Here is a 56,137-nt window from a genome sequence, read left to right on the forward strand (position 1 = left end):
GCGGTGGTCGACTTCGCCCCTGACCTTGTCATGCACCAGCTCACCGACCTCCCCGACGACGTGGCGCGACTGGCCACCGCCGGTGAGGCGAACTCCCGCATCCGCACCGAGGGCACCGCCAATCTGCTCGCGGCCGCCACGGCCGCTGGGGCGAAACGCTTTCTCGCCCAAAGCATCGCCTGGTCGCCGCCGGCGGGTCGCGGCGATGCGATCACGACCCACGAATCCGCCGTGCTCGCCGTGGGCGGCGTAGTCCTGCGATACGGCCAGTTCTACGGTCCGGGAACGTATTACGAGTCGACCCCACCGGCGCATCCCCGCATCCACGTCGACACCGCCGCCGCGCGCACCCTCGACCTGCTCGAAGCGCGGACCGGCGTCGTTGTCGTCGCCGATCCCGAGTAGAGGCACTGCCCCGGATAGGGAACAGTGAGGGGATGGCTGTTGACGTAGACACCCTCCGCGGCGACGACGATCTGCACGCGGCGGGTGCGCTGTTCCGCGCGGCGATGGTGGGACTGCCACCGCTGCCACCGCATCGCGATCACCTGTCCGAACCGGGCCGCACGCTCGGCGTGCGCATCGACGGTCGGCTGGTCGGCACCGCGGAGTCCTACACCAGCTGGCTGGTCGTCCCCGGTGGCGCGCGCGTTCCCCACGCCGCTGTGACGCATGTCGGTGTGCTGCCGACGCACACGCGGCGAGGAGTGCTCACCGCCCTGCTGCGCCGACAGCTCGACGACATCGCCGAGCGGGGCGAAGTGGTGGCCACCCTGCGTGCGTCCGAGGGCTCGATCTACGAGCGTTTCGGGTACGGCGTGGCGAGTTCCTTCGCGCGCCTGGATCTTCGCCGCGGCCGAGCCCGCCTGCGCGACACGGTGCCGCCGTCCGGCCCGGTGCGGTTCGTCGAACCGGCCGACGCGTGGAAGCTGTTCCCACAGATCTACGCGAGTGCCGCGATCTCGTGGACCGGTGCGATCGATCGCCCCGATTACTGGTGGAAGCTCAAGGAACGCACCGCGGCCGAACCGGTGTACACGGTGGCGCACGGCCCGCTCGGCGCCGAGGACGGATTCGCGCGCTACCACCCGGTCGACACCGCGAACTGGTTCACCAGCCGCGAACGCACGATCGTCGTCGACGATCTCGTGGCGACCACCCCGCAGGCCTACCTCGGTCTGATTCGGCACCTGCTCGCGGTCGACCTCGTCGACAAGGTGACCTTCGCGTTCGCGCCGGTGGACGCGCCGCTGCGGCACCTGTTCACCGACGAACGCGCGGTCGAGGTCGCGGCGGTGCACGACGAAACCTGGCTGCGACTCGTCGATGTCCCCACCGCGCTGTCCCGCCGCACCTACCGCGACGGACCACCGGTGATCATCGAGGTCGACGATCCGATCCGCACCGCCAACACCGGCCGTTACCGGATCTGCGCGGACAAGATCACCAGGGTCGACGACCCGGCCGATGTCAGCGTCGACGTCGCCACGCTCGGCGCGATCTACCTCGGCGGGTCGACGTGGCGCCAGCTCGCCTTCGCCGGTCGTGTCGTCGAGCACCGCGCGGGCGCCGTCGACGCCGCCGACAACCTGTTCGCCACGCCCACACTGCCCTTCAGCGGAACGTTCTTCTGACCGACGTGATCGGGTCCGATCAGGGATGAAAAAGCCGGTCGGCAGGCGCCAGCGGGCGCAGGGTGTCGGAGATCTGGGCGACCAGTCGCCACGGCCGTTCGAGGTCGGTGGCTGCCTTGCCGCTGGTCAGGATGGCGCCGGAGAGGCCACGGTCGGGATCGGCCCAGCCGTATTGGGTGGTGAGCCCGCTACGCCCGAAATGGGAACCGGTATCGCGGCCGAATTTCGAGCGGCGGGCACCGAGCTCGAATCCCGCACGGCTGACGCGACCGGCCAGGCCGGGCATGCGATCGGCGGGGGTGATCGCCGCGCGCAGCGTGGCGGGCCCGATGATTCTTCTTCCGTCCAATTCCCCACCGCGCGCGAGGATTTCGTAGAACCGCGACAGTTCGTAGGCGGTGGTGACCAGGTTGCCCGAGGGGAGTTCGGCGGCGAGGAAGGCGTCGTTGGTCGCCTTCGATGCCTTGTCCATGTGGCCGCCGAGGGCCTTGTTCGCCAGGAATCGGGCCAGCCGGGGCTGCGGCGGACCGGTCTTCACACTGGGAACGACCTTGTCGACATCGGCGGGATCGACGCCGAAGTTGTTCCAGCGGAAGCCGAACGGTGTCAGCACCTGGTCGGCGAGGTGCTCGCGCATCCGCTTGCCGGTGGCGCGTTGGACGAGCAGTCGTTGGATCAGTCCGCTGGTCAACGCGTGGTAGACGCGGAAACGGCCGGGCGGCCAGCTCGGCACCAGATCGGTGAGAGCGGCGAGGGCGAGTTCCTCGTCGAGGACCGCGGCGGTTCCGCTGTGCGGTGCGGTGATGAACGGAATACCCGCCGAATGCGACAGCACGTCGCCGATGGTGATCACGCCCTTGCGATGTGCCGCGAACTCGGGAATGTAGTCCGACACAGGGTCTTCGAGCCCGAACGCGCCCTGCTCGATGAGCATGAACATCAGGGTGGCGGCGACGCCCTTCGCGGTGGAGAACCCGCAGAACGGTGTCTGCGGCGTCGCCGGGATCAGCTCGGCGTCGGGACCGTCGCTCGGGGCGTTGCCCCACCCGTGACCGATGGTCCGGTTGAGCGCGATCGCACCGTTGCGTCGCAGACACACCTGAATGGCCGGTGTCGTGCCCATCGCGTACCACGTGCGCACCGACGCCCAGATCGCCTCGACGTCGGCACGCGACGACCCGGCATCGGCCGGATCGTCCTCGTGGCCGACCGTGGTCACCGCGTCCAGATCCTCGGTAACCCTCACCAACGTGGCTGGAAGTGCACTCATCGGGCCAGCCTACCGACGGCGAGCTGTGATATTCCTGAGCGTGCTTCCCGCCGACCGGTGACACAGCGTCGTCGACGGGTCCGCGAACTCCGGGCTGCGACGACCGGGATCGGTGGTCGCGCGCGCCCGGTCATCGGAGTGCTCGCCGGCGTTCGGGCGCTGTGGTCCTGACCCGGCGCCGCCCGCCCGGAGCAGCGACGATCGCGCCGCCTCCGCGCTGCGGCAACGCCGCGACGAGTTGCTGATCATGCCCTGGCCTCGGTCAGCGCCGCGTCGGGACGAACAGCGTCGACCGGGCTGCGACCCGCGGCGGTCACCGCGCGGCGGGCATAGGCGCGGACGTCGGCGTCGGGATCGGCGATCGCCGACTCGAGCGCGTCGAGGGCGGCGGCACTGCTCGGCCAGGTGGACAGGGCCAGAACCGCCGCCTTGCGCACATCGAGGTGACGGTCGGCGAGCGCTTCGCCCAACGGAACCACGCCCGCCTCCGGCGTCGAACCAGCCAGCCCGCGCGCCGCACCGACACGCACCTGCCAGGCGGAATGTCGCAGTGCCGCATCGAGTTCGGCGACGTCCTCGTCCGCGGTGCCCAGCGCGGCATACGCGGTGAGCGCGGCAGCGCGGACCAGCGGATCGGGATCGCCTGCGAGCACGCGGATCACCTCGACACCGCCGCCACCGATCGAGGCGAGCCCGTGCGCGACCGCGATGCGCACCTCACGGTTGACATCGCCCGCGATCGAGGACACCGCCTCGGCATCGTCGAGCGAGACCAGTGCTCGCACCGCCTCGATCCTGACTCGATGATCGGTATCACTTAGTGCCGCACGGAAATCCGGTGCCGATCCGGCCCGCAGCGCGCGCAACAGATCGATGACGGTCGCGCGAACCAGCGGATCGGGGGAGCCCAGATGCTCGCCCAGGGCACCGGCCCCCGCGAGTACCTCGACCAGTTCCCGCAGGCTCTCGGTGGCCGCTCGGCGTACCGAGGCCGCCTCATCGCCCAGCGCCCGCACCAATTCCTCGGCGAATCCGTCGGGGGTGTTCTCGGTGAGCACCGACAGCGCCGCGACTCGCACCACCGGATCGGGATCGGTCAGGTAGCTCGAAACATCCTCGACCGTGGGGGAATCCAGTGCGAGCAGGGTGACCAGCCGAGGCGAGGACGGCGATACCGGTGCGACCTCGTCGCGCACGGGGGCCTCGCGCTGTGGCGCCCGCGTCCCGACCAGTTCGGGCTGGGCGATCACCTCGACGATCGACTCGGCCGAGGGCACATCGTCGAGACCGGGCACCGGCACCAGATACGGCGCCACCGAGCGCTTCACGAATTCCATCTCGCCGTCGACCGTCTTGCGCAGGTTCAGATGGAAGTTCCACGTCTCGTCGTCGCGCTCGGGCAGATCGGCGCGATCGTGATACAGACCCCACCGCGACTCGGTGCGCGTCAGCGAACTGCGCGAGGCCATTTCGGCGCAATCCCGGATGAACTGCACCTCGACGGCACGCATCAGTTCGTGCGGGGTCTGCGCGCCGATGCCGTCGACCTCGGCGCGCATCCGCTCGAAGGTCTCGACGGCGATCGAGAGCTTGGCCGCCGTTTTCGGGGGCGCCACATAGTCGTTCACGAACCGGCGCAGCTTGTATTCGACCTGTGGCTGCGGCGGGCCCTCGGGCTGACGCAACGGCCGGTAGATCAGTTCGTGGGCTTCGGCGAGCTGGTCTTCGGGCAGGTCGGCCGGTGCGTCGAGCAGGTCCAGCGTCGACGCCGCGTGCGCACCGGCCAGATCACCGTAGACGAACGCGCCGATCATGTAGTTGTGGGGCACGCACGCCAGGTCGCCCGCCGCGTACAGGCCGGGCACCGTGGTCCGCGCGTTCTCGTCCACCCAGACCCCGGACGCGGAATGTCCACCGCACAAACCGATCTCGGAGATGTGCATCTCGATATCGTGCGTGCGGTAATCGTGCCCGCGATTGGCGTGGAAGGTTCCTCGGGTGGGGCGCTCGGTGGTGTGCAGGATCGACTCGAGCGTCGACAGCGTCTCGTCCGGCAGGTGCGAGACCTTGAGATAGATGGGCCCGCGCGCGGATTCGATCTCCTGCTTGACCTCGGCCATCATCTGACCGGACCAGTAGTCGGAGTCGACGAAACGCTCACCCTCGGCGTTGACCTGATAGCCACCGAACGGGTTGGCCACATACGCGCAGGCAGGACCGTTGTAATCCTTGATCAACGGGTTGATCTGGAAGCACTCGATACCGGAGAGTTCCGCACCGGCGTGGTAGGCCATCGAATAGCCGTCACCGGCGTTGGTGGGGTTCTCGTAGGTGCCGTACAGATAGCCCGACGCGGGCAGCCCGAGCCGACCGCACGGGCCCGTCGCCAGAATCACCGCTTTCGCGGCCACCTCGACGAATTCGCCGGTGCGCGTGTTCAACGCGGCCGCACCCACAGCGCGTCCGTCGGCGGTGAGTACCCGCACCGGCATCAGCCGGTTCTCGATGCGGATCTTCTCCCGCATCTTCCGCTGGCGCAGTACGCGATAGAGCGCCTTCTTCACATCCTTGCCCTCGGGCATCGGCAGCACGTACGACCCCGATCGGTGCACCCGGCGCACCGCGTACTCGCCGTATTCGTCCTTCTCGAACTTCACCCCGTACCGCTCGAGCCGCTGCACCATCGCGAAACCCCGTGTGGCCGTTTGGTACACGGTGCGCTGGTCGACGATGCCGTCGTTGGCGCGGGTGATCTCGGCGACGTAGTCCTCCGGCTCGGCCTTACCCGGGATGACAGCGTTGTTCACACCGTCCATGCCCATGGCCAACGCACCGGAATGCCGCACATGTGCCTTCTCGAGCAGCAGCACGTTCGCGCCGGATTCGGCGGCGGTGAGTGCGGCCATGGTGCCCGCGGTGCCACCACCGATGACGAGCACATCGCAGTCGAGACGGATACGGTCGGACAGTTCGGGAATGTTCACAGAGACTCCAGGATTCGGGCCCGCAGGGCGCTCCGGTCCACCGGTTCGCGCGGGTCTGGTACCTCGACGACCGCGCGCAGCGAGCCGGCGCCGAGTACGGCGATCCGATCGCCGAGCAGCAGGGCTTCGTCGAGGTCGTGGGTGACGAAAACGATCGTGGTCGGGTGTGCGCGCCAGGTTTCGACGAGCAGTCGCTGCATCTCCGCGCGGGTCTGGCTGTCGAGCGCACCGAAGGGCTCGTCCATGAGCACCGCGCGCGGCGAGCCCGCCAGGCTGCGGGCGAGCTGAACTCGTTGGCGCATCCCGCCGGACAGATCGCGCGGCAGATAGTCGGCGTAGCCGCTGAGCCCGACCTCGTCGAGCCAGCGTTGCGAACGTTGCGCCCGCTCGCCGCGCGAGACTCCCCGAAGGCGCAGCGCAAGATCGATATTGGCGCGCGCGGTGCGCCACGGAAGCAGCGCGTCGTCCTGGAACACCAGTGCGCGATCGGCCGAGGGGCCGGTCACGGTGTCCTCGTCGGCGCGGATCACCCCGGCGGCGGGCTTGCGCAGTCCGGCGATGGCGCGCAGCAACGTCGACTTGCCGCAGCCGGATTTGCCGACCAGGACCAGGATCTCCCCGGCCGCGACCGTCAGATCCAGGTCGTGCACCACGGTTTTGCGGCCGTAACTGATCCGCACGGACTCCAGGTCCAAGCGCATGCCGACCGAGACGCTGGGCGCGGCGGTGGTCGTGGTCATGAGGCAACCTCTCGCGGCAGCCAGCGGGTCACCCGACGGCCTGCCAGTTCGACGATTCCGGAGGTGAGGAAACCGAGTACACCGATGGTGATCATCCCGACGAACACGGCCGGGTAGTCGACGATGGTGTAGGACTGCCAGGTGCGGTAGCCGATGCCGAGGCGCCCGGAGATCATCTCCGCGGAGATCAGGCAGATCCAGGCCACGCCCATTCCCACCGACAGCCCGCTGAACACACCGGGCAGGATGCCGGGCACGACGACCCTGGTCAGCACCTCCCGCCGCGAGGCGCCCAGCGTGCGGATGGCGTCCTCCCAGATGGTCGGCAGTGCCCGCGTCGCATGCCTGGTGCTCACCAGCACCGGGAACAGCGACGCGGTGAAAGTGATGAACACGATGCCGGATTCGTCACTGGGGAACAGCAGGATCGCCACCGGCACCAGCGCGATCGCCGGAATCGGTCGGATCAGCTCGGCCAGCGAGCCGAACACATCGGCCAGCAATCGCGACCGACCGAGCCCGATGCCCGCCAGCACGCCGACGACCGCGGCCAGACCGAATCCGGTGACGATCCGGATCAGCGACTGCGCCACATCGAGGTAGTACTGACCGGTCCCGAGATGTTCACCGAACTCGGCGACGATCTCGGTCACCGTCGGCAGCGTGTCGAACCGCAACCCCGCGCGTACATTGCCCGCGGTGAGCAGTTGCCACAGACCGACGGCCGCGGCCACCGAGGCGACTCGGATCACCCGCGACACCCACACCGATCTGGCGGGAGCGCTGTCGGCGTGCAGCGCAGCGGTATCGGTGCTGTCGACACCGGTCCTGGTCGGGGCGGACAGCCCGGAGACCGTGCTCATCCGCGCACTTCCGTGACAGCCTGCTCATAGGAGACCGGCGCGGCTGCGGGATGGGTACCGCGAAAGCGGTCGGCCGCTGCCTGCGTGGTGAACGGCAGGTACTGCGTGCCCTCGCGCAACCAGATGGCCTTGTCGGCGAACCAGCGAGTACCCAGCTCGGCATCGGGGACATACACCGCGCGAATCGTCTTGCCCTGCGCCTTCGCTGCCTGCACCGCCCGCAACAAGCAGCCGGGGTTCGCGGTGGGCTGGGGCTTGTCGGCGCCGTCGACCCAGATCTCGCCGGCCAGCGCCGGATCACTCACCGCCACAGCGCAGATCGGATCGGTCCCGGTCACCTTGCTCGGGTTGACCCCCGACGCCAGCGCGGTGTCGTAGTCCGTACGGCCGGTCTCTGCGAACGCCTTGCGCAGCGGGCCGTCCTGGACGAAGGCATCGATGTCGAGATCGGCGAAATCTCCGATCGACTTCAGGTAGTTCACGTCGTCCTTGAACGCCGCGATCAGGTTCGCCTTGAGCGTGGTGTCGAAACTGGTACCGCCGGGGCCGTTGTAGAGATACACGACCTCTTGCGGCAGGCCCGACCCCTTGGCGACGAGATCGGCTGCCTCGAAAGGCTTCTCGTTGAGAAACGCGGTCGCGTCCAGCTGCGCCGCGAGGAAGGCCTGCAACACCTCCGGGTGGTCGGCCGCGTAGGTCCGGCGCGCCACCACGCCGTGGAAGGTCGGCACATTCAGTTCGGCGCCGTCGTAGAGCAGCTTGGCCTTGTTCTGCTGCACGAGCAGACCCGGCCACGCCACGAACTGCGACAGTGCGCCCACCTGATGCGATTCCAGCGCGGACGCCCCGACCTGCGGCTGCTGGTTGAGCACCTCCACGCCCTTGGCCGGGTCGATCCCGGCCCGGCTCAGCGCCTGCACCAGGGTGCCGTGGCCCGCCGAACCCACGCTGGCCGAGATCTTCTGCCCGGCCAGATCGGTCAGCGAACGAGCAGGTGAATCATTGGGCACCACCACCATGTTCAGTGCGCCCTTGGGGTTGTAGCCGGTGATCGAGACCAGCTCGGTGCGTGCGCGTTCATTGGCCTGCGTGCGAGATCCGTTGATCAGCAACGGGTAATCGCCCATGGAGCCGATGTCTATCTTCTCGGCCACCATCTGGGCGGTGATCGGCGCGCCGGTGTCGTAGTCCTGCCACTCCACCTGATACTTCGCGCCACCACCGTCGGTGATCTTCTGCAGCCGCTGCTCCAGGTAGCCCTGCGCTCTGAGCAGGGTGCCCGCGGTGACGGTATTGATGGTCTTGGACTGGTAGCCGATGACGACCTTGACGGTGCCCGCCGGTGCGGCGTCGGTACTTTCGAGCGAGCAGCCCGCCGCGGCAAGCGCGAGAGCCAGTGCGACAGGGGCGAATCGAGTGATCTTCATGCGTGGAGTTCCCGGTTTTCAGCGGAGCAGATAGGGCATGTTGACGGTGACAGCACCGGTGGGGCAGCGCGCCGCACACGGCCCGCAGTACCAGCACTCGTCGACGTGCATGTAGGCCTTGCCCGAATCATCGTGAATGGCAAGGGAATCGAGCGGACACATGTCGACACAGAGGGTGCAGCCGGTGATGCACAGTGACTCGTCGATCGTCACCGGGACGTCGGCGCGCTGGGGGACCAATGCCATTACAGGACCTTCCATTCGGGGGTGCTGCGGGTGAGGCTGCCGCGCATGGTGATGCGGTCACCGCGCATGCGGATGTATTCGAGATCGACGGGTCGGCCGTCGTCGAGGTGGGTGAGTCGTTCGAGCATGAGCAGCGGCGCACCGGCCGGGGTATCGAGCGTGGTCGCGGTGTGTGGATCGGCCGCGACGGCTTCCAGTGCGAGGTCGGCGGCGCCCAGCGACTGTCCGGTGATCTGTTCGAGCAGCACGAACACGTCGGTGGTCTCGAGATCGTGGGTGAGCAGCTCGGTGCCGATATCGGGCGCGAGGTAGGTGAGGTCGAGGCTCAGCGGCAGATCGGCGAGAAACCGCAGGCGTTCGATGTAGACGACTTTGTCGCCGGGCGCCAGCTCGAGCCGGCGCGCGACGGCCGGGGGAGCGGTGATCGTGGTGGCCGCACGGACCTCGTTGCGGACGGTGCCGTGTCCTTTGAGGGTCTCCTGCAGGCCGAGCAGGGCATCGAGGCCGTGGTCGAACTTGCGGGCGGCGACCCGGGTGCCGAGTTTCGGGGCGCGGTCGATGAGCCCCTCGTCACGCAGCAGCGCCAGCGCTTCGCGCACAGTGTTGCGCGAGGTGCCGTGCTCGGCGGCGAGTTCCTGCTCGCCGGGCACCGTGCCCACCACCGCGCCCGCCAGGATCTGGTGGCGCAGGATATCGGCGACCCGGCGCGCCCGATCGGCGCGCTGACCGCGAATCGGGGTGGGCTCCTGAGCCCCTGTTTTCTCGCTGACCTGCATGAACAGCGACGATAGCGGCGATTTCGCGGCACTCGGCCCGTCGCGATTCCGACGTGAATTCAGGGGATGTTTCTACGCCGGGTGGCGGCTCGCGCGACCTGCGGGTATCGGCGGCGAAACCGCTATTGCGCCACCTCGGGGCGCGAGGCCGACATTGCGATCACGTCGATCGCAATGTCGGCGCGGGCTCATGGCTGGCCGGGATTGAGCACGATGAACAGCCCCTTGGCCTCGGCGCACAACCGGTCGTCATCGTGCATCGTCGCGCGTAGGTACACCTTGCGGCCTTCGACTTTCTCGGTCCACGCGCGCACCGTCAGTTCGCGATTGAGCGGGGTGATCGAGCGGTAATCGAGGGTGAGCGAGGCCGTGCGGGTCACCGACTTGGTGGCCAGCGCGGCGGTCATGCCGATGATGTCGTCGAAAGCGAGGGCGATGTGCCCACCGTGGGCGGCGTTGTTGCCGCCCAGGTGGAAGCTGCGGAAGGTGACCTTCGCGGTGACGCCGTCGCTGTCACCGCTGACCACCGTGTACGGCGGCAGGGTGATATTGCCGCGCGCGGGCAGGTCGATGCGGGTCCAGCTGGGCGAGGACCACTCGTCTACCACTGCCTCGTCGAGGCGGGCATTGAGCTGCTCGAGGGTCGCGACGGCCTCTTTGGCGAGCTCGTCGGACGGGTTCACCAGCCGCGCGCGGTCCATCAGCGCGCGGACCTGTTCGATCAGCTCGCCGTAGTGCGGCCCGCCCACCGGGTTGTCGGCACCGCGGTTCTTCCGCGCCTGGATCAGCTCGGCGACCGGCCGGAATCCACCTTCGTGATGCTTCTCGTCCGGGAGCGAGTTGCCGACCTGTGTATCGTCCATATGCAACACGTTATCGCTGCCGAGCTGGATGTTCGCGCCGGGGATCGGTGTCAGGTCTACTAGGCTGGGTCCCGATCACCGAGTAGGTCCTAGGTACCGGAGCGTCGGCGCACCACCGGTGGTGCCCCCTCCGGGTGAGCGGCGAAAGGCTGAGCGCATGGGTATCGCGGCGGTTGTGTTCGACATGGACGGCGTGCTGATCGATTCCGAACCCATCTGGGAACAGGTCAGGCACGATTATGTGGTCCTCAAAGGTGGCCGGTGGCAACCGGATTCGCAGAGGAAGATGATGGGGATGAACACCGTCGAGTGGTCGTCGTACCTGGCCGACGAGCTGGGTGTGGCCGAATCGGCCGACAAGGTGGCTGCCGACGTCATCGATCTGATGGCCGACAGATACGCCCATCATGTCCCGCTGTTGCCCGGCGCGGTCGAGGCGGTACAGCGGTGCGCGGGCAGCTGGAAACTCGGCCTGGCCAGCTCTTCGCCTGCCACGGTGATCGATCTGGTGCTCGCGAAGTCCGGCCTGCTCGACCTTTTCACCACGGTGCTGTCCACCGAGGAGGTCGGACGCGGCAAGCCCGCACCCGATGTCTACCTGACCGTCGCGCAGCGTCTGGGTGTGGACCCGAAAGACTGTACGGCCGTGGAGGATTCGACCAACGGTCTGCTCTCCGCGCACGGCGCCGGGATGCGTCTGGTCGCGGCGCCGCGCCCGGAATTCCCGCCGCACCCCGACGCGCTCGCCCTGTCCGACGCGGTCATCGGCGATCTCGATCAGCTCACCGCCGACGTCGTGACCGGAACCGCCTGACTCAGAAGCTGCCGGTGACGCCGTCGATCCGTTCGCGCAATAGGTCGGCGTGGCCGTTGTGGCGGGCGTATTCCTCGATCATATGCAGGTACACCCAGCGCAGGGTGTAGTCGTCGCTGCGCCACGGAACGTGGAACACATGGTCGAGGGAGAGGTCGGCGACGGCGCCGTCGCAGGCGGCGACCTCGGCGTGGAAGGCGGCGAAGACCTCCTCGGCGGGCGCGGACGCGAGGTCGTCGAAATCGGCGTCCGGCTGGTCGTCGGTGCTGTAAACCGGTTCGACTTCCTGGCCCGCCGCCGACAGCCGGAACCAGCCCCGCTCCACTTCGGTGAGATGGCGGACCAGCCCGAGCAGCGACAGCGACGACGGCTCCACCGACCGTGTGGCGAGCTGTTCACCATCGAGTCCGCCGCATTTGCCGAGCAAGGTCTGGCGGTGAAAGTCCAACCAGGACTGCAACATCGCCCGTTCGTCAGCGCCTACCAGGGTCCTGGTGGGCTGGAGTTCGGGTGCTTTCCACGTCATCGAGGCGAGGCTACCCGCCGCCATATCGCGGTGCAGCTCGATTTCAAGTGTCGCGTCACCGATTCATCGGTCCGCCCACTCGGAGCCCTCGCTGATCCGGCACACTGGCCCGATGGGTGACCAACGCGACGACCAGCCCGAAGTCGTAGTCCACGTCGGTGACGGCTCCGACGCGCCGCACCCCGTCGACCCCGCCCAGCCGGGTCTCACCGCTAACGATCCCGCGCCCGAACACCCCTTCCTCTTGCTCACCCGGACCCCCACGGACCACATCCAGGCCCGCTACCTCCCCGATGGCACCTACGAACTCGAACACACCACCGGCCCCACCCACCGCCAGCTGTTCACCAACGACGCGGTCCTGGTCCGCGACATCGTCTGGTCCTGGGTCCAACGCGACACCTGGTGGTCCGACACCGTCGCCTGGACCACCGTCGATCCCGCCATCGCCGAACTCCACGCCCTGCACACCGAACTCTCCGACATGCTCGACGGCATCTCCCTGATGGACTCGGTCACCGACGAACTGGACCGGGCCCTGGCTCGCGCCGACGAACTCCTCGACGCCGACTTCGATTTCGACCTCGGTGAATAGGAGGCCGGCGCCGGCCGTGCATCCCGACGTGACCGAGGCGCGAAATCTCATCAGCGCTCTGGGGCTGCACATTTCAGCCGCCGTTCCCGAAGTGGACAACGCCGAGTACGGCGCGGTCGTATCGAATGTGGGTTGTGGTTCGGTCAGGTTCCGGGTGGGCAAGCAGACCCCGACGAAGATTGGTTTGTTCGTTTCGGTGTGGCGGCGTGCCGAGGACGGTTCGACGGAACCTTTCGCGGCCGAAGACGGCGTCGATCTGCTGGTGATCACCGCCCGCACCGGACCGAGGTTCGGGCAGTTCGTGTTTCCCGCGAGCGCACTTGTCGAACACGGGATCCTGTCGGTCGCCGGTCGTGGCGGCAAGCGCGGGTTCCGGGTCTACCCACCGTGGTCGCAAGTAGCGAACACACAGGCGCGACAGTCACAGAAATGGCAGTGTGGCTACTTCCTCGACCTCGAAAGAATTGATTCGCCGACCGCGTGGAATCTGTACGAACCGGTGCGCCTTCCCGCTGGCTCATCGCACAGCGGCGAGAAGCGCTGATGTGAATTACAGTGGCGCCGTGGGGATTACCGAATACGGCCCAGGCGATGTCGTGTACTTTCCGGCGGGGCCGTTCAGCGGCATCTGTGGGGTCGTCCGAGAGGTCGACGCCCGGCGGGCACAGCTGCGCATCGAATTCGGCGAGGGGACCGTCCACCGGGAAGGCAATGTCCTGCGGGAGCGGCGGCACAAGCTGACAGTCGGGTTCGACGAGGTCGAGTTGATGTAGCGACTCGGAGTTCGTCTTGCGGCGCCCGCTGCCGGTGGGCGATGATTGCGTCCAGCATGCTGAATTCCGATCCCTCTTTCGACAGCCTCGAAGGCTTATCTGTGGGGGACGCGCTGGGCGCGCAATTCTTCGTCCCCGGGCGCTCGATCCCCGATCTTCTTGCCGGACGAGCACCGGCCGCACCCTGGCAATGGACCGACGACACCGAGATGGCGTGTTCGGTGTACGCCGAAATCCGAGACCGCGGCAGGGTGGATCGCGATGCTCTCGCGGCCGCATTCGCCGACCGTTGCGAACCGTACCGCGGCTACGGGCCGGGCACAGTTGTCGTGCTGCACGAGATTCGAGACGGGCGTCCGTGGGCCGAAGCGGCGGGTGCGGTGTTCGACGGGCGGGGATCGTGGGGTAACGGCGCCGCGATGCGGGTGGCGCCGCTCGGTGCGCGTTTCGCCGGAGATCCGGACCGGGCCGCGGCGCAGGCGGCGATGTCCGCGGAGCTGACCCATCGGCATCCGGAAGCGATCGTGGGGGCGATGGCGGTCGCGGTTGCGGCCGCATACGCTGCCGACTCTCGCGAAAAGAGCTGTGCACCTGATGAATTGCTGACAGCAGTCGAGCCGTATCTGGTCGACGGGCGTACCGCGCAGGGTGTGCGTCGAGCCCGGCAGCTGCTCGGTCGAACGGTAGCCGAGGCAGCCTATGAACTGGGCAACGGCGCACGGGTCAGCGCTCAGGACACCGTGCCCTTCACCCTGTGGGTGGCCGCCACCTACCTCCACGACTATCCGGCGGCGTTGTGCGCCTGTATCGAGGCTGGCGGAGATGTCGACACCACGGCCGCGATCGTCGGCGGAATCGTGGCAGCCCATACCGGCACCGGAGATCGAGGCCGCACCCGGGGAATTCCGGCGCAGTGGCTCGCTGCGCGGGAACCGCTGCCCGAATGGGCGCTGGGTTCTCAGCGGGCGCGAGCGCTCCAGCGGCCGTCGTAGCGGACTTCGATCGGGTGGGCGAAGGCGGTGGAGACATGGTCGGTGGTGATGACCTCGGTGGCCGGGCCCGCGGCGACGGTGTGGCCGTCGGCGATGAGCAGAGCGTGGGTGGTGGTGCTCGGAAGTTCCTCGAGGTGATGGGTGACCAGGATCGAGGCGACCTCGGGGTGGGTGTGATCGAGGGTGTCGATGGTGGTGAGCAGTTGTTCGCGGGCGGCCAGGTCGAGGCCCGTGGAGGGTTCGTCCAGGAGTAGGACTCGGGGGTCGCTGATCAGGGCGCGGGCGATCAGGGTGCGGCCGCGTTCGCCCTGGGACAGCGTGGGCCAGATGTCTTCGGCCCTGCCGGACAGGCCGAGGGTGTCGATGATCGCGTCGGCGCGGGCGAGGTCGTCGGCGGACGGTGACCAGCGCATCGGAGTATCGATCGTGCCGGTGACGCCGGTGAGGACGACCTCGCGCACCGTGAGCGCGGACCGCAGGGGATGGCGCGGGTTGACGTGGCCGATCGAGCGGCGCAGCCGAGCCAACTCCACCCGGCCGAACTGTTCGCCGAGCACCCGCACGGCCCCGGTGGTGGGGAAGGTGACCGCGCCGCAGAAGCCCAGCAGCGTGCTCTTGCCCGCGCCGTTGGGGCCGAGCAGAGCCCAGTGCTCACCGGCACGCACGGTCAGCGAGATGCCGTTGATGATCTTCTTGCCGTCGCGACGGAAGGTCACGTCGTCGAGTTCGATCACGGGAGCGCCGGTCATGTGAAGGCCTCCTTCAAGGCGGACAGGTGCGTGCGGCTGAATTCCGCTGCGGCAGTAGGGTTTCGGGCGGCGATTGCCTGGGTCAGCTGCTCGTGCGCGCAGTGGTCGGCCTGCTCGGAGCGCACCGGGCGCAGATCGAGCATGTCGATCATGGCCAGGCGCAGGCGCGGGAGGAAGCTGTCGAACAGCTGGGTGAGCACGTCGTTGTGCGCGGCGACGATGACCGCGCGATGGAAGGCCATGTCGGCATCGACGTGAGTGGCGACGGTCTGGCCCTCGGCGCGGCGACCCGCCAGGGCGCGCCGGATGGCCCGCAGGTCAGCAGGCGTACGCCGGTGCGCGGCGAGTGCGGCGGCCTCCGCTTCGATCGCGATGCGCGCCTCGATCACCGCGGCGATGGTGGCGCCACGCAGCACGACATCCCAGTCCTCGGAGACGTCGAGTGCGGTGACGAATACCCCGGAGCCCTGCCTGCTGTCGAGCACGCCTTTGCCCGCGAGTTCCCGGATCGCCTCGCGCAGGGTCGAGCGGCCCACGCCCAACTGGGCGGCGAGCAGCGTCTCGCCCGGTAACCGATGGCCCAACGGCCATTCGCCCGCACGGATCCGCCCGAGCAGGAGTTCGGCCGCTTGTGCGGCCAGCGGCTGACGTCGTACCTGCGATACCACCGATAAACCTCTCTACTTGTCTGAGGAGTTGTGGTAGAAGTGTACCCATCATGACCAACACCGCGCTTCTTCTCGGCCGCCACGGCGGGGCCTGACCGACCGGCCGCCCCGCCGTGGGGCTCAGTCATGGCCGGTCGCCGTAGTCTCGTGGCCCGTCGTGGCCAGGAAGCAGAGCAAGTCATGACCGAATTCCCCGCCCTGACCACCCCCTCGGGCGCTGTCGCCGACGGCGCGCCCGCGTGGAACCGGCAGCGCCATTCCGCGATGCCGTCGTATCGATACCGCGATGTCCATCGACGCGTGGATGTCCCTGTCGGGCAACGTGATTGGCCCGACGCGAGGATGACCACCGCGCCGCTGTGGGTCCCCGTCGACCTGCGTGACGGCAACCAGGCGCTGGCCGAACCGATGGACCCGGCTCGCAAACGCCGGTTCTTCGAGCTGCTGATCGCCATGGGCTACAAGGAGATCGAGGTCGGCTACCCGTCCGCCTCGCAGACCGACTTCGATTTCGTGCGACTGCTGGCCGACACCCCGATCGCCCCGCCGGACGTGGCCATCGTCGTATTCACCCCGGCGCGTCGTGACCTGATCGAACGGACCGTCGAGTCGGTGCGCGGTATCGCCAACGAGGTGGTGATCCACCTGTACACCGCTACCGCGCCGGTCTGGCGTGAGGTGGTCCTCGGCAAGGATCGCGCGCAACTGCGCGAGTTGATCGTCGCCGGTGCTCGCGATGTCCTGGAACTGGCGGGCGAGCTGCCAAACGTGCGGTTCCAGTTCTCGCCGGAAGTGTTCAACCTGACCGAACCGGATTTCGCCCTCGAGATCTGCGACGCCGTCACCGAGCTGTGGCAGGCGACCCCCGGTCGGCCGGTGACGCTGAATCTGCCTGCGACAGTGGAGGTCGCGACGCCGAACATCTATGCCGACCAGATCGAGTACATGCACCGCAACCTGGCTCGTCGCGACGGTGTGATCCTGTCGGTGCACCCGCACAACGACCGGGGGACCGGCATCGCCTGCGCCGAACTGGCCGTACTGGCCGGCGCGCAACGTGTGGAGGGCTGTGTCTTCGGCAACGGCGAACGCACCGGCAACGTCGACATCGCCACCCTGGCCCTGAACCTGCACGCCCAGGGCGTGGACCCGATGATCGACTTCTCCGATATCGACGAGATCCGCCGCACCGTCGAGCACTGCACCCGCCTACCCGTCCACGACAGGCACCCGTACGTAGGCGATCTCGTCCACACTGCCTTCTCCGGCACCCACCAGGACGCGATCCGCAAGGGCATGGCCGAGCATCGCCGACGGGCAGCGGCCGATGGCATCCCCGAACGCGAATCGCGTTGGCAGGTGCCATATCTGCCGATCGACCCCGCAGATCTCGGTCGCTCGTACGACGCGGTGATTCGGGTCAATTCCCAGTCCGGCAAGGGTGGCATCGCCTATCTGCTGCACACCGAGTACGGGCTGGACCTGCCACGGCGCCTGCAGATCGACCTGGCGAAGCGGGTCCAAGAACACGCCGACGAGACCGGCGCGGAGATCACCGCCAAGGAACTGTTCACGCTGTTCGAGCAGGCATACACAGCCCCCGAACGCCGAATCACGCTGGTGCGGTGGGAGATCGCGGACGGCGCCACCGAGATCGTTCTCGACGCGTACGGCAACGAACGGCGCTCGATACACCACAGCGTGGGCCCGGTCGAGGCACTGACCGCCGCCCTCGCCGGGGCGGGCCACCCCATCGAGATCCTCGGCCTGACTCAGCACTCCGTGGACAAAGGCGCCGACAGCACTGCCGTGAGCTACGTCGAATACCGAGCGGCGGGCCGCAGCGGGTGGGCGTTCGGCCGCGACATCTCGGTCGTGGCGGCCTCACTGGAAGCGGTGCTGAACGCCGTCAACGGGACGGGATAGGTCTATCGGGGCGGTCGCACTGTCGGCCGCCCCGCGTCGCCGGGCGAGTCAGTCCGCGTCGCCCTCGCACAGTCGTCGAACGCATCGAACTCCGCCTCGTACTGGGGCGGAACCGAGTCCTCGACGGCATTCTCGATCGGGTCCCAGATCGCATTGCACCCCGCGGGGGCGGGCGGCCACGACTCGATGTACTCGACCAACGGCGACGAGGGTGGCTCGGCTTCCTCGGCTGCTGCGACACCTGCGGTGGCCAGGGTCAATGCCGCGGCGGCACCCGCGGTGGCGATGATCCGGCAAACACTGTTCATGACATCCTCCTGTCCGCGCTGACATGCGATGTCCGGTAATCCTAGCTCCGCGACACCGCGCGTCGCGGGCCCGAAAACAGCAAGCACCTGGTCGCCATGCCGTCAGCACCACCCCGTCAGGTACATCAGGCCGAGGCTGGTGGTGCCGAGGATCAGGCCGAGGGTGCCGCCGAGGATCAGGGGGCGCGGACCTGCGGTGCGCAGGCGGGCGAGGCTCAGGGAGGTGCCGATGGCGGCGAGGACGGACGCGATGAGCCAGCCGCTGAGGGTGGCGAGCGGCGCGGTCAGCTCGGCCGGGACGATGCCGAGGCCCGCGATGACGGAGGCGGCCAGGAACAGGATCACGAAGAGGGGAACCGCCTGACGCAGCGAGGCCTGGGGTAGATCGGTCTGCTCGGCGATGTGGCGGCGGCCGACGTGCAGGCCGACGCAGAGCGGGATGATGGCGAGGCTGCGCACCATTTTCACGATCACCGCGAACTGGGCCGCGCCGGCGCCGAAGATGACGCCCGCGGCCAACACGGACGACGTGTCGTTGATCGCGGTGCCAGCCCACAGTCCGAATGCCTCCTGCGACAGGCCCAGAGCGCGGCCCATCGGCGGATACACCAGCACGGCCGTGACATTGAAGATGAAGATGGTGCACAGGGCGTAGGCGACCCGTTGCTTGTCGGGCCGCAGGACCGCGGTGGCCGCGGCGATCGCGGACGCGCCGCAGATCGTGGTGCCCACGGCGATGAGGGTCGCCGACTCCTTGTCCACCGCCAGCATCCGTCCGACGAAGAACGCCGCCACCCCGCCGACGAGCAGCGTCCCGATCAGCACCACCGCGGTCTCGCGCCCCACACTCAGGACCGAACCCAGCGGCAGTCCGAGCCCCAGCAGCACGATCGCCAGCCCGAGCAAGCGCTGGCGGGCGACATCGAGCCCGGGGCCGAACGTCTCGCCCGTCACGTCCTTGCGTCGCAGCACCATCCCGGCGACGGCGCCCGCGCCGAGCGCGAGCACCGGCGTGCCGATCATCGGCAGCGCCTTGCCGAACGGCGTGGCCACGGTTGCCAGGAGTGCGGCGAGGATCAGGCCGGGAGCGAGAGCGGGTGCGCGGTTCACTCCTTCACCCTCGCGCCACCGAGGACTCCGAGGTAGAGACCGAATTCGCAGGGGGTCATAATTTGTACTTATGGCCCTGCTGGCGGCGTGTGTGGTTTCCTGGATCTGTGCGGAAACGAACCCGGCTGACTGTCGCCACCGGTGTCGGATTGATGCTGTGGGGTGAATGGGCGAATCGGCGCGCCTCCCGTCGGTGCGTCGGCCCGCCACGCCCAGGGTCGGAAGCAGTCGTGGTCCTCGGGTATCGCAACACCGGTTCGCGCGCCAACGGTATGAACCGGTGGCGGGTGCGCGCCGGTCTGCGATCCATCGATCCGCGTGCGACCGAGACCCGACTCGTGCTGTGCGGGGGCGCCTGCGCGGGGCCGGAAACCGAGGCGGCGCTGATGGGGCGCTACGCCGTGGAAACGTGTGGCTACGAGGGCGAACTCGTCCTGGAGGAATCGAGCCGATCCACCTGGGAGAACATCGCTTTCGCGATTCCCTACCTGAAGGACGTCGACCGGATCAAGATCGTCTCACTGCCCACCCACGCCGAGACCGCCCGCGCCTACCTCGCGGAACAGAGCCCGGAACTGGCCGTCCGCCTCGTCCCCGGACAGGAGTACCGATTCGGCGAATGGATGCCACTGAAACCGGTGTTCGCGCTCTACGGGGTGGCCAAGAAGCTGCGCCGCCGATTCGGCCCGGATCACGGCGGCGACGGTGCCTGATGTGGTGGCGCGCCGCCGGTCACCCATAATCGGGCCATGACGCTGCCACCCGGAACCCCCGACCTGGAGGTCCTCGATCTCCTCGTGTCGGTGGCCGAGCTGGGCAGCCTGGGTGCCGCCGCGCGCAGACACGGGGTCAGCCAGCCCGCCGCGAGCATGCGGATCAGCGCGCTGGAACGGCGCATGCACGTGAAGCTGCTCGACCGTGCGCCGACCGGTTCGGAACTCACCGACGCGGGTCGCGCTGTCGTCGCCCACGCGCGCACCGTCCTGGCCGCCGTCAAAGACCTCGTGGAGGATGTCGCCCGGCTCCGCGCCGCACAAGCCCCGCGCTTGCGCATCGCCGCCTCCAAGACCATCGCCGACCATCGCATTCCCCATTGGCTCGCCGCCCTGCGTGCCGATCACCCCGAAGTCGTGATCTCGCTCGAAGTAGAGAACTCGACCCAGGTCGCGGGCCTCGTGCGCGACGGCACGGCCGATCTCGGATTCGTGGAAGGTCCGCATCCACCGGCCGGACTCGGCAGTCGAGTGCTCGGCGCCGACGATCTCGTCGTCGTCGTGGCGCCTAATCATCCATGGGCGCAACGGAAGACCCCGGTCACGCTGACTGAGCTGGCAGGTACCGCCCTGCTGTGGCGCGAACCGGGTTCGGGCACCCGCGACACCGTGTGGGATCTGCTGGCCACGGCGGCGCCCCCGGCCGGTCCGGCCGCGGAACTCGGCTCGACCGGTGCGATCGTGGCCGCGGCCCGAACCGGCATGGCTCCCGCGGTACTGAGCCGATTGATCGCCGCACCGGACCTCGTCACCGGCACCCTGGTGGAGGTCCCCTCGGCCGACTCGGCCCGCCTGACCCGCAAATTCCGCGCCATCTGGCGCCGCAACACCCCACCGTCGGGACCCGCCGAACTCCTCGTCGATCGGGCCGCCCGTCTGGAAATCGCTCGCGGCGCGGCGGTGGGGCTTCCCGCCGACGCCGCATCGTCACAGGTGGAGGGCCCGCAGTAGCGCGTCGCCCGCTCCACGTGACGCCGATCAGTCCGGCATCGGCCCGAGTTCGGGGCGAAATAGTGCGTGAGCGGGGCCGACGGCTCTAGTCTGTTATGGCTACGCACTGTGGAGGTTGGATCAAATGACGGTCGAGATCGTGACCGACCCGGCGCCGGAAAGCCTGTGGTCCGGATCGGGCAGGGCGACCGGAGCACCGCCGACGTCGATGATCGAGCGGATGACGCTCATTCTGGACGCGTTCGACGCCGCCACCCCCACGCTGACGCTGCTCGGGCTCGCCGAACGCACCGGGCTGCCGCGCTCGACCGTGCATCGCATCCTCGACCAGATGATCCGGCTGCGCTGGCTCGCGCACACCCCCGGCGGCTACCGACTGGGTCTGCGGGTGCTCGAACTCGGCGGGCTCGCGGCCGAGCAGAACGAACTGCGCGAAGTAGTGGGGCCGCTGCTCTACGAACTCAGTCAGCGCACCGGACTGGTCGGTCACCTCGCGGTGCTGGACGGGCGCGAGGTGTTGTTCCTCGATCGTTCGGGTGGCCGGGGTGGGGTGGTCATCCCGACCCGCGTCGGGGGCAGGCTGCCCGCGCACTCCACAGCGGTCGGCAAGGCGCTGCTGGCCACGCTGGAGCCCGGGATCGCGGAAGCCTCACTGCGTGGCAACGCCGTGGCGCGGACCGCGCGCACGATCGTCGACCGGGCCGAACTGCACCGCGAACTCGCTCGTATTCGCAACCGGCAGGGCGTGGCCGTCGACACCGAGGAATCGCTACCGGGCGTCGGCTGCGTGGCGGTGCCGATCCGCGGCCGCAGCGTCGCGGTGGCGGCGATCTCGCTGTCGGGGACGGTCAACGGCGAGCGCACGGCACTCGACACCGCGCGGCTGGCTCGCGCGCTCGCCGAGGTGGCCAAGGAAGCGTCGCGCACCCTGGCCCCCCGGCACCCGCACTAGGACTCGCGCCGCGCGATCGCCCGACCGGCCGCGCGACCGGAGAAGATGCACCCGCCGAGGAACGTGCCCTCCAGCGCGTTGTAACCGTGCACGCCGCCACCACCGAATCCGGCGACCTCACCGGCGGAATACAGGCCAGGGAACGCCGAGCCGTCCGGGCGCAGCACCTGCGAATCCAGGTCGGTCTGCAGTCCGCCCAGGGTCTTGCGGGTCAGCACATTGAGGCGTACCGCGATGAGCGGGCCGTGGGCGGGGTCGAGAATGCGGTGCGGTTTGACGACGCGGACCTTGTCGCCGAGGAACTTGCGGGCGTTGTTGATCGCGATCACCTGCGCGTCCTTGGAGAACGAGTTCGTGACTTCGCGGTCGCGGCCCACGATTTGGTGTTCGAGGGCGGCGACGTCGAGCTTCGGGCCGCGCGCGATCTCGTTCATCCCGTCGACGAGCTCGGCCAGCGAATCGGCGACCACGAAGTCGACACCGTGCTGCTTGAAGGCTTCCACCGGCCCCGGCGCGCCCTTGGCGAGCCTGCTGCGCACGGTGAACTTCAAGTCTTTGCCGGTGATGTCGGGATTCTGTTCCGAACCCGACAGCGCGAACTCCTTCTCGATGATCGACTGGTTCAGGACGAACCACGAGTAGTCGTAGCCGGTCGACAGGATCTGGCGCATGGTCGCGTTGGTGTCGAAACCGGGGAAACACGGTGCGGGCATCCGGTTTCCGTTCGCGTCGAACCACAGCGACGACGGGCCGGGAATGATGCGAATGGCGTGGTCGGGCCAGATCGGATCCCAGTTGTTGATGCCTTCGGTGTAGTGCCACATCCGGTCGCGGTTGACCAGCGCCGCGCCCGCCTGCTCGGAGATGGCGAGCATCCGGCCGTCCACGTAGGCGGGGACACCGGAGATCATCGTCTCCGGGCACGGGCCGAGACGTTCGGTGGGCCAGTTGCGGCGGATGAGGTCGTGGGCATGACCGATGCCGCCCGAACTCACCAGAACCGCCGGTGCCGCGAAGCTGAACTCGCCCACCACATCCCGGTTCGACGCCTGGCCGCGGTCGGTGTCGGAGGGCGCGAGAACACTGCCGCTGACTCCGGTCACGGCGCCGTCTTCGACGATCAGCTCGTCGACGCGGTGCCGGAACGCGAAGCGCACCAATCCTTTTGCCTCACCGGCCAGGACCGGATCCCGGAAGACACGAAGCACTTCGGGCCCGGTGCCCCAGGTGAGATGGAACCGTGGGACCGAGTTGCCGTGTCCGCCGGCGAGGCCGCCGCCCCGCTCGGCCCAGCCGACCAGCGGGGTGAAGCGCAAACCCAAGGCGTGCAGGTAATCTCGCTTCTCGTCGGTGGCGAAGCGCACGTAGGCCTTCGCCCACTCGCGGCCCATCCGATCCTCGTCCTCGCGGTCGAAACCGGCCGAACCCAGCCAATCCTGCAGTGCCAGTTCGTAGGAGTCCTTGATGCCCATCCTGCGCTGTTCCGGGCTGTCGACGACGAACAACCCACCCAGCGACCAGAACGCCTGCCCGCCGAGGTTGGCGCGATTCTCCTGATCGAGGACCAGCACCTTGCGTCCGGCGAGCACCAATTCGTGGGTGGCGACCAGGCCCGCCAGTCCGGCACCGACGACGATCGCGTCGGGGGTGAAATCTTCGGTGGGCTCAGGCGCTGTGCTCGGCATGCCTGGAACGTAGCATTGGTTCGTCGGCGGGCGGGGGCAAGTCCTGGAAAACACCCTGACCAGCGACATTCCATTCGATGAAAGGCTCGACAAGCTCATGAACGTCCGAACCCGTACCGGCGCTGCCGTCCTCACCCTCGCCGTCGTGGCCGGCCTCGGCGCCACCTCCTGTTCGAAGACGCGCTGGTGTGAGCGCGATCAGGGCGACGTTCACGTCGCCGACTCCTATTGCGAACGTGGTGTCGCGGGCTATGAGTGGGAGCCCGATCACGACAAGCCGAAGTACAAGAAGAAGCCCAAGAAGCACTGAGAATCGGCAGCGGTGTTGTGCCGCAGGCGATCCGAGATACAACCGTGGCGCAGCCGATGCCGATTTCGTGCCATGAAGATGCAGGTCAGCGGGTATTCCACCACTGAGCACGCCGAATGCTGTTGGGGCAGGAGGCGAATCGCTCTTTCTCTATTTCTCACAACGGCGTGAGTGGGTGGGCACGATGACCAATCGGAAGGCAATTCGTATCGTCGCAAGGCAGACAGCGCGAGCGCTGTCGGTGTTGCTACTGGCTGCGGGAATCGGGACGGCGATGTCCCCGGGATTGACGGCATGGGCGCAGAGTTGCGCCACGCTCGATATCGTCATCGCCCGCGGCACACTGGAACCCGGCTATCTGGGAGCCGCGATCGGCGACCCGCTCTACGCCGCACTGAGCGCGCAACTACCGGTGGACACGACCGCCCACCGCGTCGAGTACCCAGCCGACCTGATGGTCCCGACCTCGATGATCGACGGCACTCGGGCGATGACCAGCCATGTGATCGACCAGGCCGCTGCCTGCCCCGATCAGCGCTTCGTCCTCGTCGGCTACTCCCAGGGCGCGGTGGTCACCCACGGCGCTCTCGGCTCCGTGTGGCTGCCCGGTGCGTGGGTATTGCCCCCCGAACTGTCCTCGCGCGTCGTCGCGGTTCTGCTGTTCGGCGACCCGCTGCGACTCGTCGGCGCGCCGGTCGCACCGTTGTACGCCGACCGCACCGCGAACTATTGCGCCGCAGGCGATCCGGTGTGCGCGGGCGGGATCTTCCCGGCCGCACACGGCAGTTACGGGTGGGCGTTCGCGGCCGCGGCCGGACAGGTGAACGCGCGGTTGTGAGCCGCCTCAGGCGGCGGGCATGACCCCGGACAGGACAGCGCCGATCTGCGCCACCGCGCGATCGGCGCTTCCTGTCGGCTGGAACAGGTGGCTCAGCGTGAGCCGGACCATGATCTCCACGATCGAGATCAGCTCGTCGTCGGTCATGGCGGCGAATTCGTACTGCTCGCGCACCGTGGCGGTGAGTGCGGCCACCGCCCGGCCGAGTACCGGTTCGGGGTCGCTCACCAGGGCAGGCAGCAGGGCGGTGTCGCCGTCCTGGCGAGCCGAGAGTACGGCCTTGATCAGGGTGTTGTCGCCTGCGGTGCGCAGCGTGTATTCGGCGGCCGCTGTCATTCCCGCGAGCGGATCGGCCGGGTGTTCGGCCAGCGTCTCGGCGATCCCGGTCAGGTAGATGCTGGTCTCGCGCTCGATGAGGGCATCCGCGAGTGCCTGCTTGGTGCCGATCTCCTTGTAGAGGACCGGCCTGCTGATGCCGACCTCCTTGGCTACCCGCGACATGTTGACCGCGCCCCAGCCCTCGGTGACGACCATCGTGCGCGCCGCGTCGATCATCCGGTCGCGCAGCAGTTGGCGCATTTCTGCCTGAAAGTTCGGTGGTTCGGCCACGTGATCATCCTACATGTGTTAGCCGATGTGCTCGATCGTTGACAATTATTTCGCATATGTATCCAATGAGAACACTACGAGCTAATGTGTAAACGAAGGCGACTTCGAGCGAGTAGGTGTCCGGAGTCACGGTGATCAGGAGAACGACAATGACGACATCTCGAATCGGCGACCACGAAGCGTCCGCCGCACCGCCGCACTGGCGAGATCCCAAGCGCTACCTGTGGCTGTTCGGCCTCATCGCGCCCAGCGCGACGGTGCTGGCCAGCGGTTTCGTGTGGGTCTTCAACCAGCTCGGCTGGCAGGTCACCGCGCCCGTGTGGTGGTGGCTCGGGCCGATCCTGTTGTACGTGCTGCTACCGATCCTCGACCGGTTCTTCGGGCCCGACGGCGAGAACCCGCCCGAGGAGGCGATGGAGCAGCTGGAGAACGACAAGTACTACCGCTACTGCACCTACGCCTACATTCCGCTGCAGCTGTTCAGCCTGGTGCTCGCCTGTTATCTGTGGACCGCGGACAACCTGTCCTGGCTCGGCATCGACGGCGGACTCGGCCTGATCTCCAAGATCGGCCTGGCTTTCACCATCGGCGCGATGGGCGGCATCGGTATCAACACCGCGCACGAACTCGGCCACAAGAAGGACGAGCTCGAGCGGTGGCTGTCGAAGATCACCCTGGCCCAGACCCTGTACGGACACTTCTACATCGAGCACAACCGCGGCCATCACGTGCGTGTCGCGACGCCGGAGGATCCGGCCAGTGCCCGGTTCGGCGAGTCGTTCTGGACCTTCCTGCCACGCAGTGTGTGGGGCAGCCTGAAGTCCTCGTGGGAGCTGGAAAGCGCACGTCTGCAGCGGCTCGACAAGAGCCCGTTCTCGCTGCGCAACGACGTGCTCAACGCCTGGCTCATGTCGGTCGTGCTGTGGGTGGCGTTGGTCGCGGTGTTCGGTCCGTCGATTTTGCCGTTCCTGCTGATCCAGGCGATCTACGGGTTCTCCCTGCTGGAGACGGTGAACTACCTCGAGCACTACGGTCTGCTGCGACAGAAGACCGCCTCGGGCCGCTACGAGCGCTGCACCCCCGAGCACAGCTGGAACTCCGACCACATCGTCACCAATATTTTTCTCTACCACCTGCAGCGGCACAGCGACCACCACGCCAACCCCACTCGCCGCTACCAGATCCTGCGGAGCATGGACGGCGCGCCCGAGTTGCCGAGCGGCTACGCGAGCCTGATCGGCCTGGCGTACGTGACTCCGTTGTGGCGCAAGGTGATGGACCATCGCGTCCTCGCCCACTACAGCGGCGACATCACTCGGGTGAATATCCAGCCCGGCAAACGGGCGAAGGTTCTGGCGAAATACGGAGTGAACTGATGGCCTAGGTGGCTAGCGCCCGTCCTTCTTGGCTTGGCGCCGTGCCCCCGCGGCGATGCTCGAGGCCTCGAACTTCTTTCGGCCGGAGGATTCGCGGGTGGTATCGGTGCGCGCTTTCCCCGCGGAGTTCACCTTCCCGTCGCTGGTGTCGATGTCGCTGAACGATGGCGCATCCTTGCGGGCGCGGGCGAGTCTCTCGGCCTTCAACTTGCGGGCATTTCGCTTCGAGGCCGTGGCCAACTGGCGGCTCACCCTGCTGAGCGCGCTTTCGAAGACTTCCGCTTTGCCCGCATTGCGGGTGTTCGCCGATTTTCCGGCGCCGCGCGCCCCCTTGGCTTCTACCTTCGCCGCGCCGGATTGGCGATACAACTTGACGAATTTGTTGCGCGCGCGCCGCACGCGGGTGTGCAGCCGGATCAGCGCCTCTTCGTCGAGGTCGACCATCTGCGCTTTCTTTGTGCCGCGAATCAGGACGTATTCATCTTCGGACAAGGAGTTCAGCAACTTCGACATATCGACTCCGATCTACCCGAGGGTCACCGTAGGAAATGAGTGTAGCCCCACACATCCGTGGACTATTGCGGTCAGGAATTGGCCGCATTGGGTTCTAGCGTGGGTTTATGGGACTTCGACAGGGTGAAATACGGATTGTCGTCACTACGCCGGTGGGGCATGTGGGTGCTCGGGTGGTGCAGTTGCTGGTGCAAGCGGGGGTTCGGCCGACCGTGCTGATGCGCGATCCCGGGCGGCTCGATCCCGCCATGCGGGGATGTGTCGATGTCGCGCAGGTCGATCAGGGGGACGCGGATGCGGTGGTGCGCGCTACCGAAGGTGCTGATCGGTTGTTCTGGGTCGACCCGCCTGCCCTCGTGGACGGCGATCCGGTAGCGGGATATGCACGGATGGGGGCCTCTGCGGCGCGCGCTGTCGTGGAGAACGGGATCGCTGCGACGGTGTTTCTCAGCAGCGGGGGCGCGGAGAAGCGGGGTGGGGCAGGCGAGATCGACGGTTTGGCGCGAACCGAGGAGTTGCTCGACGCGACCGGCGCGAATGTGACCCACCTACGATGCGGCTATTTCTTCACCAACCTGCTGACCCAGCTCGACGAGATCCGGGCAGGCACGCTGTCCACACCGTGGCCGTTGGACCATGCGATGGCATGGGTGGACCCACGCGACATCGGTGAGGTCGCTGCTGCCCGGCTCCTGTCGGACGCGTGGTCGGGGCGTGTCGTCCAGGCGGTGCACGGACCGCGGGATCTGACTTTCACCGAGGTCGCCGAGATTATCGGTCGGCAGCTGGGGCATGCGGTCACCCCGATCCACCTTGCCGACAACGAGTTCCGCGACGCACTGCGATCGGCCGGCCTCGGGCAGGGGCAAATCGACGGCATCGCGGGTATGTCAGCGGGACTGAGTTCCGGTTTCGTCCCGGAGAACCCGCGCACAGTGCTCACCACCACGCCGACAACTCTCGCAGCCTGGGCTACCACCTTCCTGCGATGAACAGAACCGGCCGGTCACGACAGCGAGCGTCGTGACCGGCCGGGCGTTCAGTGTTGTATCACCAGTGCACGCCGGGAAGCACCCGGCTCATGCGGGCCGCGGAGTGCGGCATCACCATCAGTGGTGCCAGGACCGGGCCGAGCACGGTGAGGGCGTTGCGTGTCGGTTCGGCGGGCTCGGTGACCACCTGCGGAGCCGACTTTCCCTGTGCCGCGGTGGATTCACCGAAGAAGCGGAAGCCGGTGTGCAGGATCGTGCGCTTGAGCGACGGGAGGAACATCTCGACCGCCTGGGCGAAGGTGCCCACGGGGGTGTCGATGCGATGGGGACGTTCCAGCAGCGCGCGAACCACGATTTCGGCTGCCCGGTCCGGGTCCGGCAGCGGCAGGGATCGGTAGATCTCGGTCGGAGCGATCATCGGGGTGCGAACCAGTGGCATCCGGATAGAGGTGAAAGTGACGCCGTCGCCCTGGTTCTCGACCGCGGCGATTTCGCTGAAGTTGTCCAGGGCGGACTTGCTCGCCGCGTAAGCGGCGAAGCGGGGGACCTTGGTCTGTACGGCGATGGAGGAGATGTTGACGATATGGCCGAAGTGGCGTTCGCGCATCGACGGGAGCAACCCCAGGATGAGGCGGACGGCACCGAAGTAGTTGACCGCCATGGTGCGTTCGAAGTCGTGCATGCGGTCCACCGAGTTGGCCACCGAGCGGCGGATGGAGCGGCCCGCGTTGTTGATCAGGTAGTCGACATGCCGGTGTTCGGTCAGCACGGTCTTCACGAGCAGGTCGACGGACTCCGCGTCGGTGATGTCGCAGGGGTAGGCGAAGGCGGTGCCGCCCTCGGCCCGCACGGATTCCGCTGCGGCCGTCAGGTCTTCGATGCCACGGGCGATCATCAGCACGATCGCGCCACGGCGAGCGACCGCATGGGCGGTGGCCAGGCCGATCCCCGAGGACGCCCCGGTGATCAGCACCGTGCGCCCCGAGAGCGGGTGCGCGTCGGCGGCGGGACGACCGCGGTGCGGGTCCATGTTCGTGCGCCAGAAAGCCCAGAGGCGCTCGGCGTAGGAATCGAACGCCGGCACGGTGAGCCCGGGCAGTTGCGCCCGGGTGGAATCGGCGACGAACTCGGCGGTGAAACCGACATGCGGCGCGACCGCGGCCGGGATACCCGCCTGCTCGAACAGGAAGTCGCGCACGGCGTTGGCGCCGGGGACGTGGCCGAGCCCGTTCAACGCACGGGCGCTACCGGGCACGGTGCCGATCCCGACGGGACCGCCCGCGGCGGTGGCCAGCGCACGGTAGATCTCCCCGAACGGCTGCGGACGCGGGTTGACCAGGTGGAACGTACGCCCGTCCAGACCCTCGCGCCGTACCAGCCGCACCATCGCCTCGGAGACGTAATCGACCGGCACCACGTTGGTCGCGCCCAGATCGGGCAGCGGCAACGGGAGTTCGGACGGCAGGGTGGACAGCGTCGAGATGGCGGAGAAGAAGTAGTAGGGGCCGTCGATCTTGTCCATCTCGCCGGTCCGTGAATCACCGACCACGATTGCCGGTCGATACACCCGCCAGCGCAGGTCGGTGGCCTCGCGAACAAGCTTCTCCGCCGCGAACTTGGTGCGGTGATACGGCGAGGTCAGGTTCTGGCCGAGGTCGAAATCCTCCTCGAAGAACTTGCCGCGGTGATCGCCCGCCACTGCCACCGACGACACGTGGTGCAGGGTGGCATCGAGGCTGCGAGCCAACTCGATCACCGAGCGAGTGCCCGCGACATTGGCCGCGTGGGCGGTCTCCTCGTCGGCGGTCATGTCGTAGACCGCGCCCAGATGCAGCACGTGATCGGCACGCGGCGCACCGTCGCCGAGACCGAGACCCTCGGCGGTCAGGTCTCCGACCAGCGCGAACACGCGATCACTGTGGGGATTTTCCGCATTGTGCGCGGTGAATTTGGTCAGGGACTCGGCGCGCACCAGTACGTGCACGATCGCGGTGGGGTCGGCTGCGAGCAGCCCCCGCACCACACGCCGACCCAGAAAACCGGTACCGCCTGTCACGATGTAGGAAACCATCGCTCCTCCTGAAAATCTCGAAACACGGTGTCGCGCAACAGTGATCGGCATGCGGCGGTGAATGCGAAATCAACGGTTGAGGTCCAGCAGCAAAGTGGCTGGAGAGAAACCGGGCACATCGTCGTCCCGGCTACGGATACCGTACTCGTCAGTAACCTAGAGGGGCAAGCGGATGGCGTGGTATCACTGTGTGGGAATTGTCACCTGTCGTCGCAGGTCAAAGGGTATGTGTGACAGATATTTTCAGTAACTGACAGTTTCAGACAACTTGTCGCTACTGTCAGGGCTGGGCCGCCAAGACGTCATGGACGGTGCCCGCGATCCTGCTGCGGAACACCTCGGGGGCGAAGGTGGTGGCGTGCTCGCGGATCTTGACGGGATCGTAGGCCGTCGAACGGAATTCGCGCATGACCTCGGCCAGCGCCGCGACGACATCCTCATCGGAGCCGGCCGGGACGTATTCGCCGGTGACGCCGGGGCGCACCGTGTCGAGGGCGCCGCCCGCACCGACCGCGAGCACGGGCGTGCCGCAGGCCATCGCCTCCACCGGGACGATGCCGAAGTCCTCGATGCCCGGCATCAGCACGGCCTGGCAGCGCCGGTACATGTCCTGCAGCATCTCGCCGGAGGTGGCCCCGAGGAAGGTCGTCTCCGATCCGGCGATCTCGTCGAGCTGGGCGCGGAAGCGGCCCTCGCCGAGGACGACCAGACGAACCCCGGCCCGTTGCGCGGCGCGAATGGCGAGGTCGGCGCGCTTGTACGGCACCAGCCTGCCCGCGCACAGGAAGAAGTCCTCGCGCTCCACCCAGGGATCGGGGGTGAAGCGGCTGACCTGCACGGGCGGATTGACCACCGAGGCGGGCAGGCCCCACCAGTCGGTGACCCGCTCGGCGACCGCGTGCGAGTTGGCGATGACGTGCGTCAGTCGCGGCGCGGCCCGCAGTTCACCGCGTCGAGCCAGGGTGCCCAGCGCACCGAGGGCGAATTGGCCGACCCGGCCGCCTGCCTCCTGCGCGCGGAACTCGCGATCCCAGGCCCAGCGGGCGGGGGAGTGCACGTAGGCGATGACGGGCGCGTCGGTGGCCAGGGCGGCCTGGGTGGCGAACGCGTGATGGCTGATCACGACGACATCGAAGTCGCGCAACGGCATGCGACGCAGCGCGCGAGGGACCAGCGGTAGCAGGGGAGCGTGCCTGCCCCCGGTGTAGGTGTGCGCCTTGCTCAGCCAGGTGTCGTGGACGGTGCGCACCGGCTCGCGCAGGCCGTCCGGTGCGACGATCGGCGCGAAAACCTCGGCATCTGGCCAGGTTTCGACGAACTCGCCGACAACGGCCTCGGAGCCGCCGAACTCGGTGAAACGTTCGTGGACGATGGCTACACGGGTCATCGGAGGGTGCTCGCTTCGATCTGTCGGGGCGCCGCGGTGCGACGCAGTGCGGGGGCGACGGGACGGCCGCGCAACAGCCCGTCGACGGTGCCGCGCTCGATCGCACGGCGATAGACCTCGGCCGCCTCGGCGCAGGCGGCGACGGTCGTGGCGATAGCGTGCGAGTCGTGGGCGGCGGAGGTGACGAACGACTGGCCGAGGACGCCGCGGACCAGCAGTTCCTGGAGGAACAGGGTCCGAAATGCTTGGGAGGGAGCACCTTCGGCGTCCATGGTGCGGTAGATGAGGCACGACGGCCTGCCTCGCACCTGGAGGAAATCGGCGATGCCGAGGTCGGCGGCGATCGAGTTCACGCCGTCGGCGAGGGCGCGGCCCGCCTGTTCCATCCGCCCGACGGGGTCCTCGGTGCGGTAGGCGTGCACCACCGCCCGGAACGCGGCCAGCGAGGACGTTTCCGGACCGTGCGTCGTCGAGAGCAGGAATACGCGATCTTCCTCGGTGCGCAGCCCGCCCCGCTCCATGTACTCGCGCTTGCCCGCGAGCGCGGAGATCGGGAAGCCGTTGCCCATCGCCTTGCCCCAGCACGACAGGTCGGGTGTCACGCCGTAGACGGCTTGGGCGCCGCCGGCCGACCAGCGGAAGCCGGTGATCATCTCGTCGAACACGAGCAGTGTGCCGTATCGATCACACAGAGCGCGAACACCTTCCAGGTAGCCAGGAAGCGGTTCGGCCATCGCGGTCGCGGCCTCCAGGAACACCGCGGCCACGCGGCCGTCCGCCAGTGTCGCCGCGAGGGCGTCGAGGTCGTTGTACGCGAACTTCACGACGTCGACGGCGGGGATGCCCCCAGCCATCTCGGTGGTGCCGATGAACCAGTCGTCGACGGAGAAGAACGGCTGATCGCAGACGGCGATGGTGGTGCGGCCGGTCACCGCTCTGGCCAGGCGGACCGCGGCGGTGGTGGCGTCGGAGCCGTTCTTGGCGAATTTCACCATGTCGGCGCCTGGTACGAGCGACAGGAAGTCCTGCGCGGCGAGCAGTTCCAGTTCGGTGGGCCTGCTGAAGCTCACGCCGTCGGCGATGACCTGCGACACCGCGGCGAGCACCGGCGCGTAGCCGTGGCCCAGCGTCACCGCGCGCAGGCCCATCCCGTACTCGACATAACGATTGCCATCGGCATCCCAGACGTGAGCGCCGTTGCCGCGTACCAGGATCGGCGCCATGAACTCGGGATATTGGTCGGCGCCGCGGGCGTAGGTGTGCGCGCCGCCGGGAACCAGATCGTGCAAACGCGCTTGCAGCTCGTTACTGCGGTCGAAACCGTGGTGGGCTGTCATGAGTGTTCCCCTCCGGCGCCGCCGACGCACGCCGCGGTGGTGTGCGCGGTGCTGAACGCCCACAGCTCGTGATCGGCGAGTTGGCCGTCGACACCGCGGTAGCGGTGCATGGTGCCCTCGTGGCGCAGACCGGCGTCGAGGGCGACCGCCGCACCCGCGTGGTCGGCCGACGGTACGGCCAGCGCCACCCGCCAGATACCGAGCCGTTCGGTGGCGTGCCGGATCAGCAGACGTAACGCGCCGACCGCGACCTCCGGGGCAGCCTGGGGTGAAACCCACACGGCGGCACGAACATTGCGATCGAACATATCCTGGTCGAAGAGGCGGCACTCGCCGACGTATCGGCCGGCTTCCTCGACGACCAGGACGGCGCCGTGCTTGCCGCGAAGCCCCCGCCGAGACGCTGCCCTGGCTCGCCACCACTCCCGCCGGGTGTGTAGCCGGGTCCAGTCCTCGGGTGGTGTCGCCGGGGCGAGCAGCGGCCGCGCGGCGATCCGCGCGGCGCGGCGAAGCCTGAAATCGCTACTGCGCCAAGGCCGTATCGTCACCGAACCGTACTCCGCGCGCGCCGTTGCGGCGGTGGCGGCACGCAGCGGGTCGGCCAGGTGCCGCATCCTGCCGAGGCAGTAGCGTATGCGGGCCCGCAGAATCGTGTACCTCGATACCGCGGCACCGGTCGCCGAGCCGGGGGCGTCGGCAGGGTCCTCGACAGCGGGGTGGTTCGCGAGATAGCCCTTCAGCCAGTCGGCGGCGAACCCGCCCGCGGGTATCCGATCGCTGGTCACCGACCACAGTTCGTGGTCGACGCGGCCGCTTCCGACGTCGAAGTATCCGGCCATCACAGCTTCCATCGTCCAGCGCTGCCGGACCGCGCGCCGCGCACCGGCATTGGTGACGGCGATCGGCGCGGTGATCCGCTCCAGGCCTGCGGTGCCGAACCCGAAGTCGAGCAGCAGCGACCCGGCGAGCCCGCTCGCACCACGTCGGGCGACCTCGGCGTCGACCCACACGCTGAGCTCGGCGGCGCCGGAGTCGATACCGACCAGCTCGATCTGCCCGGCGAACCTGCCGTCGATCTCGAGCACCGTACTCACCCGTCGCCCGGCCTCGGCTTCGGCGCGGGCAGTGAGACATTCACGCACCCAGCGGGTCGCGGTGTGCCGCTGCTCCCAGGTCGACGACGAACGAAACCAGAACGGTTCGAGACAGGCGCGATCACGCAGGCGAATCCGTCGCCACTCGGCGAAATCGCCGAAAGCCGGTGGACGCAGCCGGACCGTGACACCGCGCAGACGCACCGGTCCCAGGACAACCGAGGCATAGGACGAACTCATTGTCGTGGCCGTTGTTTGCCCATTGCCACGGTGCGCAGCGCGCCGTCGGTACCGACGGCCAACCGCCAGTAACCACCCCCGGGGTCCTTGAGGACGAGTCCCGCGTCGGAGTGATCGGATAGCCAAGCGCCGCTGGACAATACGGCCGACCGGACCGATCCGTCGTTGCCCTGTGCCTGGAAGAGGTCGGCGTCGCCGTGCCCGGCCCTGGTGATCACCGTGCCGGTGAAGCGCGAGGTCCGCATCCCGCTGCGCCCGATCACCTGCCATCCGTCGGGGAACACTCCGGCGCGCAGGTCGTCGGCGGAACCGGAGATGAGATTGATCGCGGTGCCCTCCGCGCAGTCGGTGGGGTCGATGCGCAATTCGACGGCGGGACGGTCGGATTCCTGATCGAAGACCACATTCGCCAGATACGGCTGCCTGCAGTAGGCGAGATCGATCCCGACCGAACGGGCCGCCACCTTGCAATTGACCATGCCGAACTGGGCGGGTCCGCCCTTGCCTCGTGTCCCGACCGAGACCGCGATATCGGCGCCCTCGAACCAGATATTGGTCAGCCACCAATCGTTGGCCGCGCCGTCGACCATGAGATGGCGATCAGTGGTGCGCGGATCGCGATCGGAGACGAATTCCACATTGGTCAAAGCCAATCCGGCATTATGGTCGTTGCCGGTGCCGAGCACGCCGACGTAATTGCTCGTGAATTTCGATGAGGTGACGTAATTCTGGATGCATTGGGTTTCCAGGCCGACCCCGAAATTATTGATATCGCAATTGATGAACGCGGTGCCGCCGGTATTGCGGTCCAGCACGACACCGCGCTGGGCGAGGAAGCGAGGGTGGTTGTCGCTGAGATGGTTGCCACGGATCACGACACTGTCGAACGAACAGCGGAAGCATTCCGAGAGCACGAACCCGGTGGCCCGCGGCCCGGTGAGATAGAAGCCGATGCGGGCGAACCGAACCCGGTTGCGCTGCTCCAACCGGATCAGCGTCACATCCTCCTCGCAGAACACGACGCTGGCGTCCCCGCCGTCGCCGAGCACCGTGGCGTAATCGGGCATCGCGGGCCACGACCGGACACGGTAGGTGCCCGCGGGCAGATACAACACCATCGGTCGATCCGTGGCCGCCATGGCCGCGGCGATGGCGGCGGTGTCGTCGGCCTTACCGTCGCCGACCGCCCCGAAATCGCGGACGTTGCGCGCCGCGGGCGTATCGCTGACGTGCGGTGAGCGGAACTCGGGACTCGGTTCCGGGTCGGCGGCACACGCCGCGGCCAGCGGCAGCACTGCCGCCGCGCCGAAGGTGGCGGCGAGCAGACGCCGCCGCCCCACTGATTCCTCGTTCACAGGGGCAACCGTTCCAGGAAACGGGCCAGAGGAGCCGACGGTCTGCTGTACACCACCGCTCCCGTGAGTTTCGCGGCGCCGAGAGTCGCGAGCGCGCCGCGCAATCCGGGCGCGGACAGCGCACCGAGCTCGACGACGCCGAGCGTGGCATCGCACAGCGGCGCCACGCCGATCGCGTCCGCGGCGACGGTGACCGGTGCGGTCTCCACGATGACATGGTCGAAACGCGATGTCAGGTCGGTGAGTAGGTCGGCGAAGCGCGCCGACACGAGCAGGTCAGGGGTCAGCTGATCGGCCGCGCCGAGCGGCAGGAACGCGATCCCGGTCTCCGACCACGGCGTCAGCGCCTTGGCGGCGGGCAGGGTGCCGCGCAGCACCGCCGCCAGCCCCGGGCTGTCGCTGGTGATGAACTCGGTGCTGCCGCCACCACTGGTGTCGGCGTCGACCAGCGCCACGTGCTGTCCACTGTCGGACAGCGAACGGGCAAGTGCCATCGCGACATCCGGCTCCGACCGCGTCGACAGGCTCGTCAACTGCACGGACTTCGCGGGATCGTGCTGCAGCAACCGGCTGCGCAACCGCCGCGTCTCACCCGCGGCACCGGGCTCGCCCGCTTCGATCACACCCAGCACCGGAACGGGCAGTGCCGCCGCCACAGCATCCGGGGTACGCAGCGAACGGTCGGTGCGCTCGCGCAGCAGCGCGGCCCCGCCCGCGAGCGCGAGACCGGCGATCAGACCCAGCAGCGCGATCCTGCTCGGTGGCGCCCCGAGCGGTGTGCTCGGCACCTGTGCCCGGTCGACCACGGCGACCCGCGCCGCCGGTGCCGCGTCACGCTGGATGGATTCGAGTTCGTCGACGAGCTTGCGAAACTGCGCCACGGCCGCGTCGGTGAGGTCGCGGGCGCCGGTCGGTGTCGAATCCTCTACGGAAATCATGATCACCGAGGTCGCGGGCGGCGAACTGGCGGTGATCCGCGCGCGCATCGCCTCCGGCGTGACCTTCAGACCCTTCTCGTCCACTACCCGTGCCGCGACGGTCGTCGAGGAAGCCAGGTCGAGATAGGACCGCACGCGTTGCTGCGCGGCCAGACCACCCTGATACGAATCGTTGACCGAGGTGCCTGTCGCCATCGATACATACATCGAACTCGACGCGGCATAGGTGCTCGGCAGTGTTTGCGCGTAGCCCCAGGCGGCTGCCGTGCACACCAGCACGACAGCCACGATCAACAACCACCGCTGTCGGACGATGCGCCACATATCGATCAAACCCATCGCTGGGACTCCATTTCCGCTGATACCACACATGATTCGGTGCGCCGGTACTCCTCGACGACCAGATACACCAGCCACGCCAGCACGGCGGTCTGCAAGAACTTGCCGAGATTCTCCATGCTGCCGAGAATTCCGCGCTCGAACAGCGTCGAGGCGCCGGTGATCGCCAGACCGAGCACGACCACCGGAAACCATCGCGAGTACAGCGAATACGACCACGCCAGCAACAGCGCGAAAGTGAACACCGCGCACACGACGACGCCGGTGTAGCCGCCGAGTACATAACCCTCGTTGAAGTTTCCCTCGGCGAGCGAGACCGTCACGGTGCTCATATCCACCGAGGCGCCGCGCACCTCGTTCGCCCACGCCGTTCCGGACTGGAACTTCTCCAACCCGAGCACCGGCGCCGGGATGAGGCTCAGGCTCGCGTGCTGGACCATCTCGGTCGGCGTCAGCCAGCCGCCCGCACCGTAGAACAGCGCGTCGGTCGCGGCCTCGAGGAGGTCGAACCGGCGCAGGATGCTCAGGAACGGCTGCACGCTCTCCGGGTAGATGGAATCGACCGACGCCGCGTCGCGCGCCGCGGTGCCGGTGGACTTGAACGACTGCAGCCAGCCGAAGCCGATCACGCCGATCACGCCGATGCCCGCGACACCGAGGGCGGTGCGACGGTTCCAGCCGATCATCGAGAACCGGATGACCAGGGCCAGCGCGGCACCCAGGATCGGCGTCTTGGACTGCACCACCGACGACCACCACAGCTCACCCGCCAGCAGACCGGCGAGGACGATCGCGCCGCGGCGCGGGTCGGGTGACCGCAGGAAGATGATCAGGCCGATCGCGGCGATCGAGGCAGGCACGGCGAGGAAAGCGAGTATCGGGTTGGCGCTGTCGACCTCGCCCGCGGTGCCCGCCGATCCCGAGGCCTTGCCCGCGGCCCGCCCGAGCATGCCGAGCACATACAGGGTGACCAGCGCGGGGACGAAATCCGGATCGTCGAGGACGGCGGCGCGGCGCAGCGGCCTTCGGTGCGCCCAGATCGCATAGGCGATGACCAGCGCGGCGTACACCCAGAGCCCGAACACGACATGTTGCAGGGCCAGCGCGATCCCGCGGTCGTAGCCGAGGTCGGCCAGCCGCGGATCGGGCACGTTGTCACCGAAGTGCGGTGCGGGCTGCACCGCCAGCAGCACCAACGGTCGCGCCACATACGACAGTGACCAGAACACGGCCTGGGCGATGAGGAACACCCTGGCGATACCGGGCACCCAGAGGGCAGCGACCGCAATGACGAGCAGTGCGGCGGCGACAGAGGCGACGGTGGCATAGCCGGTCAGAGCCTGACCTCCTGTGCCAGCGCGACGATCTCGTGCGCCCGATCCACATAGCGGTGCCCGTCGGCCACGACACGGCGGTGCCCGGCGGCGGCCACAGCGGCGATGGTGTTCGGTTCGGCCGCGCAGCGATCGAGGATGTCGTGGAGTTCGTCGGTGTCGGAGAACAGGAAGCACTCGGCGGTGTCGTCGAAGAGCTCGGCGTGTTCGTCGGTGCGTTCGCCGACGAACAGCCCACCGGCCGCGGGCACCTCGAAGGTGCGGCAGGTATGGGTGTCGCGGTTGTCGGAGTTCAGCAGCACCAGGTTCGCGCCGACCTGGGCTACCGCGGCCGAATACTGGGCGCCGTAGACAGCGCCGCCCACATGGGCGCCGGTGGCGCGCAGTTCGGGTACCCGGCGCCAACCGGGCCCACGGACCAGCATGCGATCGCCGTAGCGTCCGGCCAGTTCGACCATCGCGGTGCGGCGGTCGGGACGGCACACACCGATGAAGCCGACCAGGTAGTCACGCCCGTCGCGGCGGGCGGTCCGGTGATGCCAGGCCGGATCGTAGGCACTGCGAACGAAACCGACGGCGCGAGCCCCGCGGGCCCGCAACTCGGGCACATTGTGGCGCTTGGTGGTGACCACCAGATCCCACTCGGATTCGTGCGCGAGGTAGGAGGGGGTGAGATTTTCCGGGTTCGCCACATCGTCGGCGCTGTAATGCACATGCAGCGCGGCAGGCAGGTCGAGCAATCTGCGCTGGTCGAGATGGATTCCCTTGAACACGAACACCATATCGGGATCGAAGGCCGCAGCGCTACGTTCGATTCGCTCGTGTAATGCGCGCACCTGCCACGGCGCCCGTTCGTTGCGCGCTTTGGCATAGATCCAGGGCGGAGACAAACGGGTCGGCAGCGTGATCGTGGTCGAGTCGACGACGAGCACATCGTGGCCGGCCTGGCGGAAACCGTCGGCCAGCGAACGGGCGTTGCTGCCGATCCAGTCGTCGCCGATGAAGAGGATTTTCATGCGTGATGGTCCTTGTTGCGCCGGTCGCGCAGGACCAGCATTCTGACCCGCGCGAGATACCAGGCAGCGACGGTGTATTCGACCAGCACGCTGCCGTAGACGAGGGTGTGTACCGAGTGGGTGCGGAAGGTCAGCCCGAGCGCGCAGGCCGCGATCACCGTGCCGATCACCGCGCCGGTGAGCACACCGAAGGTGTCTTGGCGGACCGGCAGGATCGCGGTGGTGACGAACGAGGTGACCGTAGTGGCGGGCAGGATCAGGATCTCGATCCGCAACAGTGAGGTCGCGCCGAGGAATTCGGTGCCGAAGATCACTTCGATCAGGAAGGGCGCCGTGACCCATACCAGCGCGCTCACCAGCGCGGCCAGTGCGACGCAGGCCGCGAGAACCCGCACGCTGTCCCGCCAGAAGTTGCCGTCGGAACTGCGTCGCGCCAGGCGCGGTAGCAGGGCGAAACCGATCGGGTCGAGCAGCGATTGCAAGGCCCGCACGAGGCGATCGCCCGCCGAGTACAGGCCGAGGGCGGCCGCGTTGAGCACCACCGAATAGATCGCGGCGGCGCCCTGGCCGTAGGTGGTGATGAGCAAGCGCGAGGCGAAAACCGGTGCGCCCGTGCGGAGCAGTTCACCGACATCACGTGGTCGCGACGGTCGGCCGTACCGCCGGGAGGTATCGATCCAGGTGGCCACGACCGTGGGCACCGACGACACCAGCAGGCACAACACCGCGACCTGAGCACTCGGCAGGCGCGGCAGTACACCGACCAACAGGGCAAGATAGCCGAGCCGCCCGATGCCCTGATAAACCGTCGACGCGCCGAAACGGCCCTGCCCGATCAGCAGCCAGTCCTCCGACATCGACCAGAACCCGCCCGCGAACAAACCGAGCAGGATCATCTGCACCGGTTCGGGGACACCGAACATCAGACCGGCGCCCAGCGCCAGCCCGAGTATCAGCAGCAGGCTCAGCCGGACAGCGAGGTAATCGCCGCGCAACTGGTTGATGGCCGCGAACCGTGTCCCGGCACCCTGGTTGTCCTCGGCATCGGGCACCCGTGCGGCCATGAACGAGGTGATGCCGAGGTCGACGATCAGCGAGCCGATGAAATAGGCCGACATCGCCATCGCGAGCAGCCCGAGACCGTGCGCGCCGAGCACCCGGGCGATCAGCGGCACCGTGATGAAGGTGACCAGATACTGCCCGTACTTGCCGAAGCTGACGAACCCGATGTCGCGCAGCACAGCCAGCGGGCTGGACTTGATGTGCCTGCCCCCCCCGCCGGACCCGCGTTCGTCCTCGGGTCGGCGGTGCGCGCCGGGTTCCCGGGGGACCGGCTGCACGTGCGGGAAGACGTCGGTGGTGACGGTGGCCAGATAGCGATCGTGCTCAGTCACCGCGGGTCACCATGGTGTCGAGGAAGTCGGCGACGGTGCGGGCGCTGGTGTGGATGTCGAAGTCGCGCGCGCGGTCGCGGCCCGCCAGGGCGAGGCGGGCACGGTCGGCGGGGTCGTGCAGGAGGGTGTCCAGCGCGGCTGTGAGGGCGCCGACATCGCCACCGGGGACGAGCAGACCGTCGACGCCGGAGTCGATGATCTCGGTGGGACCGCCCGGTGTCGCCGCGACCACCGCGCAGCCCGCGGCCATGCCTTCGACGACGACCTGCCCGAAGGGCTCCGGCAGCACCGAGCAGTGCACGAGGATGTCCGCGGTGGTGAGATATTCGGCGGGATCGTCGACATGGCCGGTGAATTCGGCGGCCACACCCAACTCGGCCGCGAGCTTCTCCAGCTGTGCGCGATACGGTTGCTCGCCGAAGAACGTGCCGCCCACCAGCACCACCCGGGCAGGCCGCACCCGCAGCGCGGCGATCGCGCGCAGGAAGACGTCCTGGCCTTTCCACGGACTGAGTCTGCCGACTACGACCACTACCGCCTCCGCGGCCGAGCGGGTGCGCGGATCCGCTTGTGTCGCAGGCAGTTCGACACCGGGATAGGCGATCGCGGTAGACAGTCCAGCGGGCAGGGTGGCAGCGGTCGCGCGACTGTTGGCGAGCTGCCCACGGCACACGAGCCGAGCCAGCACACGGATCACCAGGGCCGGAATCGCGCCGAAGTAGTCAGGGGAGACGCGGTCGTGGACTTGCCACACCAGCGGAACACGCGCGCGACGGGCGGCGACAGCGCCCAGGACCAGTGCCTTGGTGCTCTCGGCGACGACGACATCGGCGCGGGTCTCGGCAACCACCGCGCCGACGGCCCAGCCCAACCGCAGCAGGGCGATGAAGCCGGTGAGCAGTCCGAGCACGCCGGTGCCGATGCGCATGGCGCGCGAGTCGAATCGTCCCGTGACGACTCGGGTTTCGATGTCGCGTGCCCGCATCCGGGCCACCATCGGTCCGTCCTCGGTGTAGATCATGGTGACCTGATAGCGGCCCGTCGCGCGCAAGGCGTCGAGCAGCCGCAGGGTGGCCAGTTCGGCGCCGGACGGTGCCGCGGTGTGTGCGAGAAAGACAGCTCGGGTCACAGCAGGTCCCGATAGAGGGCAGCGTGGCGGTCGGCGGCGATGTCCCAGGTGAAGGTCCGCGCGTGCGCGCGGCAGGCGGCCGGGTCGGGAACCGTGCCGTCGAGAGCGGTGACGAGCCGGGCGGCGAGCGCGTCGGGCTCGCCCGCGGGAACGACCAGGGTGGGGTCGAGGCCGCGCACGGCGTCGGGCAATCCGCCGCAGTCGGTGACGATCGGTGCCCGCCCGGCGGCCAGGGATTCCAGGGCGATCAGCCCGAAGCCCTCCAGCGCGACGGTCGGGACAACGGAGACGGTGGCCTCGGCGTAGAGGTCGGTGAGTTCGTCGTCGCCGACCCGGCCGGTGAACTCGACGGTGCCCCCGAGCTCGGCCGCCGCGGCCCGCAACTCCGCTTCGGCGGTACCGGTGCCGACGACGACGAGTCGGGCATCGGGATGGGCGGCCGATACCTGCGGCCATGCTCGCAACAACACGTCGATGCCCATGCGCCGCTCGAGCCTGCGCACACACAACACGGTCCGGGTGGTGGCGGTGGTGTCGAGCGGCGCGGCGCGGAACCGGTCGAGGTCGACGCCGGGCGGAATGACCGAGATCCGGTCGGCGGGCACCTGGTAGTCGCGTTCGAGCACGTCACGGAAGTGGCCCGACAGCACGATGAATCGGTCGGCCCCGCGATAACGCAGTCGTTCGAACAGGTACTTGGCCCGCACGGCACGGACCGATTCGCCCGCCATCGCGCTCTCCTGCGCCCACGGTCCGTGGAAGTGGACCACGAGCGGAAGTTTCGACGTCGCGGTCCGGGCGAGGGGGCCGTAGAGGCAGAAGTGCCGGTCCAGGACGGTGCCGGGGGCGAGTTCGGAGCGGGCGAGCAGCGCGGTGCGGGTGCGATGCAGTGTCGAACCGCCCGTCGGTCCCCACGATCCGGCGCCCGCGTGGTCGGCGGTGCCGAACGCGGCCGCGGTCACCGCCATCTCCGGTTGCCGTGCGAGTGCTCGATACAGATCGGTGAAATACCGGTTGAGGCCGCCCGGAGTGGCACCGAACCATTCCGATCCGGTCATGTGCACACCAACCATTGCGGTCGCAGTCGTCAACCTCCGCACCCTTCATCATGTGTCCCGCGAAGTGCATCCCGACCGGCGAATTCGCTATCGGCCCACAGTGTAGGGGAGTAACCACGTTCGGGCCCACCGGGCGGCAGGCAGTCAGGGGGTGGGGTAGATTCCTCACCGGGGAAGGCGGGAGTGCAACAAGGCATAACCCGGTGACAGGGAGTGCGACGATGGTTTCCGCGTTGACGGTGTGTGTGCCTGCCTACGACGCCGAGCGGACGCTCGCGGTGACCTTGGAATCGGTGCTCGCCGAGGACGCCGACTTCGAGCTGCTCGTCCTCGACAACGCCAGCGCTGACCGCACCGGCGAGATCGCCCGCTCCACCGGCGATCCCCGAGTGCGGGTGCTGCGCAACGAGTCGGTGTTGCCGATCGGGGCCAATTGGGATCGGGTGATCCGGGCCGCCTCCGGTGAACTGGTGAAAGTCGTGTGTGCCGACGACATCCTGCGTCCCGGCGCCCTGACCGAACAGTGGGCGCTGATGGCCGACTCGTCGGTCGCGATCTGCGCGGGACGCTTCGATGTGATCGATGAGCAGGGCGGCTTGCTCGAGACCGACCTCGGTCTGCCCGGTCTGCTCGGCCGCCGCACGCCACGGGAACTGGCCAAGGTCATCGTGCGTCGCGGTCCGGCCGAGTTCGGGCCGACGGCCGCGGCGATGTTCCGGCTGGCCGACTACCGGCGCGTGGGCGGTCTGCGCCCTGACCTGGTGTTCCCGATGGATGTCGACCTCTTCGCCCGCGTCGCCACCGGCGGCCACTTCGTCGGTATGGAACGGATCGTCGCCGCGTGGCGCAACTCCTCGTTCAACCTGTGCAGTCGCACCACCACCAGGTCCAAGCTCACCGACATGTACCGCTTCCACCATCGCCTCGTCGTCGACCACCCCGAATTGGTCACGCGAGCCGACGTACTCACCGGGGACCTGCGACTGGTCGGACAGATCATGGAACGCGTCCGGGTGCGGACACTGGGCGCGGTCGGCGCGGTGCGCCCGGGCGAATGAGGCCCCGGCCCCGGCCGGTCAGGTCTCGAGCGCCCCGACGGGTGACGGCTCGCCGGGGCGAGACCGATCAGATCGAGAAGGTCTTGCCGTAGGTGACGACGGTGTCGCCGGTGGAGCCGACGATCTTCACGAACGGGCGGACGTTGGTCTGGCCGAGCACACCGGTGACGGTGCCGTGGAAGCCCGAAAGACGCAGCACGCCTTCAGCTCCGGAGATCTCGCCACCGGCGACCTCGACCTCCTGGATGCCGGGGCCGAAGCCCGCGGCGAGTTCGATGCCCGCGCGCGGGATGAGGCCGTCGAGCTTGACGATGGGACCGTCGGCGCCGACCTCGAGGCCGAGGCTCGGGGTCGACCACTCGAACTTGATTTTGCCATCGAGGGTGGCGGGGTAGCCGACCTGATAGCCCACGATGAGATGGCCGGACCAGGCCTCGGCCTCGGGACCGGTGACCAGGTAGGAGGCCGCGCCACTGTGGAACCACTCGCGGGTGAGCGGATTGCCGTCCAATGGTGCGACGAAGTCGATCCGGGTGTCGGACTGGATAGCTTCGACGGTGCGGTTGTCGCCGTCGAGAACAATGCTGCTGCTGTCGATTCCGGCAGTGGCAGAGCCTGCTCCCATGGCGAGACCGACCGCGATGGCCGATGCCATCGCGGCCATCCGGAGCGCGCGCGGTGCAAGCACGGTGGTTCCCCTCATCAGAATTCATCCCCTGGATACTCGCCCGCCGAACGGTGCGTTCGACGCCGCAGCCCCCTGCGATCCGGGCACCGGCCCACCGCGACACTGCGACGGTCCAGCGGTGACCTGAACTCGATCATGGTGCGGCGCTGAGCGATCCGAGTATCGCACGCCCTCCGATCATGTGCCGGTCGACAGAGGGTCACCTCTGCCACAGTCTTCGCAGGTAACTATCGCCGACGTGGGCCCGCGGGGTCGTCGATCATCCACCGGCCGTCGAGTGCGGGCAGTGCTGCGCTCACTTCGGTGAACAGGTCCGGCAGCGTCAGCAGTACGAGGTCGGGTTCGGCGGCGACCAGCTCGGCGGGAGAGATGATGGGCACATCGGTGCCGGGCATCCGACAGCCCTGTTTACCGGGCGAGGCATCGGCGACACCGGCGAGCAGGCCGCGGTGCGCGCCCGCCATGCTCAACAGGGCTACTGCTCGGGACGCCGCACCGTAGGCGAAGACCCGATGATGGTGTGCGGCGCAGTCTTCCAACCACGCGCGCAGCGCACTGACGTGGCGGTCGACCGTGTATTGCAGCTCGTCAGTGGAGCCCAGCGAATCGGCTTCGGTTGTGAGCAGTTCGTCGACCGCGGCATCCGGAGTGTGCTCGCCGTGGCGCACCGCGAGCAGCACGGTGCCGCCGTAGAGGTCGAACGCCCACGCGGTGACCACGCTCATTTCCGCGGCCCGCAGCAGCGTGCGCAGGGTGGACAAAGAGTAGTACGCGAAGTGTCCGTGCCGCAACGCATTCCACTGTCCCTGCGCGACGATGGCGGCCAGCGAGTGGTACTGCACCAGCAGCACGCCATCGGGAGCTGTCGCCGCGGCACGTGCCGCGAAGGCCGCCCGCTGATCGGGTTCGTGCATGATGCCGAAGCAGTCGAGCACCACATCGGCCGGTCCGCTGGTCTTCTCGGTGAAACCGTGGGCGGCGAGCAGGGGCAGCCAGGTGCCGCCGTGGGGGCTGCCGAATTCGGTGACTGTCGAACCGGACAACAGTCCGGCGGCGTGCACCAGCCGCACTGCGTCTGCGGCCTGATCGCGCAGTGCCTGCGGTTCGACGCCGCGGGGTTCGGCCGTGACGGTGTCGTCGTCGGCGAGTTGGGCCAGCCCGCAGGCCGTGCACTGGTCCATCCGCAACGGATGGCCGGATTCGGTGTCGGCGACCGGAGTGTCACGTGGCGGAAAGTGGTCCGCCGCCGGGACCGATCCCAGGTCGAGTACGGGAGTGAGTGCGGTCTTCGCGCAACCGCGGCATCGGCGGGTCATGGCAGGATGTCCTCGTGCGTATCGAGCGGACTGAATTGGCCGACGTGGTGGTACTCGTTCCCGAACCGTTCCGGGACGAGCGTGGGTTGTTCACCCGCACGTTCGACGCGGGCGAGTTCGACGCCTATCTCGGGGTGCCGGGCACGGCGGCGAGCTTCGTGCAGGATTCGCAGTCGCGGTCGGTGCGCGGGGTGATCCGTGGCATGCACGGTCGCGGCGGGCGCGGTGAGGCCAAGCTGGTGCGTTGCGCGCACGGCGCCGTCCACGACGTGCTCGTCGACATTCGTCCCGGTTCGCCGACTTTCGGTGCGCGTCAAGCGTTTCGGCTCGACGACGAGCAGTTCCACCACCTGTACGTGCCGCCGGGTTTCCTGCACGGATTCCAGGCACTCACCGAGGTCGCCGACGTCTGCTATCGCATCGACCGCCCGCACGATCCCACCGAGGACCTCGGGGTCGCCTACGACGACCCCGAGCTGGCCATCGACTGGCCGCTGCCCGTCGGCCCGGTCTCCGCGCGCGACGCGCGAGCCGGGAGCTGGCCTGCGCTGCTGGCTACGCTGACGCCGACGCACTGATCCGGCGCAGCTGTGCGTCGAGCACCCCGGAGTCGCACAGGCCCTGCAGATGTGGCAGCCGGGTGAACCGCCGGAAGAACGCGTCCGAGGTGAGCCCGCGCGCGGTGTACTCGGTGAACAGCTCGGCCGCACCCGCGGGCACCGTCCACTGGGCCTCGAAGCCGAGAACTTCACGCGCGTAAGAGAAATCGACCCGGTAGGACCGCGGGTCCGCGCCGCTCTCGCCGGTGATCAGCAGACGTGAGCCCGGCACCGCGTCGACCACCGAGGCGGCGATCTCGGCGACGGTCAGGTTGTTGACCTCGGTGCCGATGTTGAACGCCCGGCACGAGACATCGGCGGCGGGGGCGGTGAGGCAGGTGGCGAACGCGGCGGCGATGTCCGCGGCGTGGACCAGGGGTCGCCACGGGGTGCCGTCGGAGAGCACCTTCACCTCGCCGGTGAGCACCGCGTAGCCGACCAGATTGTTGAGCACGATATCGGCCCGCAGTCGCGGCGAGAAGCCGAAAGCCGTTGCGTTGCGCAGGAACACCGGGACGAAATCGTCGTCGGCGAGGGCGGCCACATCGTCTTCGACGCGGACCTTGCTCTCGGCGTACGGGGTGATGGGCCGTAGCGGAGCGTCCTCGGTGACGAGCTCGGCACCGGCGGCGCCGTAGACCGAGCAGGTCGAGGCGTAGAGGAACCGTGAGACCCCGGCCTCTTTGGCGAGGCGGGCCAGGCGCACCGACGCGTGATGGTTGATGTCGTAGGTGATCTCCGGCGCGAGGGCGCCGAGGGGATCGTTCGACAACGCGGCGAGATGGATCACCGCGTCGAAACCGCGCAGCTGCTCGACGGTCACCTCGCGCAGGTCCACCGCCAAACCTTCGGGATCACCGGCGAATTCGCCGAGCACGCAGTCGGCGAAGTAGCCGATGTCCAGGCCGGTGACCTGGTGGCCCGCCGCCCGCAGCACCGGCACCATCACGGTGCCGAGATAGCCCTGGTGCCCGGTGACCAGTACCCGCATGTTCACGTCTCTTGTTCCCATCTGATGATCGCTTTGTCGAGCACGAACGCCTCGGCATAGGGTGCGTGGCACTGCACGCCACGCATCCGGGCCAGCCCGAGGAAGGCCTGTTCGTCGAACCAGTCGCGGCCCGTCTGCGACGGATAGTGCTCGTGCAGCAGTCGCGACTTCTGTTGTGCCAGTGCATGACTCAACGGGTGGTAAAGCGTGGGGGCTGGGGTGTCGGTCTCCCATTTGAGGATTTCGTAGCCCAGGGTCAGGTGATCGCGGAACTCGGTCGGTACCAGTTCGGCGAGCAGGCGATGGTCCTGATGGGCGTCGCCACGATGCGGCGCGAACACCACCTCGGGTTCGCCGCCACGACGAAAGTCCGCGAGTGCGTTCTTGATCCGGTCCCAGTGCGCCGGTGCGCGGCCGTCGGGCACATCGAGGACGTGCAGCTGCGGCTCGGTGCCCGAGCAGAACGCGGTGAGCGCCGCGCGCTCCTCGTCCTCGCGGGCGGTGCCGCCGCCGGAGAGCACCAGGGCCCGCACCTCGACCTCGGGATCGGCGCCGGTGAGCGCGAGCAGTGTCGCCCCCATCCCGATCGCGATGTCGTCGCAGTGCGCGCCGAGCACCGCGATCCGGCGTGGTGGGCGGGTGAACAAACCGATCACGGTCGGTCCCACACCATCCACGGCCGGGTGCCGTTGCGGTAGGCGTCGTCGAGTTCGGCGCGTTCCTTGAAGGTGTCGGCAGGCTTCCAGAAGCCCATGTGCTGATACCCGAAGAGCCTGCCCTGCCCGGCGAGCGCGCCGCACGCGTCGGCCACCAGGTCGCCGCCCGGCGGCAGGAGATCGAAGATCTCCTGGCTGAGTACGAAGTATCCGCCGTTCTCCCACAGGGGCATCTGTGCCACCGGCACGATGTCCTTCACCTCGCCCGTGGGTGAGATGTCCACGCAGTGGAACGAGGACTGCGGTGGCACCACCATCATCGACGCGGCCGCACCCGAGGCGTGGAAGCGTTCGATCATGGTGTCCAGCGGTGCGTCGGTGAGGACGTCGGCGTAGTTGGCCAGGAAGTGCTCGTCGCCGTCGAGGTGCTCGCGCACGCGCCGCAGGCGTTCCCCGATCGCGGATTCGACGCCGGTGTCGACGAAAGTGATCGACCAGTCGCTGATGTCGCTGCTCAGCAGCTCCACTTCACCGTTGCGGATCACGAAGTCGTTGGACGCCGACTCCTGGTAGGTGAGGAAGAAGTTCTTGATGTGTTCGGCGCCGTAGCCGAGGCACAGCACGAATTCCTTGTGGCCGTAGTGCGCGTAGTAGCGCATCACGTGCCACAGCAGTGGGCGCGGGCCGACCAACTGCATCGGCTTGGGGACGACGTCGTCGGATCCGCCGCGCATGCGCATGCCGTATCCGCCGCAGAACAGGACGACCTTCATCGGTTCGTTCACTTTCCTTCGGAGTGTGCGCCGGCCGTGACCGGTTCGCTGATTATGGCGCCGCGATGCAGCACCGGCAGCGGATAGATCAGTTCGCCGCCCCACTGGCCGACGTGGCTGAGCTGGGCGGTGATCTCGGTTTCCAGATTCCACGGCAGCACGAGCACCACATCGGGTTCGTCGGCGTCGATGCGCTCGGGCGGATGGATCGGGATCCGGGTGCCGGGGGTGTAGCGGCCGTGCTTGTAGGGGTTGCGGTCCACGGTGTACTCGAGCAGGTCGGGCCGGATGCCGCAGTAGTTGAGCAGGGTGTTGCCCTTGCCCGGCGCGCCGTAGCCGACGACCCGCTTGCCCGCCGCGCGGCAGTCGAGCAGGAAACGCAGCAGTTCGTGGCGGACCGATTCCGCACGGGCGCCGAGCGCGGCGTATCCGGCGGGTTCGTGCAGGCCCGCCGCCCGCTCGAGGTCGAGGACCTCGCCGACCCGGGCGGTCGGCTCGGCGACGGCGTCGGGGCGTGCCCACAGCCGGATCGAGCCGCCGTGGGTTTCGAGCAGTTCCACATCGACGACGGTCAGGCCTGCGATCGCCAGCGCGCGCTGCGCGGAGTGGACGGTGTAGTACTGGAAATGTTCGTGATAGATGGTGTCGAACTGGCCGAGCTGGACCAGGTTCAGCGCGTGGTGCACTTCGATGCTGCACCAGCCGTCGTCGCTGAGCAGGGTGCGCAGCGCGTGGGTGAACCCGCGCAGGTCGGGCACGTGGGCGTAGACATTGTTGGCGACCACCAGATCGGCCGGACCGTGCTCGGCGCGGACCCGTGCGGCCGAATCCTGTTCCAGGAAGGCCGTTTCCGTCGGCACGCCGGCCTCGCGGGCCGCGAGGCCGACATTGACCGACGGCTCGATGCCGAGGCAGCGGATGCCGCGGGCGACCGCGTGGCGCAACAGGTAGCCATCGTTGCTTGCCACCTCGACGACGAACGAATCAGGGCCGAGGCCGAGTCGCTCGGCGGTGGTGGTGACGAACTGCTCGGCGTGGCGGACCCAGCTGTCGGAGAACGAGGAGAAGTACGCGTATTCGGTGAAGGTGTCCTCGGGGGTGATCAGCGCCGGGATCTGCAACAACAGGCAGTCCTCGCACAGCCGCAGGTGCAGCGGATATGTCGACTCCGGCAGGTCGAGCTCCTCGACGGCCAGGAAGCTCTCGCACGGCGGGGTGGCACCCAGGTCGAGGACACTCGTGAGCCGTTCGGAATCACAGAGTCGACATTGCACGTGGAGCCCCCACCTTCTTGCACGTTCACCCAAGCTGTCACGGCTCGTTGCCGGTCATGCCGGAAGTCGGATCGACAGGCGCAGATGTTACAGCGGGCCCGAGGGGGCGCCTCGAAACATCCGGGGCGGAAATAGATTCGTGGTAATTTTCGGAGTTCGACCAGGTCGATCCGGTACCGGCAAATTGTTGGCGAGGGCGACCATTCCTCACTCCTCTGTGATGCCGATCACTTGTGAAAGTGATTTTCCTGCATTCATATCGAAAGGCGATAGCAACTCGGTGATAGCTGTCCGATTGCGCTGTGGCGTGGCTAACTTTTGGAACCTGTTGTGGCGGTGAGACTTCGACAAGAATGCCTGGTGGGGGTCTGTAACAATCGGCGGGCGGGTATCGAATCGACGGGAAGTAGGACGGCCGCAACGGCCGCTTTCCGGTCGACGGGGATCGGGAAACGATTCGTCTCCCGAAGGGGAGGTGTGGGTTCATGAGCTACGAGCTCACTGGTAGTGGCGACGTCGATGTTGTCAACGGTATCCAGGTGCTGCGCCGTACGCAGCGAGAGAGTTGGCAGACCGCGTTGGTCCAGCGGTTGGCCGTGACCGATGTGATCGCGGTATTCGGCGCGGTCGGAGCCGCGCAGGTGATCCGCTTCGGTGGGCCCGCCGCGCCGCCACTGGCCTGGCCCCTGTCCTACGAGATCGGTTACTCGGTGGTGTCGCTGGCCCTGGCCGTCGGGTGGTTGGCGCTGCTGCACGGGTACGGCACGCGTACGCCGCAGGTGGTCGGTACCGGCAGTGAGGAATTCCGCAGGCTGGTGTCGGCGACGCTGCGCCTGTTCGGTGTGCTGGCGATCCTGGCGCTGCTGTTCCGGGTGGAGGTCGCGCGTGGCTATCTCGCGATCGCGTTGCCCGCCGGACTGCTCGCGCTGGTGGTGGGCCGCTTGGCGTGGCGGTGGCGGTTGCGTCGGTGGCGCGCACAGGGCCGGTGCCACACCGCCGTGTTGGTGGTCGGGTCGCCGGAGGCCGCGCACGCGATGGCGTCCGCGTTCACCGGCGATCCCGGTTCCGGCTACCGCGTGGTCGGCGTGTGCGTGCCCGCGGGAGCCCTTGGCGCACAGTTCGATACGACGGGCAGTCCGTTGGTGCTCGGGGACGATCGCTCGGTGCTGGAGGCAGTGCGCCGCAGTGGCGCCGATTCGGTGGCGGTGGCCGCGACCGATCATCTCGGACCCGCCGAATTGCGCCGGATGGCATGGGCCTTGGATCCGCTCGGCGTCGATCTGATCGTGGCGCCCGGTGTCGTCGACATCGCGGGGGTGCGGCTGACCAACCGGATCGTCGCGGGAATGCCGATGCTGCACATCGACCCGCCGCGCTACGGACGAGCGAAATCGAGTCGTAAAGCGCTGTTCGACCTGTGTTTCGCCGCGATCGTGTTGGTGTTCATCGCACCGACGCTGGCCGCTATCGCGATCGCCGTGAAGATGACGAGTGCGGGACCGGTGTTCTACCTGTCGGAGCGGATCGGGCGCGACGGTATTCCGTTCCGGATGATCAAGTTCCGCAGCATGCTCGTCGATGCCGACAGCGCGGTGGAGGCACTCATCGACCGCCACGGTGGAAATCCGTTGTTCTTCAAGGTCAAAGACGATCCGCGGGTGACCTCGGTGGGCCGGTTCCTCCGCAAGTACAGCCTCGACGAGTTGCCGCAGTTCTTCAATGTGCTGCGCGGTGACATGAGCGTCGTCGGGCCGCGGCCGCAGGTGCAACGTGAGGTCGACAGCTACGACGGGGAGATGCGACGGCGGCTGCTGGTGAAGCCGGGCGTCACCGGGTTGTGGCAGGTCAGCGGTCGGTCGGATCTGTCGCCGGAGGATTCGGTGCGGCTGGATCTGTCCTATGTCGAGAACTGGTCGATGGTGCTGGATCTGGCGTTGATCGCGCGCACCATCGGGGTGGTCACCCGCGGCGACGGCGCGTACTGAAAACCAGGGTGGTGAGTCGACTCACCACCCCGATCCGGTGCACCGTCAGCGTAGGTCCCGGCGACGGAAGGCCATGAGCCCCACCAGGATTCCCGCTCCCGCGACGGTAACCAGGTAGGCGATCGGCACGATGTCGAACGCCGCGCCCGGCAGCTTGGGCGGGTGGATGAAGGGGACCAGATCGAGAATCCACTGCGGGAAGGTGCCCAGCGAGCCGAGCAGGAAGATCACGATCATCGCGCTCAGTACGCCCCAGGCGAGTGCCGCGTACTTGGGTAAGGTGCCGAACAACAGCATCGCGACGGCGGTGATCACCCAGACCGCGGGAAGTTGCACCGCGACCGCGCCCACGGATTCGCCGACTTTGCCGGGCAGGTCGCCGTCTGTGGCACCCCAGACGATTCCGATGGCCAGGCCCGCCGCCAGCAGGGCCACGGCGGGTCCGCCGATCGCGAACAGCAGGTGGCTGGACGCGTAGCGCACGCGCCCCACCGCGGCGGCCAGGACTGTCTCGGCGCGGCCCGAGTTCTCCTCCTCGTGCAGCCGCAGCACGGCTGACACCGAGTAGGCGGCGGCCGCGGCGGCCAGCATGGTGACGGCGTAGGCGATGAACGACTTCTCCAGATCCGCCGACCCACCCAGCGAGGTGACCACGTCCTGCAGGGTGCCGCTGTCGTCGAGCATGCCGCCGATGCTGTTCACCGCGCCACCGATGAGCAGGCCGTACAGGGCGAAACCGGTCGTCCAGGCGATCAGCGAACCGCGCTGCAATCGCCAGGCCAGACCCACCGGACCCGACAGCGCGGTGCCACCGGCGGCCGGTCCGGGGCTTTCGGCCAGTAGGCCCGCGCCGAGATCGCGGGTCCGCAGCAACCGGTAGGCGAGCAGGGTGGCACCGGCGCCGAGAGCGGCCAACGGCACCAGTACCCACCAGCGTTCGTCGGCGAACGGGCGGATCTGCAGGCACCAACCCAGCGGCGAGAACCACGACAGCACACCGTTTCCCGCGTCGCCGACCGCACGCACCGCGAACGCCGCGCCCAAGGCGCCGAGGGCGATGCCGCGGGCGAGCCGGGCGCCGGTGCTGACCTGAGCGGCGACGGCGGCCACCGCACCCCAGACGACACCGGACGCGGCGAGCGCGGCGCCGAAGGCCACCGAGCCCGCGACCGGCAGATCGGTAGCCATCAGTGAAGCGGCGCAAGCGATTCCGGCGACTACCGACGCACCGTAGGTGAGCAGGAGTGCTCCGGTGAGGCCGGCGAACCGGCCGATGCTGGTGGCGCCGACGAGTTCCGCGCGCCCCGTCTCCTCCTCGACCCTGGTGTGGCGGATGACCGTGAGGACCGCGGCGATCGCGATCATCGCGTACATCGCCCCGGCCTTCCAGGTGCCGATGGAACCCAGTGCCGAGCTGAAAACCGGTCCGTACATGGCGACCAGGGCCGGACTCGCCGCCGTGGTCGCCGCGAAGTTGTCGAGCTGTTCACCGGTGGTGTAGATGTCCTTGATCGAGACGATCTGTAGTGCGGGCATCAGCCCGATCAGCAGCGACCACAGCGGGGCGACCACCCGGTCGCGGCGCAGCTGCAGGCGCAGCATCTGACCGGTGCCGGCGAATTCGCCTGCGGTGCGCGAGGTTGCGGTGAAACGGGGGACCGCGACGGTGGTGGTCATGCCCGCACCTTCTCCGCGGTCTCGGCGTTGTCGACGTGGTAGTGGCGCAGGAACAGATCCTCGAGCGTCGGCGGCGCACTGGTCAGGCTGCGCACGCCCGCGTCACCGAGTACCCGGATCAGGGCGCCGAGGTGGTCGGCGTCGACCTGGCAGCGCAGCGTCGAACCGTCTTGTTCGACATCGCCGACGCCGGGCATCGCGCTCAGATCGCCGGGATCGCCGATCAGGTCCGCGGTGATGGCGGTGCGGCTCAGGTGGCGAAGTTCGTTCAGCGAACCGGATTCGACGGTTCGACCGGCTCGGATGATCGTGACCCGGTCACACAGGTGCTCGACCTCGGACAGGATGTGGCTCGACAGCAGCACCGTCGCACCACGGGCCGCGGCCTCGCGCACACAGTCCTGGAAGACCTGTTCCATGAGTGGGTCGAGACCCGACGTCGGCTCGTCGAGGATCAACAGGTCCGCATTCGCCGAAAAGGCCGACACCAGTGCGACCTTCTGCCGGTTGCCCTTGGAGTAGGTACGCGCCTTCTTGGTCGGGTCCAGCTCGAAGCGTTCGATCAGCTCGCCCCGGCGTGTCTGGTCCAGGCCACCGCGCATGCGGGCGAGTAGATCGATCGTCTCGCCGCCCGACAGCGACGGCCACAGGGTGACATCGCCTGGGACGTAGGCGATCCGGCGATGCAGGGCGACCGCATCGGTCCACGGGTCGCGGCCGAAGACCGCGGCTCGGCCGCCGGTCGCGCGCAGTACGCCGAGCAGGATTCGGATAGTGGTGGACTTGCCTGAGCCGTTGGGGCCGAGGAAACCGTGGATTTCGCCGGTGTCGATGCGGAGGTCGAGTCCGTCGAGCGCGGTGAAGCGGCCGAACGTCTTGCGCAGGTCCGCGACATCGATGACCCGGTCGTCGGTGGGGGAGGGCATCGTCTACTCCTCGAAAAGGGTGTCGAGCATGGTGGAATCGGTGAGCAATCCTTGGGTGTAGAGCTCGAGCGCCGGAAAGGTGATCTCGTCGGACAGCTCACGAATCGCCTTGCGGTAATCGAGTTTTCCTTCGCGCTGCAGGCGCATCTGGAGATAGAGGTTCATCGCGCCGACATGGCAGAGCACGATGTAGCGAGCGCGAGCCGCGTGGTCGCGACTCGCCTTGACCTTGCCCTCGTCGACGCCGGTCTGCATGTACTGCTCGGCGTCGGTGATCATGTGCTCGAGCAATGACTCCGACAGCGGGCCGCCGGCTTGGAAGCTGCGCAGTATGTAGGCCACCAGGGGTGCGTACATCTCGATCTCGGCCATCGCGTTCAAGATCCCCGCAGGACCGGGCGCCTGGATCGCGCGCAGCTTCTCGTCGCGGATGATCTCGAGCACACGATCGTCGCAGACCGCGCGCAGTCCGTCCTTGGACCCGAAGTGATGGTTCACCAGCCCGGGCGACACCCCGGCTGCGGCGGCGATGGCCCGGACGCCGACACCGAAGCCCTGCTCACCGAACAATTCGATCGCGGCATCGCGAATCCTCGCGGCGGTGGTGAGATCGGCTGAACGCATGTTCAATATGTTAAACGCGTGTTCAATCCGCTGGCAAGACTTTCGTCCGAACCGAGTTCCGGGTCTGGGTGACACTTCGCGCTCGGGCTAATGTCGAAGCCATGGCTACCGGCACATCGACGACGGCAGAACATCTCCGTGCAGCGCTGGACGGACCGTGGCGCGCGGTCAGGCAACAGGCACGCACACAGCTCGCCGGCGAGGAATTCACCGACGACCCCGAACTCGACATCCACGCGGCCAGGGCGCGCGTGCTCGACCAGATGCGCGTGATCGCGACCATGGGCTACCCCGAGCGCGGCTTCCGGCCCGAGAACGGCGGCACCGGCGATCCCGGCGGTGCGGTCATCGGGCTGGAGATGCTGGCCTACACCGACCTGTCGCTGTGGGTGAAGTCCGGCGTGCAGTGGGGACTGTTCGGCGGCGCGGTGGAGAATCTGGGCACCGAACGGCACCGTGACTTCATCAAGCGCCTGATCTCGCTCGATCTGCTCGGCTGTTTCGCGATGACCGAGTCCGGGCACGGCAGCGATGTCGCCAACGTGGAGACCACGGCCACCTACGATCCGGCCACCCAGGAGTTCGTCGTCAACACCCCGACGCCGTCGGCGCGCA

The 56,137-nt window shown here is 68.0% G+C and carries 55 protein-coding genes (2 of these 55 running past the window's edge); 19 read left to right on the plus strand and 36 right to left on the minus strand.

Features of this window, described 5'->3' with window-relative positions:
- On the plus strand, positions 1-405 hold the 3' portion of the coding sequence (locus IBJ82_RS20725) for an NAD-dependent epimerase/dehydratase family protein (protein WP_194827600.1). It extends 180 nt beyond the left edge of the window; the window shows 405 of its 585 coding nt (coding positions 181-585); its start codon lies beyond the left edge, outside the window; its stop codon occupies positions 403-405.
- Between the two features lie 32 nt (positions 406-437).
- Positions 438-1,634, plus strand: coding sequence for a GNAT family N-acetyltransferase (locus IBJ82_RS20730; RefSeq protein WP_194827601.1), 1,197 nt, complete (start codon positions 438-440; stop codon positions 1,632-1,634).
- Positions 1,635-1,653: 19 nt separating this feature from the next.
- On the opposite strand, the gene IBJ82_RS20735 is transcribed toward IBJ82_RS20730, so the two are convergent.
- From IBJ82_RS20735 to IBJ82_RS20770, 8 genes are all read right to left on the minus strand, one after another.
- A complete protein-coding gene (locus IBJ82_RS20735) occupies positions 1,654-2,904 on the minus strand; it encodes a serine hydrolase (RefSeq protein ID WP_194827602.1) in 1,251 nt (416 codons plus the stop codon).
- Between the two features lie 245 nt (positions 2,905-3,149).
- Positions 3,150-5,888 (minus strand): fumarate reductase/succinate dehydrogenase flavoprotein subunit, encoded by a 2,739-nt coding sequence (locus IBJ82_RS20740; RefSeq protein ID WP_194827603.1) that lies wholly within the window; start codon positions 5,886-5,888, stop codon positions 3,150-3,152.
- Complete coding sequence (locus IBJ82_RS20745) at positions 5,885-6,628, minus strand: ABC transporter ATP-binding protein (RefSeq protein WP_194827604.1); 744 nt, start codon at positions 6,626-6,628, stop codon at positions 5,885-5,887. The genes IBJ82_RS20740 and IBJ82_RS20745 overlap by 4 nt, the downstream gene beginning before the upstream one ends.
- Positions 6,625-7,491: an ABC transporter permease gene (locus IBJ82_RS20750; RefSeq protein ID WP_194827605.1), complete on the minus strand. Its 867-nt coding sequence runs from the start codon at positions 7,489-7,491 to the stop codon at positions 6,625-6,627. The genes IBJ82_RS20745 and IBJ82_RS20750 overlap by 4 nt, the downstream gene beginning before the upstream one ends.
- Entirely contained in the window at positions 7,488-8,918 is a 1,431-nt protein-coding gene (locus IBJ82_RS20755) for an ABC transporter substrate-binding protein (protein ID WP_194827606.1), read from the minus strand. The genes IBJ82_RS20750 and IBJ82_RS20755 overlap by 4 nt, the downstream gene beginning before the upstream one ends.
- A gap of 18 nt (positions 8,919-8,936) precedes the next feature.
- Positions 8,937-9,164 (minus strand): ferredoxin family protein, encoded by a 228-nt coding sequence (locus tag IBJ82_RS20760; RefSeq protein ID WP_056816936.1) that lies wholly within the window; start codon positions 9,162-9,164, stop codon positions 8,937-8,939.
- Positions 9,164-9,940, minus strand: coding sequence for a GntR family transcriptional regulator (locus IBJ82_RS20765; protein ID WP_194827607.1), 777 nt, complete (start codon positions 9,938-9,940; stop codon positions 9,164-9,166). The genes IBJ82_RS20760 and IBJ82_RS20765 overlap by 1 nt, the downstream gene beginning before the upstream one ends.
- 188 nt (positions 9,941-10,128) lie before the next feature.
- Positions 10,129-10,803, minus strand: a complete 675-nt coding sequence (locus tag IBJ82_RS20770) for a PaaI family thioesterase (protein WP_194827608.1) — start codon at positions 10,801-10,803, stop codon at positions 10,129-10,131.
- Positions 10,804-10,960: 157 nt separating this feature from the next.
- On the opposite strand from IBJ82_RS20770, the gene IBJ82_RS20775 reads away from it, so the two are divergent.
- The gene (locus tag IBJ82_RS20775; RefSeq protein ID WP_194827609.1) at positions 10,961-11,617 is read left to right on the plus strand and encodes an HAD family phosphatase; all 657 of its coding nucleotides are present in this window, start codon (positions 10,961-10,963) and stop codon (positions 11,615-11,617) included.
- Between the two features lies 1 nt (position 11,618).
- Here IBJ82_RS20775 and IBJ82_RS20780 read toward each other — a convergent pair whose 3' ends face one another.
- Complete coding sequence (locus IBJ82_RS20780; RefSeq protein WP_194827610.1) at positions 11,619-12,143, minus strand: DinB family protein; 525 nt, start codon at positions 12,141-12,143, stop codon at positions 11,619-11,621.
- A 112-nt stretch (positions 12,144-12,255) separates the two neighbouring features.
- On the opposite strand from IBJ82_RS20780, the gene IBJ82_RS20785 reads away from it, so the two are divergent.
- From IBJ82_RS20785 to IBJ82_RS20800, 4 genes are read left to right on the plus strand one after another with little or no spacing between them, the layout of a single operon-like run.
- Positions 12,256-12,738, plus strand: coding sequence for a hypothetical protein (locus IBJ82_RS20785; protein ID WP_194827611.1), 483 nt, complete (start codon positions 12,256-12,258; stop codon positions 12,736-12,738).
- A 16-nt stretch (positions 12,739-12,754) separates the two neighbouring features.
- Positions 12,755-13,282, plus strand: a complete 528-nt coding sequence (locus IBJ82_RS20790) for a MepB family protein (protein WP_194827612.1) — start codon at positions 12,755-12,757, stop codon at positions 13,280-13,282.
- Positions 13,283-13,301: 19 nt separating this feature from the next.
- On the plus strand, positions 13,302-13,511 hold the full coding sequence (locus IBJ82_RS20795; protein WP_194827613.1) for a hypothetical protein: 210 nt from the start codon (positions 13,302-13,304) through the stop codon (positions 13,509-13,511).
- A 56-nt stretch (positions 13,512-13,567) separates the two neighbouring features.
- Positions 13,568-14,503, plus strand: a complete 936-nt coding sequence (locus IBJ82_RS20800) for an ADP-ribosylglycohydrolase family protein (protein ID WP_228537426.1) — start codon at positions 13,568-13,570, stop codon at positions 14,501-14,503.
- Here IBJ82_RS20800 and IBJ82_RS20805 read toward each other — a convergent pair.
- Positions 14,470-15,252: an ABC transporter ATP-binding protein gene (locus tag IBJ82_RS20805; RefSeq protein ID WP_194827615.1), complete on the minus strand. Its 783-nt coding sequence runs from the start codon at positions 15,250-15,252 to the stop codon at positions 14,470-14,472. The genes IBJ82_RS20800 and IBJ82_RS20805 overlap by 34 nt on opposite strands.
- Positions 15,249-15,920: an FCD domain-containing protein gene (locus IBJ82_RS20810; RefSeq protein ID WP_194827616.1), complete on the minus strand. Its 672-nt coding sequence runs from the start codon at positions 15,918-15,920 to the stop codon at positions 15,249-15,251. The genes IBJ82_RS20805 and IBJ82_RS20810 overlap by 4 nt, the downstream gene beginning before the upstream one ends.
- 180 nt (positions 15,921-16,100) lie before the next feature.
- On the opposite strand from IBJ82_RS20810, the gene IBJ82_RS20815 reads away from it, so the two are divergent.
- The gene (locus IBJ82_RS20815; RefSeq protein ID WP_194827617.1) at positions 16,101-17,846 is read left to right on the plus strand and encodes a 2-isopropylmalate synthase; all 1,746 of its coding nucleotides are present in this window, start codon (positions 16,101-16,103) and stop codon (positions 17,844-17,846) included.
- 2 nt (positions 17,847-17,848) lie between these two features.
- Here IBJ82_RS20815 and IBJ82_RS20820 read toward each other — a convergent pair whose 3' ends face one another.
- Both IBJ82_RS20820 and IBJ82_RS20825 read right to left on the minus strand, forming a co-directional pair.
- Entirely contained in the window at positions 17,849-18,154 is a 306-nt protein-coding gene (locus tag IBJ82_RS20820) for a hypothetical protein (protein WP_194827618.1), read from the minus strand.
- Between the two features lie 102 nt (positions 18,155-18,256).
- A complete protein-coding gene (locus IBJ82_RS20825; RefSeq protein WP_194827619.1) occupies positions 18,257-19,264 on the minus strand; it encodes a putative sulfate exporter family transporter in 1,008 nt (335 codons plus the stop codon).
- A 107-nt stretch (positions 19,265-19,371) separates the two neighbouring features.
- Between IBJ82_RS20825 and IBJ82_RS20830 the strand changes: the two genes are divergently transcribed.
- The 3 genes from IBJ82_RS20830 (at position 19,372) to IBJ82_RS20840 (ending at position 21,940) form a co-directional block, all read left to right on the plus strand.
- A complete protein-coding gene (locus tag IBJ82_RS20830; protein WP_194827620.1) occupies positions 19,372-19,977 on the plus strand; it encodes a YdcF family protein in 606 nt (201 codons plus the stop codon).
- A 36-nt stretch (positions 19,978-20,013) separates the two neighbouring features.
- A complete protein-coding gene (locus IBJ82_RS20835; RefSeq protein WP_194827621.1) occupies positions 20,014-20,988 on the plus strand; it encodes a LysR substrate-binding domain-containing protein in 975 nt (324 codons plus the stop codon).
- Between the two features lie 124 nt (positions 20,989-21,112).
- Positions 21,113-21,940, plus strand: a complete 828-nt coding sequence (locus IBJ82_RS20840) for an IclR family transcriptional regulator (RefSeq protein ID WP_194827622.1) — start codon at positions 21,113-21,115, stop codon at positions 21,938-21,940.
- Here IBJ82_RS20840 and IBJ82_RS20845 read toward each other — a convergent pair.
- Positions 21,937-23,625 (minus strand): FAD-binding dehydrogenase, encoded by a 1,689-nt coding sequence (locus tag IBJ82_RS20845; RefSeq protein WP_194827623.1) that lies wholly within the window; start codon positions 23,623-23,625, stop codon positions 21,937-21,939. The genes IBJ82_RS20840 and IBJ82_RS20845 overlap by 4 nt on opposite strands.
- A 97-nt stretch (positions 23,626-23,722) precedes the next feature.
- On the opposite strand from IBJ82_RS20845, the gene IBJ82_RS20850 reads away from it, so the two are divergent.
- Both IBJ82_RS20850 and IBJ82_RS20855 read left to right on the plus strand, forming a co-directional pair.
- A complete protein-coding gene (locus IBJ82_RS20850; RefSeq protein WP_194827624.1) occupies positions 23,723-23,935 on the plus strand; it encodes a hypothetical protein in 213 nt (70 codons plus the stop codon).
- A 184-nt stretch (positions 23,936-24,119) separates the two neighbouring features.
- Positions 24,120-24,773: a cutinase family protein gene (locus tag IBJ82_RS20855; RefSeq protein ID WP_228537427.1), complete on the plus strand. Its 654-nt coding sequence runs from the start codon at positions 24,120-24,122 to the stop codon at positions 24,771-24,773.
- A gap of 6 nt (positions 24,774-24,779) precedes the next feature.
- Here IBJ82_RS20855 and IBJ82_RS20860 read toward each other — a convergent pair whose 3' ends face one another.
- Positions 24,780-25,382: a TetR family transcriptional regulator gene (locus tag IBJ82_RS20860; RefSeq protein ID WP_194827625.1), complete on the minus strand. Its 603-nt coding sequence runs from the start codon at positions 25,380-25,382 to the stop codon at positions 24,780-24,782.
- A 149-nt stretch (positions 25,383-25,531) separates the two neighbouring features.
- Here IBJ82_RS20860 and IBJ82_RS20865 point away from each other — a divergent pair, with 149 nt between their 5' ends.
- Entirely contained in the window at positions 25,532-26,758 is a 1,227-nt protein-coding gene (locus IBJ82_RS20865; protein WP_194827626.1) for an alkane 1-monooxygenase, read from the plus strand.
- A gap of 12 nt (positions 26,759-26,770) precedes the next feature.
- Here the strand turns inward: IBJ82_RS20865 and IBJ82_RS20870 are convergent, their stop codons facing one another.
- Positions 26,771-27,271, minus strand: a complete 501-nt coding sequence (locus IBJ82_RS20870; RefSeq protein ID WP_194827627.1) for a hypothetical protein — start codon at positions 27,269-27,271, stop codon at positions 26,771-26,773.
- Between the two features lie 107 nt (positions 27,272-27,378).
- On the opposite strand from IBJ82_RS20870, the gene IBJ82_RS20875 reads away from it, so the two are divergent.
- Positions 27,379-28,263: an NmrA family NAD(P)-binding protein gene (locus IBJ82_RS20875; protein ID WP_194827628.1), complete on the plus strand. Its 885-nt coding sequence runs from the start codon at positions 27,379-27,381 to the stop codon at positions 28,261-28,263.
- Positions 28,264-28,321: 58 nt separating this feature from the next.
- Here IBJ82_RS20875 and IBJ82_RS20880 read toward each other — a convergent pair whose 3' ends face one another.
- From IBJ82_RS20880 to IBJ82_RS20930, 11 genes are all read right to left on the minus strand, one after another.
- Complete coding sequence (locus IBJ82_RS20880; protein ID WP_194827629.1) at positions 28,322-30,334, minus strand: SDR family oxidoreductase; 2,013 nt, start codon at positions 30,332-30,334, stop codon at positions 28,322-28,324.
- 280 nt (positions 30,335-30,614) lie between these two features.
- A complete protein-coding gene (locus IBJ82_RS20885) occupies positions 30,615-31,721 on the minus strand; it encodes a glycosyltransferase (RefSeq protein ID WP_194827630.1) in 1,107 nt (368 codons plus the stop codon).
- Positions 31,718-33,058, minus strand: coding sequence for a glutamate-1-semialdehyde 2,1-aminomutase (locus IBJ82_RS20890; RefSeq protein WP_194827631.1), 1,341 nt, complete (start codon positions 33,056-33,058; stop codon positions 31,718-31,720). Before IBJ82_RS20890 ends, IBJ82_RS20885 begins: the two co-directional genes overlap by 4 nt.
- Entirely contained in the window at positions 33,055-34,392 is a 1,338-nt protein-coding gene (locus IBJ82_RS20895) for a GNAT family N-acetyltransferase (RefSeq protein WP_194827632.1), read from the minus strand. The genes IBJ82_RS20890 and IBJ82_RS20895 overlap by 4 nt, the downstream gene beginning before the upstream one ends.
- The gene (locus IBJ82_RS20900) at positions 34,389-35,747 is read right to left on the minus strand and encodes a glycosyl hydrolase family 28-related protein (protein ID WP_194827633.1); all 1,359 of its coding nucleotides are present in this window, start codon (positions 35,745-35,747) and stop codon (positions 34,389-34,391) included. Before IBJ82_RS20900 ends, IBJ82_RS20895 begins: the two co-directional genes overlap by 4 nt.
- Positions 35,744-37,024, minus strand: coding sequence for a Wzz/FepE/Etk N-terminal domain-containing protein (locus IBJ82_RS20905; RefSeq protein WP_194827634.1), 1,281 nt, complete (start codon positions 37,022-37,024; stop codon positions 35,744-35,746). Before IBJ82_RS20905 ends, IBJ82_RS20900 begins: the two co-directional genes overlap by 4 nt.
- Positions 37,015-38,292: a hypothetical protein gene (locus IBJ82_RS20910; protein WP_370585402.1), complete on the minus strand. Its 1,278-nt coding sequence runs from the start codon at positions 38,290-38,292 to the stop codon at positions 37,015-37,017. Before IBJ82_RS20910 ends, IBJ82_RS20905 begins: the two co-directional genes overlap by 10 nt.
- Before the next feature lie 65 nt (positions 38,293-38,357).
- Positions 38,358-39,374: a glycosyltransferase gene (locus IBJ82_RS20915; protein ID WP_194827635.1), complete on the minus strand. Its 1,017-nt coding sequence runs from the start codon at positions 39,372-39,374 to the stop codon at positions 38,358-38,360.
- The gene (locus IBJ82_RS20920; RefSeq protein WP_370585418.1) at positions 39,371-40,636 is read right to left on the minus strand and encodes an oligosaccharide flippase family protein; all 1,266 of its coding nucleotides are present in this window, start codon (positions 40,634-40,636) and stop codon (positions 39,371-39,373) included. Before IBJ82_RS20920 ends, IBJ82_RS20915 begins: the two co-directional genes overlap by 4 nt.
- A gap of 124 nt (positions 40,637-40,760) precedes the next feature.
- Positions 40,761-41,897 carry a glycosyltransferase family 4 protein gene (locus IBJ82_RS20925; protein WP_194827636.1) on the minus strand — a complete coding sequence of 379 codons (1,137 nt, stop codon included), beginning with the start codon at positions 41,895-41,897 and terminating at the stop codon, positions 40,761-40,763.
- On the minus strand, positions 41,894-42,955 hold the full coding sequence (locus IBJ82_RS20930; RefSeq protein WP_194827637.1) for a glycosyltransferase family 4 protein: 1,062 nt from the start codon (positions 42,953-42,955) through the stop codon (positions 41,894-41,896). Before IBJ82_RS20930 ends, IBJ82_RS20925 begins: the two co-directional genes overlap by 4 nt.
- A 221-nt stretch (positions 42,956-43,176) precedes the next feature.
- Here IBJ82_RS20930 and IBJ82_RS20935 point away from each other — a divergent pair, with 221 nt between their 5' ends.
- Positions 43,177-44,013, plus strand: a complete 837-nt coding sequence (locus IBJ82_RS20935; RefSeq protein ID WP_194827638.1) for a glycosyltransferase family 2 protein — start codon at positions 43,177-43,179, stop codon at positions 44,011-44,013.
- 67 nt (positions 44,014-44,080) lie between these two features.
- Here IBJ82_RS20935 and IBJ82_RS20940 read toward each other — a convergent pair whose 3' ends face one another.
- Together IBJ82_RS20940 and IBJ82_RS20945 are read right to left on the minus strand one after the other, a co-directional pair.
- Positions 44,081-44,716 (minus strand): MspA family porin, encoded by a 636-nt coding sequence (locus tag IBJ82_RS20940; RefSeq protein WP_194827639.1) that lies wholly within the window; start codon positions 44,714-44,716, stop codon positions 44,081-44,083.
- Positions 44,717-44,928: 212 nt separating this feature from the next.
- Positions 44,929-46,017, minus strand: a complete 1,089-nt coding sequence (locus tag IBJ82_RS20945; RefSeq protein ID WP_194827640.1) for a methyltransferase domain-containing protein — start codon at positions 46,015-46,017, stop codon at positions 44,929-44,931.
- 14 nt (positions 46,018-46,031) lie between these two features.
- Between IBJ82_RS20945 and rfbC the strand changes: the two genes are divergently transcribed.
- Positions 46,032-46,595, plus strand: coding sequence for a dTDP-4-dehydrorhamnose 3,5-epimerase (gene rfbC / locus IBJ82_RS20950; RefSeq protein ID WP_194827641.1), 564 nt, complete (start codon positions 46,032-46,034; stop codon positions 46,593-46,595).
- Here the strand turns inward: rfbC and IBJ82_RS20955 are convergent.
- The 4 genes from IBJ82_RS20955 to IBJ82_RS20970 are packed head-to-tail and all read right to left on the minus strand — an operon-like array spanning position 46,573 to position 50,310.
- Positions 46,573-47,607, minus strand: coding sequence for an NAD(P)-dependent oxidoreductase (locus tag IBJ82_RS20955; protein WP_194827844.1), 1,035 nt, complete (start codon positions 47,605-47,607; stop codon positions 46,573-46,575). The genes rfbC and IBJ82_RS20955 overlap by 23 nt on opposite strands.
- 2 nt (positions 47,608-47,609) lie before the next feature.
- Positions 47,610-48,275: a PIG-L family deacetylase gene (locus IBJ82_RS20960; RefSeq protein WP_194827642.1), complete on the minus strand. Its 666-nt coding sequence runs from the start codon at positions 48,273-48,275 to the stop codon at positions 47,610-47,612.
- Positions 48,260-49,036, minus strand: a complete 777-nt coding sequence (locus tag IBJ82_RS20965; protein ID WP_194827845.1) for a glucose-1-phosphate cytidylyltransferase — start codon at positions 49,034-49,036, stop codon at positions 48,260-48,262. Before IBJ82_RS20965 ends, IBJ82_RS20960 begins: the two co-directional genes overlap by 16 nt.
- An 8-nt stretch (positions 49,037-49,044) precedes the next feature.
- Positions 49,045-50,310, minus strand: a complete 1,266-nt coding sequence (locus IBJ82_RS20970) for a class I SAM-dependent methyltransferase (RefSeq protein ID WP_194827643.1) — start codon at positions 50,308-50,310, stop codon at positions 49,045-49,047.
- A 485-nt stretch (positions 50,311-50,795) separates the two neighbouring features.
- Here IBJ82_RS20970 and IBJ82_RS20975 point away from each other — a divergent pair, with 485 nt between their 5' ends.
- Positions 50,796-52,295 carry a sugar transferase gene (locus IBJ82_RS20975; RefSeq protein ID WP_194827644.1) on the plus strand — a complete coding sequence of 500 codons (1,500 nt, stop codon included), beginning with the start codon at positions 50,796-50,798 and terminating at the stop codon, positions 52,293-52,295.
- Positions 52,296-52,340: 45 nt separating this feature from the next.
- Here IBJ82_RS20975 and IBJ82_RS20980 read toward each other — a convergent pair whose 3' ends face one another.
- Genes IBJ82_RS20980 through IBJ82_RS20990 form a run of 3 tightly spaced genes read right to left on the minus strand, consistent with a single transcriptional unit; the run spans position 52,341 to position 55,522 of the window.
- Positions 52,341-53,972: an ABC transporter permease gene (locus IBJ82_RS20980; protein WP_194827645.1), complete on the minus strand. Its 1,632-nt coding sequence runs from the start codon at positions 53,970-53,972 to the stop codon at positions 52,341-52,343.
- Positions 53,969-54,898, minus strand: a complete 930-nt coding sequence (locus IBJ82_RS20985; protein ID WP_194827646.1) for an ABC transporter ATP-binding protein — start codon at positions 54,896-54,898, stop codon at positions 53,969-53,971. The genes IBJ82_RS20980 and IBJ82_RS20985 overlap by 4 nt, the downstream gene beginning before the upstream one ends.
- Before the next feature lie 3 nt (positions 54,899-54,901).
- Entirely contained in the window at positions 54,902-55,522 is a 621-nt protein-coding gene (locus IBJ82_RS20990) for a TetR/AcrR family transcriptional regulator (protein WP_194827647.1), read from the minus strand.
- Between the two features lie 101 nt (positions 55,523-55,623).
- On the opposite strand from IBJ82_RS20990, the gene IBJ82_RS20995 reads away from it, so the two are divergent.
- Positions 55,624-56,137, plus strand: partial view of an acyl-CoA dehydrogenase gene (locus tag IBJ82_RS20995; protein ID WP_194827648.1) — the start only. Its footprint extends 1,418 nt past the window's final position; the window shows 514 of its 1,932 coding nt (coding positions 1-514); it begins with the start codon at positions 55,624-55,626; its stop codon lies off the right edge, out of view.

Source organism: Nocardia sp. XZ_19_231, assembly GCF_015355705.1.
GTDB lineage: Bacteria > Actinomycetota > Actinomycetes > Mycobacteriales > Mycobacteriaceae > Nocardia > Nocardia salmonicida.

What these genes read in the sequence shown, in the direction of transcription:
- IBJ82_RS20730 (WP_194827601.1), top strand. Translation starts at nt 438, where the DNA reads ATGGCTGTTGACGTAGACACCCTCCGCGGCGACGACGATCTGCACGCG.
- IBJ82_RS20735 (WP_194827602.1), bottom strand. Translation starts at nt 2,904, where the DNA reads ATGAGTGCACTTCCAGCCACGTTGGTGAGGGTTACCGAGGATCTGGAC.
- IBJ82_RS20745 (WP_194827604.1), bottom strand. Translation starts at nt 6,628, where the DNA reads ATGACCACGACCACCGCCGCGCCCAGCGTCTCGGTCGGCATGCGCTTG.
- IBJ82_RS20750 (WP_194827605.1), bottom strand. Translation starts at nt 7,491, where the DNA reads ATGAGCACGGTCTCCGGGCTGTCCGCCCCGACCAGGACCGGTGTCGAC.
- IBJ82_RS20755 (WP_194827606.1), bottom strand. Translation starts at nt 8,918, where the DNA reads ATGAAGATCACTCGATTCGCCCCTGTCGCACTGGCTCTCGCGCTTGCC.
- IBJ82_RS20760 (WP_056816936.1), bottom strand. Translation starts at nt 9,164, where the DNA reads ATGGCATTGGTCCCCCAGCGCGCCGACGTCCCGGTGACGATCGACGAG.
- IBJ82_RS20765 (WP_194827607.1), bottom strand. Translation starts at nt 9,940, where the DNA reads ATGCAGGTCAGCGAGAAAACAGGGGCTCAGGAGCCCACCCCGATTCGC.
- IBJ82_RS20770 (WP_194827608.1), bottom strand. Translation starts at nt 10,803, where the DNA reads ATGGACGATACACAGGTCGGCAACTCGCTCCCGGACGAGAAGCATCAC.
- IBJ82_RS20775 (WP_194827609.1), top strand. Translation starts at nt 10,961, where the DNA reads ATGGGTATCGCGGCGGTTGTGTTCGACATGGACGGCGTGCTGATCGAT.
- IBJ82_RS20780 (WP_194827610.1), bottom strand. Translation starts at nt 12,143, where the DNA reads ATGACGTGGAAAGCACCCGAACTCCAGCCCACCAGGACCCTGGTAGGC.
- IBJ82_RS20785 (WP_194827611.1), top strand. Translation starts at nt 12,256, where the DNA reads ATGGGTGACCAACGCGACGACCAGCCCGAAGTCGTAGTCCACGTCGGT.
- IBJ82_RS20800 (WP_228537426.1), top strand. Translation starts at nt 13,568, where the DNA reads ATGCTGAATTCCGATCCCTCTTTCGACAGCCTCGAAGGCTTATCTGTG.
- IBJ82_RS20805 (WP_194827615.1), bottom strand. Translation starts at nt 15,252, where the DNA reads ATGACCGGCGCTCCCGTGATCGAACTCGACGACGTGACCTTCCGTCGC.
- IBJ82_RS20815 (WP_194827617.1), top strand. Translation starts at nt 16,101, where the DNA reads ATGACCGAATTCCCCGCCCTGACCACCCCCTCGGGCGCTGTCGCCGAC.
- IBJ82_RS20820 (WP_194827618.1), bottom strand. Translation starts at nt 18,154, where the DNA reads ATGAACAGTGTTTGCCGGATCATCGCCACCGCGGGTGCCGCCGCGGCA.
- IBJ82_RS20835 (WP_194827621.1), top strand. Translation starts at nt 20,014, where the DNA reads ATGACGCTGCCACCCGGAACCCCCGACCTGGAGGTCCTCGATCTCCTC.
- IBJ82_RS20840 (WP_194827622.1), top strand. Translation starts at nt 21,113, where the DNA reads ATGACGGTCGAGATCGTGACCGACCCGGCGCCGGAAAGCCTGTGGTCC.
- IBJ82_RS20845 (WP_194827623.1), bottom strand. Translation starts at nt 23,625, where the DNA reads ATGCCGAGCACAGCGCCTGAGCCCACCGAAGATTTCACCCCCGACGCG.
- IBJ82_RS20850 (WP_194827624.1), top strand. Translation starts at nt 23,723, where the DNA reads ATGAACGTCCGAACCCGTACCGGCGCTGCCGTCCTCACCCTCGCCGTC.
- IBJ82_RS20855 (WP_228537427.1), top strand. Translation starts at nt 24,120, where the DNA reads ATGACCAATCGGAAGGCAATTCGTATCGTCGCAAGGCAGACAGCGCGA.
- IBJ82_RS20865 (WP_194827626.1), top strand. Translation starts at nt 25,532, where the DNA reads ATGACGACATCTCGAATCGGCGACCACGAAGCGTCCGCCGCACCGCCG.
- IBJ82_RS20870 (WP_194827627.1), bottom strand. Translation starts at nt 27,271, where the DNA reads ATGTCGAAGTTGCTGAACTCCTTGTCCGAAGATGAATACGTCCTGATT.
- IBJ82_RS20875 (WP_194827628.1), top strand. Translation starts at nt 27,379, where the DNA reads ATGGGACTTCGACAGGGTGAAATACGGATTGTCGTCACTACGCCGGTG.
- IBJ82_RS20880 (WP_194827629.1), bottom strand. Translation starts at nt 30,334, where the DNA reads ATGGTTTCCTACATCGTGACAGGCGGTACCGGTTTTCTGGGTCGGCGT.
- IBJ82_RS20885 (WP_194827630.1), bottom strand. Translation starts at nt 31,721, where the DNA reads ATGACCCGTGTAGCCATCGTCCACGAACGTTTCACCGAGTTCGGCGGC.
- IBJ82_RS20890 (WP_194827631.1), bottom strand. Translation starts at nt 33,058, where the DNA reads ATGACAGCCCACCACGGTTTCGACCGCAGTAACGAGCTGCAAGCGCGT.
- IBJ82_RS20895 (WP_194827632.1), bottom strand. Translation starts at nt 34,392, where the DNA reads ATGAGTTCGTCCTATGCCTCGGTTGTCCTGGGACCGGTGCGTCTGCGC.
- IBJ82_RS20905 (WP_194827634.1), bottom strand. Translation starts at nt 37,024, where the DNA reads ATGGGTTTGATCGATATGTGGCGCATCGTCCGACAGCGGTGGTTGTTG.
- IBJ82_RS20915 (WP_194827635.1), bottom strand. Translation starts at nt 39,374, where the DNA reads ATGAAAATCCTCTTCATCGGCGACGACTGGATCGGCAGCAACGCCCGT.
- IBJ82_RS20930 (WP_194827637.1), bottom strand. Translation starts at nt 42,955, where the DNA reads ATGACCGGATCGGAATGGTTCGGTGCCACTCCGGGCGGCCTCAACCGG.
- IBJ82_RS20935 (WP_194827638.1), top strand. Translation starts at nt 43,177, where the DNA reads ATGGTTTCCGCGTTGACGGTGTGTGTGCCTGCCTACGACGCCGAGCGG.
- IBJ82_RS20940 (WP_194827639.1), bottom strand. Translation starts at nt 44,716, where the DNA reads ATGAGGGGAACCACCGTGCTTGCACCGCGCGCGCTCCGGATGGCCGCG.
- IBJ82_RS20945 (WP_194827640.1), bottom strand. Translation starts at nt 46,017, where the DNA reads ATGACCCGCCGATGCCGCGGTTGCGCGAAGACCGCACTCACTCCCGTA.
- IBJ82_RS20955 (WP_194827844.1), bottom strand. Translation starts at nt 47,607, where the DNA reads ATGCGGGTACTGGTCACCGGGCACCAGGGCTATCTCGGCACCGTGATG.
- IBJ82_RS20965 (WP_194827845.1), bottom strand. Translation starts at nt 49,036, where the DNA reads ATGAAGGTCGTCCTGTTCTGCGGCGGATACGGCATGCGCATGCGCGGC.
- IBJ82_RS20975 (WP_194827644.1), top strand. Translation starts at nt 50,796, where the DNA reads ATGAGCTACGAGCTCACTGGTAGTGGCGACGTCGATGTTGTCAACGGT.
- IBJ82_RS20980 (WP_194827645.1), bottom strand. Translation starts at nt 53,972, where the DNA reads ATGACCACCACCGTCGCGGTCCCCCGTTTCACCGCAACCTCGCGCACC.
- IBJ82_RS20985 (WP_194827646.1), bottom strand. Translation starts at nt 54,898, where the DNA reads ATGCCCTCCCCCACCGACGACCGGGTCATCGATGTCGCGGACCTGCGC.
- IBJ82_RS20990 (WP_194827647.1), bottom strand. Translation starts at nt 55,522, where the DNA reads ATGCGTTCAGCCGATCTCACCACCGCCGCGAGGATTCGCGATGCCGCG.